Origin of the sequence: Aeromonas sp. SER (assembly GCF_038739615.1) — a bacterium.
GTDB classification, from domain to species: Bacteria; Pseudomonadota; Gammaproteobacteria; order Enterobacterales; family Aeromonadaceae; genus Aeromonas; species Aeromonas jandaei.
Window position 1 is genome coordinate 1 of sequence record NZ_JBCGFC010000008.1, and the last position, 57,198, is coordinate 57,198.

At 58.3% G+C, this 57,198-nt stretch carries 51 protein-coding genes and 1 tRNA gene (1 of these 52 only partly in view); 23 read left to right on the forward strand and 29 right to left on the reverse strand.

What is annotated here, in order from left to right; all coding sequences use genetic code 11:
- Window positions 1–404: 404 nt before the first annotated feature.
- The 4 genes from AAHA41_RS12975 to AAHA41_RS12990 form a co-directional block, all read right to left on the reverse strand.
- Window positions 405–2,336 carry a bifunctional diguanylate cyclase/phosphodiesterase gene (locus AAHA41_RS12975; protein WP_201962543.1) on the reverse strand — a complete coding sequence of 644 codons (1,932 nt, stop codon included), beginning with the start codon at window positions 2,334–2,336 and terminating at the stop codon, window positions 405–407.
- Window positions 2,337–2,360: 24 nt separating this feature from the next.
- Complete coding sequence (locus AAHA41_RS12980) at window positions 2,361–2,864, reverse strand: molybdopterin-binding oxidoreductase (RefSeq protein ID WP_041209177.1); 504 nt, start codon at window positions 2,862–2,864, stop codon at window positions 2,361–2,363.
- Window positions 2,865–2,968: 104 nt separating this feature from the next.
- Complete coding sequence (gene groL / locus AAHA41_RS12985) at window positions 2,969–4,603, reverse strand: chaperonin GroEL (protein WP_323070754.1); 1,635 nt, start codon at window positions 4,601–4,603, stop codon at window positions 2,969–2,971.
- Between the two features lie 45 nt (window positions 4,604–4,648).
- On the reverse strand, window positions 4,649–4,942 hold the full coding sequence (locus tag AAHA41_RS12990; RefSeq protein ID WP_005309514.1) for a co-chaperone GroES: 294 nt from the start codon (window positions 4,940–4,942) through the stop codon (window positions 4,649–4,651).
- A 257-nt stretch (window positions 4,943–5,199) separates the two neighbouring features.
- Between AAHA41_RS12990 and AAHA41_RS12995 the strand changes: the two genes are divergently transcribed.
- Window positions 5,200–6,534, forward strand: coding sequence for an MATE family efflux transporter (locus AAHA41_RS12995; protein WP_257622297.1), 1,335 nt, complete (start codon window positions 5,200–5,202; stop codon window positions 6,532–6,534).
- Window positions 6,535–6,568: 34 nt separating this feature from the next.
- Here AAHA41_RS12995 and AAHA41_RS13000 read toward each other — a convergent pair whose 3' ends face one another.
- Window positions 6,569–7,033: an FxsA family protein gene (locus tag AAHA41_RS13000; protein WP_041209158.1), complete on the reverse strand. Its 465-nt coding sequence runs from the start codon at window positions 7,031–7,033 to the stop codon at window positions 6,569–6,571.
- Between the two features lie 443 nt (window positions 7,034–7,476).
- Here AAHA41_RS13000 and aspA point away from each other — a divergent pair, with 443 nt between their 5' ends.
- Together aspA and AAHA41_RS13010 are read left to right on the forward strand one after the other, a co-directional pair.
- Window positions 7,477–8,919 (forward strand): aspartate ammonia-lyase, encoded by a 1,443-nt coding sequence (aspA, locus tag AAHA41_RS13005; protein WP_033113944.1) that lies wholly within the window; start codon window positions 7,477–7,479, stop codon window positions 8,917–8,919.
- Window positions 8,920–9,048: 129 nt separating this feature from the next.
- Window positions 9,049–10,368, forward strand: a complete 1,320-nt coding sequence (locus AAHA41_RS13010; protein WP_041209157.1) for an anaerobic C4-dicarboxylate transporter — start codon at window positions 9,049–9,051, stop codon at window positions 10,366–10,368.
- Between the two features lie 545 nt (window positions 10,369–10,913).
- Here AAHA41_RS13010 and tsaD read toward each other — a convergent pair.
- Window positions 10,914–11,927, reverse strand: a complete 1,014-nt coding sequence (gene tsaD / locus AAHA41_RS13015) for a tRNA (adenosine(37)-N6)-threonylcarbamoyltransferase complex transferase subunit TsaD (RefSeq protein ID WP_033113942.1) — start codon at window positions 11,925–11,927, stop codon at window positions 10,914–10,916.
- 180 nt (window positions 11,928–12,107) lie between these two features.
- Between tsaD and rpsU the strand changes: the two genes are divergently transcribed.
- The 5 genes from rpsU to AAHA41_RS13040 all read left to right on the forward strand — a co-directional run bounded on the left by rpsU (window position 12,108) and on the right by AAHA41_RS13040 (window position 16,990).
- Entirely contained in the window at window positions 12,108–12,323 is a 216-nt protein-coding gene (gene rpsU, locus AAHA41_RS13020; RefSeq protein WP_005309452.1) for a 30S ribosomal protein S21, read from the forward strand.
- 15 nt (window positions 12,324–12,338) lie between these two features.
- A complete protein-coding gene (locus AAHA41_RS13025) occupies window positions 12,339–12,782 on the forward strand; it encodes a GatB/YqeY domain-containing protein (protein WP_005341238.1) in 444 nt (147 codons plus the stop codon).
- A gap of 88 nt (window positions 12,783–12,870) precedes the next feature.
- Complete coding sequence (gene dnaG, locus AAHA41_RS13030; RefSeq protein ID WP_323070753.1) at window positions 12,871–14,658, forward strand: DNA primase; 1,788 nt, start codon at window positions 12,871–12,873, stop codon at window positions 14,656–14,658.
- 183 nt (window positions 14,659–14,841) lie between these two features.
- Window positions 14,842–16,737, forward strand: a complete 1,896-nt coding sequence (gene rpoD / locus AAHA41_RS13035) for an RNA polymerase sigma factor RpoD (RefSeq protein WP_263975067.1) — start codon at window positions 14,842–14,844, stop codon at window positions 16,735–16,737.
- A gap of 176 nt (window positions 16,738–16,913) precedes the next feature.
- A tRNA-Ile gene (locus AAHA41_RS13040) sits at window positions 16,914–16,990 on the forward strand.
- 165 nt (window positions 16,991–17,155) lie between these two features.
- On the opposite strand, the gene AAHA41_RS13045 is transcribed toward AAHA41_RS13040, so the two are convergent.
- The 4 genes from AAHA41_RS13045 to purH all read right to left on the reverse strand — a co-directional run bounded on the left by AAHA41_RS13045 (window position 17,156) and on the right by purH (window position 21,307).
- Window positions 17,156–17,710: a cytochrome b/b6 domain-containing protein gene (locus AAHA41_RS13045; RefSeq protein ID WP_323070752.1), complete on the reverse strand. Its 555-nt coding sequence runs from the start codon at window positions 17,708–17,710 to the stop codon at window positions 17,156–17,158.
- Window positions 17,691–18,065: a cytochrome b562 gene (locus tag AAHA41_RS13050; protein WP_041209147.1), complete on the reverse strand. Its 375-nt coding sequence runs from the start codon at window positions 18,063–18,065 to the stop codon at window positions 17,691–17,693. Before AAHA41_RS13050 ends, AAHA41_RS13045 begins: the two co-directional genes overlap by 20 nt.
- 247 nt (window positions 18,066–18,312) lie before the next feature.
- Window positions 18,313–19,605, reverse strand: a complete 1,293-nt coding sequence (gene purD / locus AAHA41_RS13055) for a phosphoribosylamine--glycine ligase (protein WP_043851138.1) — start codon at window positions 19,603–19,605, stop codon at window positions 18,313–18,315.
- 109 nt (window positions 19,606–19,714) lie between these two features.
- Window positions 19,715–21,307: a bifunctional phosphoribosylaminoimidazolecarboxamide formyltransferase/IMP cyclohydrolase gene (gene purH / locus AAHA41_RS13060; protein WP_323070751.1), complete on the reverse strand. Its 1,593-nt coding sequence runs from the start codon at window positions 21,305–21,307 to the stop codon at window positions 19,715–19,717.
- Between the two features lie 421 nt (window positions 21,308–21,728).
- Between purH and zntR the strand changes: the two genes are divergently transcribed.
- Together zntR and AAHA41_RS13070 are read left to right on the forward strand one after the other, a co-directional pair.
- Window positions 21,729–22,181: a Zn(2+)-responsive transcriptional regulator gene (gene zntR / locus AAHA41_RS13065; protein WP_041209144.1), complete on the forward strand. Its 453-nt coding sequence runs from the start codon at window positions 21,729–21,731 to the stop codon at window positions 22,179–22,181.
- Window positions 22,182–22,351: 170 nt separating this feature from the next.
- A complete protein-coding gene (locus AAHA41_RS13070) occupies window positions 22,352–22,591 on the forward strand; it encodes a ribosome alternative rescue factor ArfA (RefSeq protein ID WP_041209143.1) in 240 nt (79 codons plus the stop codon).
- A gap of 117 nt (window positions 22,592–22,708) precedes the next feature.
- Here AAHA41_RS13070 and hemW read toward each other — a convergent pair whose 3' ends face one another.
- Window positions 22,709–23,854, reverse strand: coding sequence for a radical SAM family heme chaperone HemW (gene hemW / locus AAHA41_RS13075; protein WP_323070750.1), 1,146 nt, complete (start codon window positions 23,852–23,854; stop codon window positions 22,709–22,711).
- 74 nt (window positions 23,855–23,928) lie between these two features.
- Window positions 23,929–24,522, reverse strand: a complete 594-nt coding sequence (gene rdgB / locus AAHA41_RS13080; RefSeq protein WP_033112987.1) for an RdgB/HAM1 family non-canonical purine NTP pyrophosphatase — start codon at window positions 24,520–24,522, stop codon at window positions 23,929–23,931.
- A 235-nt stretch (window positions 24,523–24,757) separates the two neighbouring features.
- Between rdgB and AAHA41_RS13085 the strand changes: the two genes are divergently transcribed.
- The 3 genes from AAHA41_RS13085 (at window position 24,758) to AAHA41_RS13095 (ending at window position 27,619) form a co-directional block, all read left to right on the forward strand.
- Window positions 24,758–25,921, forward strand: a complete 1,164-nt coding sequence (locus tag AAHA41_RS13085) for a multidrug effflux MFS transporter (RefSeq protein WP_323070749.1) — start codon at window positions 24,758–24,760, stop codon at window positions 25,919–25,921.
- 79 nt (window positions 25,922–26,000) lie between these two features.
- Window positions 26,001–27,062: an oxidoreductase gene (locus AAHA41_RS13090; RefSeq protein ID WP_323070748.1), complete on the forward strand. Its 1,062-nt coding sequence runs from the start codon at window positions 26,001–26,003 to the stop codon at window positions 27,060–27,062.
- A gap of 308 nt (window positions 27,063–27,370) precedes the next feature.
- Window positions 27,371–27,619 (forward strand): hypothetical protein, encoded by a 249-nt coding sequence (locus AAHA41_RS13095; RefSeq protein ID WP_042030661.1) that lies wholly within the window; start codon window positions 27,371–27,373, stop codon window positions 27,617–27,619.
- 54 nt (window positions 27,620–27,673) lie between these two features.
- Here AAHA41_RS13095 and rimJ read toward each other — a convergent pair whose 3' ends face one another.
- Entirely contained in the window at window positions 27,674–28,225 is a 552-nt protein-coding gene (gene rimJ / locus AAHA41_RS13100) for a ribosomal protein S5-alanine N-acetyltransferase (protein WP_323070747.1), read from the reverse strand.
- A complete protein-coding gene (locus AAHA41_RS13105) occupies window positions 28,225–28,779 on the reverse strand; it encodes a GNAT family protein (protein ID WP_043851146.1) in 555 nt (184 codons plus the stop codon). The genes rimJ and AAHA41_RS13105 overlap by 1 nt, the downstream gene beginning before the upstream one ends.
- Window positions 28,780–29,130: 351 nt before the next feature.
- Between AAHA41_RS13105 and AAHA41_RS13110 the strand changes: the two genes are divergently transcribed.
- Window positions 29,131–30,903, forward strand: a complete 1,773-nt coding sequence (locus AAHA41_RS13110) for a M4 family metallopeptidase (protein ID WP_323070746.1) — start codon at window positions 29,131–29,133, stop codon at window positions 30,901–30,903.
- Between the two features lie 30 nt (window positions 30,904–30,933).
- Here AAHA41_RS13110 and AAHA41_RS13115 read toward each other — a convergent pair whose 3' ends face one another.
- Window positions 30,934–31,827 (reverse strand): LysR family transcriptional regulator, encoded by an 894-nt coding sequence (locus AAHA41_RS13115; protein ID WP_033112980.1) that lies wholly within the window; start codon window positions 31,825–31,827, stop codon window positions 30,934–30,936.
- Window positions 31,828–31,919: 92 nt separating this feature from the next.
- On the opposite strand from AAHA41_RS13115, the gene mdtH reads away from it, so the two are divergent.
- The 3 genes from mdtH (at window position 31,920) to AAHA41_RS13130 (ending at window position 34,629) form a co-directional block, all read left to right on the forward strand.
- Window positions 31,920–33,116 (forward strand): multidrug efflux MFS transporter MdtH, encoded by a 1,197-nt coding sequence (gene mdtH / locus AAHA41_RS13120; protein WP_043851147.1) that lies wholly within the window; start codon window positions 31,920–31,922, stop codon window positions 33,114–33,116.
- Window positions 33,117–33,244: 128 nt separating this feature from the next.
- Window positions 33,245–34,171: a helix-turn-helix domain-containing GNAT family N-acetyltransferase gene (locus tag AAHA41_RS13125; RefSeq protein WP_323070745.1), complete on the forward strand. Its 927-nt coding sequence runs from the start codon at window positions 33,245–33,247 to the stop codon at window positions 34,169–34,171.
- Entirely contained in the window at window positions 34,168–34,629 is a 462-nt protein-coding gene (locus AAHA41_RS13130) for an acyltransferase (protein ID WP_043851148.1), read from the forward strand. The genes AAHA41_RS13125 and AAHA41_RS13130 overlap by 4 nt, the downstream gene beginning before the upstream one ends.
- Before the next feature lie 94 nt (window positions 34,630–34,723).
- Here the strand turns inward: AAHA41_RS13130 and prfC are convergent, their stop codons facing one another.
- From prfC to AAHA41_RS13150, 4 genes are all read right to left on the reverse strand, one after another.
- Window positions 34,724–36,313: a peptide chain release factor 3 gene (gene prfC, locus AAHA41_RS13135; RefSeq protein WP_156152975.1), complete on the reverse strand. Its 1,590-nt coding sequence runs from the start codon at window positions 36,311–36,313 to the stop codon at window positions 34,724–34,726.
- Between the two features lie 280 nt (window positions 36,314–36,593).
- Window positions 36,594–38,468, reverse strand: coding sequence for a tetratricopeptide repeat-containing diguanylate cyclase (locus tag AAHA41_RS13140; protein WP_323070744.1), 1,875 nt, complete (start codon window positions 38,466–38,468; stop codon window positions 36,594–36,596).
- A gap of 163 nt (window positions 38,469–38,631) precedes the next feature.
- Window positions 38,632–40,086, reverse strand: coding sequence for an ATPase RavA stimulator ViaA (viaA, locus tag AAHA41_RS13145; RefSeq protein WP_323070743.1), 1,455 nt, complete (start codon window positions 40,084–40,086; stop codon window positions 38,632–38,634).
- Between the two features lie 10 nt (window positions 40,087–40,096).
- Complete coding sequence (locus AAHA41_RS13150) at window positions 40,097–41,710, reverse strand: ATPase RavA domain-containing protein (protein WP_323070742.1); 1,614 nt, start codon at window positions 41,708–41,710, stop codon at window positions 40,097–40,099.
- Between the two features lie 235 nt (window positions 41,711–41,945).
- Here AAHA41_RS13150 and AAHA41_RS13155 point away from each other — a divergent pair, with 235 nt between their 5' ends.
- The 3 genes from AAHA41_RS13155 (at window position 41,946) to AAHA41_RS13165 (ending at window position 44,974) form a co-directional block, all read left to right on the forward strand.
- Window positions 41,946–42,377 (forward strand): DNA polymerase III subunit psi, encoded by a 432-nt coding sequence (locus tag AAHA41_RS13155; RefSeq protein ID WP_323070741.1) that lies wholly within the window; start codon window positions 41,946–41,948, stop codon window positions 42,375–42,377.
- Between the two features lie 52 nt (window positions 42,378–42,429).
- Window positions 42,430–42,879 (forward strand): ribosomal protein S18-alanine N-acetyltransferase, encoded by a 450-nt coding sequence (gene rimI, locus AAHA41_RS13160; protein WP_071913622.1) that lies wholly within the window; start codon window positions 42,430–42,432, stop codon window positions 42,877–42,879.
- Window positions 42,880–43,183: 304 nt separating this feature from the next.
- Window positions 43,184–44,974 carry a long-chain fatty acid--CoA ligase gene (locus tag AAHA41_RS13165; protein ID WP_185227776.1) on the forward strand — a complete coding sequence of 597 codons (1,791 nt, stop codon included), beginning with the start codon at window positions 43,184–43,186 and terminating at the stop codon, window positions 44,972–44,974.
- A 96-nt stretch (window positions 44,975–45,070) separates the two neighbouring features.
- Here the strand turns inward: AAHA41_RS13165 and AAHA41_RS13170 are convergent, their stop codons facing one another.
- From AAHA41_RS13170 to AAHA41_RS13190, 5 genes are all read right to left on the reverse strand, one after another.
- A complete protein-coding gene (locus AAHA41_RS13170; RefSeq protein WP_342697331.1) occupies window positions 45,071–46,690 on the reverse strand; it encodes a HEPN domain-containing protein in 1,620 nt (539 codons plus the stop codon).
- Between the two features lie 72 nt (window positions 46,691–46,762).
- Window positions 46,763–48,364, reverse strand: a complete 1,602-nt coding sequence (gene gshA / locus AAHA41_RS13175; protein WP_323071008.1) for a glutamate--cysteine ligase — start codon at window positions 48,362–48,364, stop codon at window positions 46,763–46,765.
- A gap of 61 nt (window positions 48,365–48,425) precedes the next feature.
- Window positions 48,426–51,239 carry a pitrilysin family protein gene (locus tag AAHA41_RS13180; RefSeq protein WP_323071007.1) on the reverse strand — a complete coding sequence of 938 codons (2,814 nt, stop codon included), beginning with the start codon at window positions 51,237–51,239 and terminating at the stop codon, window positions 48,426–48,428.
- A 26-nt stretch (window positions 51,240–51,265) separates the two neighbouring features.
- Window positions 51,266–51,703, reverse strand: coding sequence for a YqaA family protein (locus AAHA41_RS13185; protein ID WP_156853880.1), 438 nt, complete (start codon window positions 51,701–51,703; stop codon window positions 51,266–51,268).
- A 79-nt stretch (window positions 51,704–51,782) separates the two neighbouring features.
- Window positions 51,783–52,757, reverse strand: a complete 975-nt coding sequence (locus AAHA41_RS13190; RefSeq protein ID WP_323071006.1) for an NADP-dependent oxidoreductase — start codon at window positions 52,755–52,757, stop codon at window positions 51,783–51,785.
- Between the two features lie 65 nt (window positions 52,758–52,822).
- Between AAHA41_RS13190 and AAHA41_RS13195 the strand changes: the two genes are divergently transcribed.
- Window positions 52,823–52,981, forward strand: coding sequence for a hypothetical protein (locus AAHA41_RS13195; protein WP_104016064.1), 159 nt, complete (start codon window positions 52,823–52,825; stop codon window positions 52,979–52,981).
- A 49-nt stretch (window positions 52,982–53,030) separates the two neighbouring features.
- Here AAHA41_RS13195 and AAHA41_RS13200 read toward each other — a convergent pair whose 3' ends face one another.
- Window positions 53,031–54,032, reverse strand: a complete 1,002-nt coding sequence (locus AAHA41_RS13200) for a Preprotein translocase subunit SecY (RefSeq protein ID WP_323071005.1) — start codon at window positions 54,030–54,032, stop codon at window positions 53,031–53,033.
- 257 nt (window positions 54,033–54,289) lie between these two features.
- Here AAHA41_RS13200 and AAHA41_RS13205 point away from each other — a divergent pair, with 257 nt between their 5' ends.
- Window positions 54,290–54,586 (forward strand): hypothetical protein, encoded by a 297-nt coding sequence (locus AAHA41_RS13205; protein WP_124242216.1) that lies wholly within the window; start codon window positions 54,290–54,292, stop codon window positions 54,584–54,586.
- 40 nt (window positions 54,587–54,626) lie between these two features.
- On the opposite strand, the gene AAHA41_RS13210 is transcribed toward AAHA41_RS13205, so the two are convergent.
- The 4 genes from AAHA41_RS13210 to rpsF form a co-directional block, all read right to left on the reverse strand.
- Window positions 54,627–55,367 carry a ferredoxin--NADP reductase gene (locus AAHA41_RS13210; RefSeq protein ID WP_323071004.1) on the reverse strand — a complete coding sequence of 247 codons (741 nt, stop codon included), beginning with the start codon at window positions 55,365–55,367 and terminating at the stop codon, window positions 54,627–54,629.
- Window positions 55,368–55,468: 101 nt separating this feature from the next.
- Complete coding sequence (gene rplI / locus AAHA41_RS13215; RefSeq protein ID WP_005340490.1) at window positions 55,469–55,915, reverse strand: 50S ribosomal protein L9; 447 nt, start codon at window positions 55,913–55,915, stop codon at window positions 55,469–55,471.
- Window positions 55,916–55,967: 52 nt separating this feature from the next.
- The gene (gene rpsR / locus AAHA41_RS13220; protein WP_005308890.1) at window positions 55,968–56,198 is read right to left on the reverse strand and encodes a 30S ribosomal protein S18; all 231 of its coding nucleotides are present in this window, start codon (window positions 56,196–56,198) and stop codon (window positions 55,968–55,970) included.
- A gap of 30 nt (window positions 56,199–56,228) precedes the next feature.
- Window positions 56,229–56,615, reverse strand: a complete 387-nt coding sequence (gene rpsF / locus AAHA41_RS13225; RefSeq protein ID WP_005308887.1) for a 30S ribosomal protein S6 — start codon at window positions 56,613–56,615, stop codon at window positions 56,229–56,231.
- Between the two features lie 237 nt (window positions 56,616–56,852).
- Between rpsF and AAHA41_RS13230 the strand changes: the two genes are divergently transcribed.
- Window positions 56,853–57,198 carry the 5' portion of an Nramp family divalent metal transporter gene (locus AAHA41_RS13230; protein ID WP_043851161.1) on the forward strand. 878 nt of this gene lie beyond the right edge of the window, so the window shows 346 of its 1,224 coding nt (coding positions 1–346); it begins with the start codon at window positions 56,853–56,855; its stop codon lies beyond the right edge, outside the window.

Genomic DNA, 57,198 nt, shown 5'->3' on the forward strand with positions numbered 1-57,198 from the left:
GAATTAACTGCTGCAACATAAAGTTGCTTTGGTCACTTCATCAGACATTGAAAATCAAAAATTGTTTTTGATGCTCGATGCTGTGAGTGCCCACACAGATTGCTTGATTCAAATTGTTAAAGAGCGAGGCAGCTTTTGCTGCTGCGGGAGTGGCATTCTACTCAACCGCCTTCTCGAGTCAAGCCATATTTGCAAAGGCTTTTCGAGGTTATCGACCCGGTTGTTTGCGTTGCCGCTTGCCGTGTCGATGGAGGCGCATTATAGGGAGTGAATTCGTTCTGGCAAGGGGAAGTTACGTATTTTTTTGAGAAACTCAAACAAACGTTCAGATAATGAACATGACGCGTATTTTTTGAACCAAATCACATCTCCGAGAGACCTTTAACTGGCACATATCCAATCTATTAGCTGATGCATGCAATGTCGGATGGTTGCCGAGCCAGCCAAAGCTCTTCCATTTCCAACAGAGTTTGATAGATCTTTTCTGCCTGTTCCGGTCGGCTGAAGAGATATCCCTGGCCATAGAGGTGGATATCGGTCAGGGAGCGCAAGACATCCAGCTGAGCTTGTGTCTCTATCCCTTCGCACACCAAAATCTTGCCAAGCATGGAACCCATCCGGCAGATGTTGGCGACCAGCTCCGATGCTTCAAGCGAAGTATCTATCCCCTGGATGAAAGAGCGGTCGATCTTCACTTTGCTTACCGGCAACTTCTGCAAATAGCTGAGCGATGAGTAGCCAGTGCCAAAATCATCCAACGCCAATAACACTCCCTGCTGATTCAAATCCTGCATCAATTGCAGCGAATTCTTCACCTCCCTCATTGTGGTGTCTTCCGTGACTTCCAGAACCAGACTTCGTGCTGGCAGATGATGTTCCATCAATGCCTTGGCAACCAGTTTCAACAAATTGCGCTGGTACATACCCGGAGAAATGTTCACGCACATTTGCAAGTCGACGAGACCAAGCTGGTGCCACTGATAGAGCTGCTCACAAGCAGTATTCAGCACCCAGCTGCCCACTCGCTCCGCAAGCTGAAACTCTTCAGCCACCATGATGACTTCATTGGGCGGGATAAAACCAAGCTCAGGATGGCGCCAACGCAGCAATGCCTCCACTGCTTCACAGCGACCAGTCTCAAGATTGACGATGGGCTGGTAATAAAGCTCTAGCGCGTTGTGCTCCAGCGCCATGACCATGTCGGAAGCAAGGTGTTTACGACGAGCAGTCTCATTGAGCAGTGAGTTATCATAGATAACGTAGGGGACATGCGTTTTGCGACTATGGAACAGAGCCTGCTCTACCCGACTCAACAGCTCTTGAGTTTTATCGCTATCAACGGGATAAAAGGCTATGCCGATACCGACTTCAAGACGGAAAGGGTAATTATCAAAAACCATGTCCTGCTTAAGTGAATGCAATAGGCGCGCAACCAGCTCCCTGATTTGTCGCAGATCGCTGCTACCACGCTGGATAATTGCAAACTGATCCCCACCAAGGCGTCCACAAGACTCACCTTCTTCACATAACGCTTTGACTCTCTTCGCCAATTCGTTGAGCAGATAATCCCCAGTGTCATAGCCAAACTTGCTGTTGATATCCCTGAAGTCATTAATATCTACCAGCACCAGACCAAATGGCATCTCTTGTGTCGCATAGGATTCCATCATCTCGAGCAAGGCAACCCGATTTGGCAATCCGGTCAGAGGATCTCGCCGCACAGCTCTGAAATGACGCCGCCCTTCATATATAAGCAGCGCACTGAGCAAGAGTACCGAGATAACCAGACCAGATACCATCATCAGCAGAGCATTACGCAGCTGGGCAAAATGGCGATCGTTCTCTGAATAGATGTTGATGTTTTTCTGCATGACAGATGCAAGAGAATAAGAGAGCGGTTCTTGCAAAGGTGCAAGGCGCATCATGATTTGCTGGTAATCCGGAGATCCCACTTTCAACCTGGTGATATCAGCTTCCATATTGCGGATATTGCTTTCGATCAGCTGCACCAGACGCAGGGTCTTCTGCTTGTCCTCCATGCTCTTGCGCAATTGGCCGCTAAGCAGGATTGGGGTTCGACTCCAGAGAATGTCATACCGCAGCATCAGGGCGTCGTGGTCGATGCCACCGTAGTGGTAAACCTCGACACTATTCAGAAACCGCCCCAGCTCTAGCTGCAATTGCATCAATGCCCAGGAGACATCATAAGTGTACTTTTCCATCACCCGGGTCGCATTCTGGATCTGGACAAGGGAATAGAGAGTACTTCCCGTAAACAACAGGATGAAAAAATAAAGAGTGGCAACAAGCGGCCAGGCTTTGGTCTTTTCCTTCACCCCATACTCCTGAGCAATAAACGATTAATGCTGGATATCAACCGAGCTGAGCTGCCAGATCATCATGTCGGTATATTCGGAGCGTTTCAATTCCGGATGTTGATCAAGTGGCAACATAAACCAGAGCGGCCCCTTGTCGCGCACCTTCATGACGACCCCATCGTCCTCCCAGGCAAGGATGGGCTCATAGCGTTTGACCTTGTCCCAGTTGATACGGATCTGGTAGCTATTGAGCGCAGTCAGGGTAATGGAATTGCCATCATCAGCCCCCACAGCCGCCAGTACATCAGCCAGTTTGGGCCCACGATACTTGTGGGGCTTATCAACCCAAGGATTACCGGTCACGATCTCGTGCTGTGGCAGTGCCTGCAACATGGCAAGGTCAAACTGCGCAACGCCATCAACGGTCTCTGCCGCTTTAACATTACCTGTCACCTTGAGAATCACGGGCCCTGCAGGCGTCCCCAATGCCAGTACGGAAAAGCTTGCCAGGGAAAAAAGTAAAGAAATCAAACCCAGTTTTTTCATACCCATCTCCAAATAACATCCTTATCAACAAGTCTCAGTTTAGCCGGATAAAAAAAAACGGCCCGCCAAAGCGAGCCGTTTCTCAAACAGAGCCGGGGTGATGATTACATCATGCCCATGCCGCCCATGCCACCCATATCAGGCATGGCCGGAGCATCTTTCTTCGGCAGCTCGGTGACCATGCACTCGGTGGTGATCATCAGACCAGCGATGGAAGATGCGAACTGCAGGGCAGAGCGGGTTACCTTGGTCGGATCCAGGATACCCATGGTCAGCATGTCGCCATACTGCTCGGTGTAAGCGTTGTAACCGAAGTTGCCTTCACCGTTCTTCACCGCGTTGGCGATGACGGAAGCTTCTTCACCGGCGTTGATGACGATTTGACGCAGCGGGGCTTCCATGGCGCGCAGGGCAACCTTGATACCGACGTTCTGGTCTTCGTTGTCGCCACGCAGGCCAGCCAGTTTGGCAGCAACGCGAACCAGCGCAACACCACCACCGGCAACCACGCCTTCTTCAACCGCAGCACGGGTAGCATGCAGAGCATCTTCTACGCGAGCTTTCTTCTCTTTCATCTCGACTTCGGTAGCAGCGCCCACCTTGATCACCGCAACACCGCCAGCCAGCTTGGCTACGCGCTCTTGCAGCTTCTCACGGTCGTAGTCGGAGGAGGTCTCTTCGATCTGCTGACGGATCTGGGCAACACGGCCTTCGATCACGCCTGCATCACCCACGCCATCGATGATGGTGGTGTTCTCTTTGGTGATGACGATGCGCTTGGCACGACCCAGATCTTCCAGAGTCGCTTTTTCCAGCTCCATGCCAACTTCTTCGGAGATGACGGTACCGCCAGTCAGTACGGCGATATCCTGCAGCATGGCTTTGCGACGGTCACCGAAGCCCGGCGCCTTGACGGCAGCCACTTTCACGATGCCACGCATGGTGTTGACCACCAGAGTCGCCAGGGCTTCGCCCTCTACGTCTTCGGCAACGATCAGCAGCGGTTTGCCCGCTTTGGCGACACCTTCCAGCACCGGCAGCATCTCGCGGATGTTGGAGACTTTCTTGTCAACCAGCAGGATGAACGGATCGTCCAGCTCGACAGAACCGGTTTCCTGTTTGTTGATGAAGTACGGAGAGAGGTAGCCGCGGTCGAACTGCATACCTTCAACAACAGCCAGCTCATCTTCCAGACCCTGACCATCTTCAACGGTGATGACGCCATCGCGACCCACTTTGTCCATGGCTTCGGCAATCAGCTTGCCCACTTTCTCGTCGGAGTTGGCGGAGATGGTGCCAACCTGAGCGATGGCATTGCTGTCAGCACACGGCTGGGACAGCGCCTGCAACTCGGTAACGGCAGCCACAACAGCCTTGTCGATACCGCGCTTCAGATCCATCGGGTTCATACCGGCGGCAACGGCTTTCAGACCTTCGTTGACGATAGCCTGAGCCAGAACGGTTGCAGTGGTAGTACCATCACCCGCAGCGTCGTTCGCTTTGGAAGCAACTTCCTTGACCATCTGGGCGCCCATGTTCTGGAATTTGTCTTCCAGCTCGATCTCGCGCGCAACGGACACACCATCTTTGGTGATGGTCGGGGCACCGAAGGACTTGTCCAGTACCACGTTGCGGCCTTTCGGGCCCAGAGTAACCTTGACGGCATCAGCCAGGATGTTCACACCTTCCAGCATCTTGATGCGGGCTTCGTTACCAAACTTAACGTCTTTAGCAGCCATTTTTGTTCAATCCTTTCAATCAATTCGGGGAAAAGTGGGGATGGATTACTCTTCGACAATCGCCAGAATGTCGGTCTCGGACAGGATCAGCACATCCTGACCATCCAGCTTCTCGGTTTTCACGCCGTAGCCTTCGTTGAAGATAACCTTGTCGCCAACCTTGACGGCCAGCGCTTTGACATCGCCATTATCCAGGATTCGACCAGTCCCCACGGCAAGCACTTCACCACGGGTGGACTTTTGAGCCGCAGTACCAGTCAGTACGATACCACCAGCGGATTTGGCTTCAGCTTCGATGCGCTTGATGATGACGCGGTCGTGCAGTGGACGAATTTTCATCGATAACTCTCCCAAAATGAGTCTCATTGTTGCTTTGAGGAATGGCCGTTCCAGGCCAAATCGGATATGTCCCTGATGTGGGGTGAGGTTGCTAACCCTTCAAGGGCAAATACAAAAAAAATTTTTTCACGTACTATAAACACCTTCGATTGTTCGCCCCTGTTCTCTTCGCGAACTTCGCTGGCAGCGCCAGCCCAGTTATCAGCCCAGCTCTTCGAGCAAGATGTAGAGACGATCCCTTGACCCGCATCAATCCCATGCTGACAGCACCGATCCCTGTCGTACTGCGCCAGATGACGGGCCCCATGATCCTCGGCATCGTCGCCATTCTGGCCTTCAACCTGGTCGATACCTTCTTTATTGGCATGCTGGGTACCGAAGCGCTGGCGGCCATCAGCTTTACCTTTCCGGTCACCTTCGTGGTCACCTCGCTCGCCATGGGACTTGGGGCCGGCCTCTCGGCGGTGATCGGTCATGCATTGGGACAGGGCAAGCATGAAGAGGCGGCCCACCTCGCCACCGATAGCCTGTTTCTGGCGGTGATCCTGGTCACCCTGCTCTCGGCAGGGGGCGCCCTCACCATCAAACCGCTCTTTACCCTGCTGGGCGCCAGTGCCGAACTTATCTCCCTTATCCACGACTACATGCTGATCTGGTATCTCACCGTGCCCATGCTGGTGCTGCCCATGGTGGGCAACTCCGCCATCCGCGCCACCGGCGATACCAAGACACCCAGCCTCGTCATGACGGTGGCCGGTCTGGTCAACGGCATGCTGGATCCGCTGCTTATCTTCGGCATCGGCCCCTTCCCCGAGTGGGGGATCCGGGGGGCCGCCATCGCCACCTCCATCTCATGGCTGATGGCCATGCTGGTGAGCCTCTACATCCTGCGTCATCGGGAAGGGTTGCTGCTGTGGCGCCTCTCGCCGCGCACCCGACTGCTCTACCACTGGCGAGCCCTGCTTCATGTCGCCATCCCCGCCTCTTTTACCAACATGCTCAACCCGCTGGCCAATGCGGTGTTGATGACGATTTTTGCCGGTCTGGGGACAGAAGTGGTGGCGGCTTACGGCGCCGCATCGCGGGTTGAGGCTCTGCTGCTGATCGTGATGATGGCGCTCGCCTCCGTGCTGGCCCCCTTCATCTCGCAAAACTGTGGTGCCGGCAATCCGGCCCGGGCCAAAGCCGCGCTTCAGAGCAGCATGCGCTTTGCCCTGCTGTTCCAGCTGGCCATCTATGGCCTGACCTGGCTGCTGGCACCACTCATCGCCAACCTGTTCAGCGACCATCCACAGGTGATCCGCCTCATCATCCTCTATCTGCATCTGGTACCGATCGGATATGGCTTTCAGGGGATGGTGATGCTGCTGGCCTCGGCGCTCAATGGCGTGCGGGCATCGAGCATCTCGTTCTTGTTCAACGGCTTGCGGCTGTTTGGCTTTTTACTGCCGGGAGCCTGGCTAGGCGCCAGATGGGGGGGAGAACAGGGGATATATCTGGGGATCTTGCTGGCCAATCTGGCGGCGGGCACCCTCGCATGGTGGTATGCCCGACACCGCTTCGAGGCCTTGTGCCATCAGGGCAAACCCTGAGCGGTCACTCGCCTCTGGTTATTCGTCTCGTCGATTACTCTTTGCGCTCAAACTCGCCTTCGATGGTGGTGCCACCCTGCTTCGGATGATCGTCGAGGGATTGCTCAAACGGCGATTGAGTACGCTGGAAACCGCCCATCTGCATCCGGAACTGGTTGCTGCCTATCAGCTTGTCGGCCAGCTTGTTACGCAGCCAGGGCTGCAGCAGCAGGATCCCGAAGAAGTCGGTGACAAAACCCGGGATGATCAGCAGCAGACCGGCCAGCGCCAGCATCATGCCACCCATCACTTCGCGGCCCGGCATCTCGCCCTGCTGCATCTTCTGCTGGGCACTGAACAGGGTCTTGAGCCCTTCACTGCGCACCAGAGAAGAGCCCAGAATGGCGGTCAGGATGAGCAAGCCGACGGTCGGCAGCGCTCCAATCACAGAACCGACCTCGATCATCACGGTGAGCTCCAGTACCACCAGACCCACCAACAGCAGAAACAGCTTGCCCATATAAGCTCCACAACCAGTCAAATGTGAGAAAAAGTGGTCCCGCGAACCGGGAGCTGCACACGATGTTCAGACGCGCGAGTCACCACTTCCTCCCCCCAATAAATGGGGGCCAACCCGCCCTTTTCAAGCCACCCAAATGACCCCCTCATCAACCAGGCGCTAAAAAATCAGCAAAAAATTACAAATTTTTATAAAAATCAGGGTGATAAATCATGTACAACATATGTGTACATTCATCAAAGGAATTTGAAGATGTCACCAGATTAGTGATCCAGCTCTAATAACCGATACCTCAATTGGAGTAGTATGTTGATTAGTTATTAGGGAGGTCACACTCCCAATCGCCCCACTCGGTGTGTGGTGCTTCAGGATGAGCTGTGCGCAAGGAACTCGCGACCACTCGGTGAGGATTTTTCCATTTATCTGATTTCTGAGGCATTACAATGAGCGACATCAAGAACGTCCGCATTGAAGAAGACTTGCTGGGCACTAAAGAAGTTTCCAATGATCTCTACTACGGTGTGCACACCCTGCGCGCTGTCGAGAACTTCAAGATCAGCTCTCAGAAGATTTCTGACGTTCCGGAATTCGTACGTGGCATGGTGCTGACCAAGAAGGCCGCTGCGCTGGCCAACGGTGAGCTCGGTACCATCCGTCCTGAAATTGCAGACAAGATCGTGGAAGCCTGCGACCTGATGCTGAATACCGGCAAGTGCTTCGACCAGTTCCCGGTCGACGTTTACCAGGGCGGTGCCGGTACCTCCGTCAACATGAACACCAACGAAGTGCTGGCCAACATCGCACTGGAGATCATGGGTCTGGAGAAAGGTCGTTACGACGTCATCAACCCGAACGATCACGTCAACAAGTGCCAGTCCACCAACGATGCCTACCCCACCGGTTTCCGCGTTGCTGTTGTAAACAGCACCGACGTGACCCTGCATGCCCTGGAAGCGCTGATCGCCGCTTTCGACGTCAAGGCTAACGAGTTCAAGAAGATCCTGAAGATGGGCCGTACCCAGCTGCAGGACGCCGTGCCGATGACCCTGGGTCAGGAGTTCCACGCATTCGCCGTGACCCTGCGCGAAGAGATCAAATCCATCAAGCGTTGCCAGGAGCTGCTGCTGGAAGTGAACCTGGGCGCTACCGCCATTGGTACCGGCCTGAACACCCCGCCCGAGTACTCTGCACTGGCCATCAAGCGTCTGGCAGAGATCACCGGCCGTGCCTATGTACCGGCTGAAGACCTGATCGAAGCGACCTCCGACTGCGGCGCCTACGTCATGCTGCACGGCGCCATCAAGCGTCTGGCCATGAAGCTGTCCAAGATCTGTAACGACCTGCGTCTGCTCTCCTCCGGCCCGCGCACTGCCCTGAAAGAGATCAACCTGCCGGAAATGCAGGCGGGTTCCTCCATCATGCCGGCCAAGGTCAACCCGGTTATCCCGGAAGTGGTCAACCAGTCCTGCTTCAAGGTATTCGGTAACGACATCACCATCACCTTCGCCGCCGAAGCCGGTCAGCTGCAGCTGAACGTCATGGAGCCGGTGATTGGTCAGGCAATGTTCGAATCCCTGAGCCTGATGGAAAAAGCCTGTATCTCCCTGCGCGAGAAGTGCGTGGAAGGTATCACCGCCAACCCGGAAATCTGCATGAACCACGTGCTGAACTCCATCGGTATCGTGACCTACCTGAACCCCTTCATCGGTCACCACGAAGGGGACATCGTTGGCAAGATCTGCGCCCAGACCGGCAAGAACGTACGTGAAGTCGTACTGGAGCGCGGCCTGCTGAGCGCCGAGCAGCTGGACGAGATCCTCTCCATCGAGAACCTGATGAACCCGCAATACAAGGCCAAGCGTTTCACTCGCGAAACCACTGTATAAGCGACGCATGGGCCGGGATCTTCCCGGCCCATTTAAAGTCAGTTCCCGATTGGTCTTTATCCCCAGCCCGATCGGGAATTGGCTTTTTGCCAAATAAAAACCAAAAAACTAAAAAATGGAGTTATCGCTATGATTGGAATCGAGTTACTTGTCGTGCTCGCCGCTATCTATCTGGGCGCCCGGATAGGCAGCATCGGCATCGGCTTTGCCGGTGGTCTGGGGGTTCTGGTCCTGACCTGGGGCCTCGGGGTGCAGATCCCGAGCGACCAGCTGGTCACCTACATCCCCTGGGATGTGATCATGATCATTGCGTCCGTCATTTGCGCCATCGCCTGTATGCAACTGGCTGGCGGGATGGACTATCTGGTCTCCCTGGCTGAAAAAGCGCTGCGCAAGAACCCCAAATACATCACCTTCGCCGCCCCGGTCGTCACCTATCTGATGACCATGCTGGCCGGTACCGGTCACACCGCCTTCTCCACCCTGCCGGTTATCGCAGAAGTGGCCAAAGAGCAGGGGATCCGCCCGTCCCGTCCGCTCTCCATCGCGGTTGTCGCCTCCCAGATCGCCATCACAGCCTCCCCGATCTCTGCCGCTGTGGTTGCCTTCTCCGGCATGCTCGAGCCGTTCGGTGTTGACTACCTGACCCTGCTGGCCATCTGCATCCCCTCCACCTTCCTGGCCTGTATCCTGGGTGCCTTCATCGCCAACATGATGGGCAAGCCGCTGGAGCAGGACGAAGTCTATCTGGAGCGTAAAGCCAAGGGCCAAATCAAGCTGCGCGGCACCAGCCAGCTGGAAATCAAGCCGTACGCCAAGCTGTCCGTCTGGATCTTCATCGCCGCCATCGTGGCCGTCATGGCCTATGCCACCGCGATCTCCGGTAAAGTTGGCCTCATCACCAACCCGCCGATCCCCCGCGATGGCGCCATCATGGGCATCATGCTGGCCGCGGCCACCATCATGACTCTGGTGTGCAAACTGGACGCTACTCAAGTGACCAACATGCCGACCTTCAAGTCCGGTATGTCCGCCTGTATCTGCGTACTGGGTGTGGCCTGGCTGGGTAACGTCTTCGTGAAAGGCAACATGGACACCATCCAGCTGATCGCTGGTGACCTGCTGAACCAGTACTCCTGGCTGCTGGCCGTGGTGCTGTTCTTCGCCGCCATGCTGCTCTACTCACAGGGTGCAACCACCAAGGCCCTGATGCCTGCCGCTCTGGCACTGGGTGTCAGCCCGCTGACCGCCATCGCCTCTTTCGCGGCCGTGAGCGCCCTGTTCGTACTGCCGACCTACCCGACCCTGCTGGCCGCGGTAGAGATGGACGACACCGGCTCAACCCGCATCGGCAAAGCCGTGTTCAATCACCCCTTCTTTATCCCCGGCACCGCCACCATCGCGATTGCCGTGGCGCTGGGCTTCTTCTTCGGCGGCATCATGCTCTAATCGCATCGCCTGTCGATAGCCAATCAAAAATCCCCGCCAGCTGGCGGGGATTTTTTTGTGCCTCTCTCAGACACTGGCTGCTGATAGCGACACCGTGGCGCAGGATTCCGCATCAACCCCTATCAAACGCATCAGATGGCCGAGCATGGTTTCGCCCCGCGCTGTCACCTTCCTTTCCTCACCTCTTTATCAGGCGCGTTCTGGCTGCACTCTGTGGGCGCAGACATCTATCAGGATCGGACGATGGCGAGCTGGCGGTAATAAAGGACGAAAACAGAACCACAGGCAGAAGCGGGCAAAGGCATAAGGAAAAATGAGGTCATTTTTCCATAATCCATAAATTCAATTTATAGAGCGGCATGGATGCCAACAGTGGGCTTGAGGAGGTGACCGCAGACGCAGCGGAGGGATCTTCCGATCCACAAGGAGCAATCAGGCAGGCCGTGGCACAGCAATAAAAATGCCCCGGACAGGCTCCCGTCTTCACAGAGAGCATGCCCGGGGCATGTCACATAACTGGCCCGGCAGGGAGAGGATCCTCAGGATCAGACCGGATCCAGGGTATCCAATGGCCAGCGCGGCACGGCCTTGACCGCCAGCGGCTCGAACACGCCCGCTTTCAGGCGCTGCATACCGGCATAGGCGATCATGGCGCCGTTATCGGTGCAATATTCGGTGCGCGGATAGAACACCTCGCCCTTGAGGCTCTCCATCAGCTCGGCCAACTGGGCGCGCAGGTGACGGTTGGCACTGACGCCACCGGCCACCACCAGACGCTTGAGACCGGTCTCTTTCAAGGCACGACGGCACTTGATGGCCAGGGTATCGACCACCGCATCTTCAAACGCACGGGCGATATCGGCGCGGGTCTGCTCATCATCACCGTTGGCGGCAATGGTGTTGGCGGCAAAGGTCTTGAGGCCGGAGAAGCTCATGTCGAGCCCGGGGCGATCAGTCATGGGACGGGGGAAGTGGAAGCGTCCGGTGGTGCCCTTCTCGGCCAGACGGGAAAGCAGCGGGCCACCCGGATAGTCCAGTCCCATCAGCTTGGCAGTCTTGTCGAACGCCTCGCCGGCAGCATCGTCGATGGATTCGCCCAGCAGCTGATAGCTGCCGATGCCATCAACCCGCACCAGCATGGAGTGGCCACCGGAGACCAGCAGCGCCACGAAGGGGAACTCGGGGGCCTTCTCTTCCAGCATGGGCGCCAGCAGGTGGCCTTCCATGTGGTGGACGGCGATAGCCGGCTTGTTCCACGCCATCGCCAGTGAACGGCCGATGGTGGCCCCCACCAGAATGGCGCCAACCAGACCCGGCCCCGCGGTATAGGCGATGCCATCGATGTCATCCTTGCCCAGTCCAGCCTCCCGCAATGCGGCCTGGATCAACGGGATCGTCTTGCGAACGTGATCCCGGCTGGCGAGCTCGGGGACAACGCCACCGTAGTCCGCATGCAGCTTGACCTGACTATATAACTGGTGGGAAAGGATCCCTTTTTGATCGTCGAAGATCGCGATCCCGGTTTCGTCACAGGATGTCTCTATGCCCAATACACGCATTGCTAAAAATTTTCACTGCTAAAATGAGACGGCTATGGTAACCTTCGCGGGTTTTTTAAACCAGAGCGATCTCTGCGGGTTTACTTTCATTCCCTGTCCAGAGTATAATTTCGCACCATTTTAAGTCATGCTGATCGATTGAAGGTCAGCTAACAATTTTATCACTGAGGTGAAAGGCACATGCCAGTAATCAAAGTCCGTGAAAATGAGCCGTTTGACGTTGCTCTGCGTCGCTTCAAGCGTTCTTGCGAAAAAGCCGGTATCCTGTCCGAAGTTCGTAGCCGTGAGTTCTACGAGAAGCCGACTACCATTCGTAAGCGCGCCAAAGCGTCTGCCGTTAAGCGTCACGCCAAGAAGCTGTCTCGCGAAAACGCACGTCGTATCCGCCTGTACTAATCAAGGGATCATGCCGTGTCTCTGAAGGATCAACTCAAGGATCAGCAAAAGCTCGCCATGCTTGCCAAAGACAAGCCACGGTTGGGCGCTATCCGGTTGTTGATGGCAGAAATCAAGCAGCGTGAAGTCGATACCCGTGTCGAGCTCAATGATGAGGATATCCTCGCTGTCGTGACCAAGATGGTCAAACAGCGCCGCGATTCCATCAGCCAATTTGAAGCTGCCGGTCGCCAGGATCTCGCCGACAAAGAGTCCGCCGAGATCGTTGTGCTGCAGGAGTTCCTGCCTCAACAACTGACCGCAGACGAAATTGCCGCCCTGATCGAGCAAGCCATCGCCGAGAGCGGTGCTGCCGTCATGGCTGACATGGGTAAAGTCATGGCTGTCTTGAAGCCAAAAATTCAGGGTCGTGCCGATGTCGGCGCCGTCAGTGCTCAGGTGAAAACCCGCTTGGCGTAACAGGCAAACTCTTGTTTGGTCGAAGAAGCCGTGCTTCCTTGTGAATGCGCGGCTTTTTTATTTTCTATCGCAGTGAAACAGGACGGTTATGGCTGGCAGGATCCCCCAATCCTTTATCGACGATCTGCTCGCACGCACAGACATAGTCGAGCTGATCGACTCGCGAGTGCGGCTGAAAAAAGCCGGTAAGAACTACCAGGCTTGCTGCCCTTTTCATAACGAAAAAAGCCCCTCTTTTACCGTCAGCCAGGAGAAGCAGTTCTATCACTGTTTCGGCTGTGGCGCCCACGGCAACGCCATCGGCTTTGTCATGGAGTATGACGGCCTCGAATTCCCCGATGCCATCGAAGAGCTCGCCAGCCAGCAGGGCATGCAGGTGCCCCGCGAGCAGAGCAGCGGCGGATCTGGCCATGGCCAACCGGCCGTCAGCAAGGATCTGTTCGAGCTGATGAACCAGATCGCCCGCTTCTACGAGAGCAATCTCAAGAGTGCTCCCCATGCGGTGGAGTACCTCAAGGGACGCGGGCTGACTGGTGAAGTGGTCAAGCGCTTCAACATCGGTTATGCCCCAAGCGATTGGGATCAGGTACGTCGCCGCTTTGGTGCCAGCCGGGATCACGAACAGCTGCTTATCTCGGGTGGCATGCTGATCACTCGTGAGAGTGGTGGGGGCAGCTACGATCGTTTCCGCGATCGCATCATGTTCCCGATCCGTGACAAGCGCGGCCGGGTCATCGGCTTCGGCGGCCGGGTACTGGGTGACGGCACCCCCAAATACCTCAACTCGCCGGAAACCCCGATTTTCCATAAGGGACGGGAGCTGTTCGGCCTCTATGAGGTCAAGCAGGCACACAAGGATCCACGCCGGATCCTGGTGGTTGAGGGCTACATGGACGTGGTGGCGCTCGGTCAGTACGACATCGACTATGCGGTGGCGGCACTGGGTACCGCGACCACCAGTGATCACATCCATACCCTGTTTCGGACCACCGCCGAGGTGGTCTGCTGCTACGACGGCGACAACGCTGGTCGTGAAGCCGCGTGGCGGGCGCTGGATAACGCCCTCCCCCATCTGCAGGATGGTCGCGAACTCAAATTCGTGTTCCTGCCCGATGGTGAGGATCCCGACTCGCTGGTACGCCAAATCGGCAAGGAGGGCTTTGAAGCCCTGCTCGATGAAGCCCAACCCTTCGCCGACTTCATGTTCGAGCGTCTTGGTCGCGACGCGGCGCTCTCCGGTGAAGCGGGCAAGTTTGAAGTGGCCAACAAGGCAGCAGAACTTATCCGCCGCGTGCCGGAAGGGTTCACCCGCGAGGGGCTGATCACACGCCTCTCCAGCATGATGCGCTGGGGCGAGAACAAGCAGCGAATTGCCGAGCTCTTTGCCCGCAACAGCCAGCCCAAGGCCGAGATCAACAAGCCCAAGGCAGCCAAGCTGACCCCGCTGCGCCGGGCACTGGCCCTGATGGTTCAATACCCGGCCGTGACGGCAGAGCTACCGGCAATGCCGGAGCTGGCGGGTTTGCGCTTGCAGGGGATTACCTTCCTGCTGCAGCTGCATCAGCAGATCTTGGCACAGCCCGGTATCACTACCGGCATCCTGCTGGAACACTGGCGCGGCACCAAAGAGGGGGAAATCCTCGCCCAGCTTGCGATGCACGACCTGTTCGAGGAGATCAAACTCGATCAGGAGCCGGATATTCTGGGAGAGTTGCAGGATACCTTCGTCGGTTTCATCAACCTGTTTCTGAAACAACGGATCGAAGAATTGCAGGCCAAAGTGGCTCAGGAAGGACTAAGCTCCGAAGAAACCCAAGAGTTGATGATGCTGATCAGAGAGGTGCAAATTGAGAAAAGAAATGAGAGTGGGGCTTGATATTTGAGTGATTAGTCCCAATATGGATAGCGTTGCCCGAATCGACGGGATGAAAAGCAAAAATTTTATAACCGCCTGGCCCCGACAATACTGCGGGCAGGGGTTTCTCATGACCGACGCCGCAACCAGACATAGCATGTCTGGCGGTTTTCTATTAGAATTGGCTATTTGCGCAGCAGCGCACTGTACGCGCAACCTAGCAGCACCAACCGGATGAGTTCTATGGAGCAAACCCCGCAGTCTCAGCTTAAACTCCTCGTTGCCAAAGGTAAAGAACAGGGCTACCTGACCTATGCCGAGGTGAACGATCACCTCCCGCAAGATATTGTCGATTCAGACCAAATCGAAGACATCATTCAGATGATCAACGATATGGGCATTCAAGTGGTTGAAAACGCTCCGGATGCCGATGACTTGATCATGGCTGAAGGGGGTACCGCCGATGAGGACGCTGCCGAAGCAGCGGCCCAAGCTCTGGCATCTGTTGAATCCGAGATTGGTCGCACGACCGATCCCGTCCGCATGTACATGCGGGAAATGGGTACTGTCGAACTGCTGACCCGCGAAGGCGAAATCGACATCGCCAAGCGGATCGAAGACGGTATCAACCAGGTACAAAGCTCCGTAGCCGAGTACCCGGAAGCCATCACTTACCTGCTCGAACAGTACGACAAGTACGAAGCCGAGCAGCTGCGTCTCTCCGACATCATCTCCGGTTTTATCGATCCGAACGATACCGAAGATATGGCGCCGACCGCCACGCACATCGGTTCCGAACTCAGCGAGGATGACCTGGCTGACGAAGACGAAGATGAAGACGAAGATGAAGACGAAGACGGCGACAACTCTGACGATGACGGTGACGGTGGTCCGGATCCGGAAGTCGCTCGCGAGAAGTTCGCCGAACTGCGCGCCCAGTACGAAGTGACCCGCCTCTCCATTCAGAAGAATGGTCGCGCGCACGATGATACCCAGGCCGCCATCGCCCAGCTGGCCGATGTGTTCCGTCAATTCCGCCTGATGCCCAAGCAGTTCGATCGCCTGGTCAACAACATGCGCGAAATGATGGAGCGGGTTCGCGTGCAGGAACGCATCATCATGAAGCTCTGCGTTGAGCAGGCCAAGATGCCGAAGAAAACCTTCGTCGCGGCCTTCACCAACAACGAGTGCGAAACTGCCTGGTTTGAATACCAGAAGCAGGCTGGCAAAGCCTGGTCTCCCCGTCTGATGGAGATGGATGAAGAGGTGCAGCGCGCCATCGGCAAACTGCAGCAGATTGAAGAAGAGACCGGTCTGTCGATTGCCCAGATCAAGGATATCAACCGTCGCATGAGCATCGGTGAGGCCAAGGCCCGCCGTGCGAAGAAAGAGATGGTTGAGGCCAACTTGCGTCTGGTTATCTCCATCGCCAAGAAGTACACCAACCGCGGTCTGCAGTTCCTGGATCTGATCCAGGAAGGCAACATCGGTCTGATGAAGGCGGTAGACAAGTTTGAATACCGTCGTGGCTACAAGTTCTCGACCTATGCAACCTGGTGGATCCGTCAGGCCATTACCCGCTCCATCGCGGATCAGGCCCGTACCATCCGTATCCCGGTACACATGATCGAAACCATCAACAAGCTCAACCGTATCTCCCGTCAAATGCTGCAGGAGATGGGTCGTGAACCGAACCCGGAAGAGCTGGCCATGCGCATGGGCATGCCGGAAGACAAGATCCGCAAGGTACTGAAAATCGCCAAAGAGCCTATCTCCATGGAGACGCCCATCGGTGATGATGAAGACTCCCACTTGGGCGACTTCATCGAAGATACCACCCTGGCTCTGCCGGCCGATGCAGCAACCAGCGAAAGCCTGCGCAACGCGACCCGCGAAGTACTGGCCGGCCTGACTGCTCGCGAAGCCAAGGTGCTGCGGATGCGTTTCGGTATCGACATGAACACTGACCACACCCTCGAGGAAGTGGGCAAGCAGTTCGACGTTACCCGTGAGCGTATTCGTCAGATCGAAGCCAAGGCTCTGCGCAAACTGCGCCACCCGAGCCGCTCGGAAGTGCTGCGCAGCTTCCTGGACGAATAGTCCTGACCCCGTGTCAAACTGCTCTGCCAAAGCCCCGCCATGCGGGGCTTTGTTTTATCCATCCTGTTCCGGCATGCCCCCGGCTCCAGCTGGACAATTAGTCGCCAAGTGGTTGATATGCCTATAGACTGCCCTTTCCTCTTCCCCTATAATCCACGCCGCTAAATGCACAATTTGGCCCCTTAGCTCAGTTGGTCAGAGCAGTCGACTCATAATCGATTGGTCGTGGGTTCAAGTCCCCCAGGGGCCACCAAATTGAAAAAGGCCGCTCATCATGAGCGGCCTTTTTGCATCTGCGGATCGGGCAATGTCCAGTGATGAGATCGATGAAGTCATAAGAAAAGACCCGCCATGGGCGGGTCTGGGCAGGGTCCGGATCAGGCACCTCGAGCGAGGGCAAGGAGCCTAATGCTGAGCCTCAGGTCTGCTCGTCGCGACGCTGGTTTGAGGCGTGACGGGGAAGCGCGGGCAGCATCCGGATCACCAGACTGCTGCGCTGACGCCACGAGGTGAACCCAATGGCCAGCAGATGCAGTGCGATCATGCCCTGCAGTGCCCAGGTGCACCAGACGTGCCAATCATCAGCCCCCAGATCAAACCCCATCTCGGTATTCTGGAACCAGCCGGTACCGGCAGTTGCCAGCACCAGCAACCAGAGCGCCCATACCGCCAACTTGCCGCTGCCATGATGGCCTGGCGCCGGTGGCAACCGTTCACGCATCTCGTGTATCTGCTGGCGAAAATCCTCACCTTTGGGGATGAGGGCGCCCAGGCGGGCGTAGCCACGGGCAAAGGTGAGCCCCCAGAGCAAACGCACGGAGACCAGCGCGATGGCCGTATAACCGAGCCACTCGTGCCAATCCTCTCCCGCCTCATTGAGCCAGAGATTGCCGATACAGATGGCCGCCACACCCCAATGGGTCAGGCGAACCACTGCATCCCAGCGAAAGGGATCACCCTTTTTGCTTGGCATACTTGTGATACTCCTTCTTCAGGTCGTTGACCTTGGCCAGATGCTCGCGCGCCTTGGCTTCGTCACCGGCCTTGAGCGCCGCCAGGCTGGCATCCAGCTCGGTCTGAACCTCATTCATGCCCTCGAGGAACTTCTCCTTCTTGGCGGCAGGCATGTTCTTCTGCTTGGCGATGTCGAGCTGAGCCTTCATCTCGTTGATGTGCTTCTCCATGGTAGCCGCATCATCAGCCTTGACCGCCTGCTTGTAGTTGAAGCCAATCTTCTTCATCGGCTGTTCCAGATCGCCAGCCATGGCAGGCAATGCGATCAGACCGAACATCAGGGGCAACAGCAGGGGGCGAACAGTTTTCAACATGGGATTTCCTTATATAACAACATGCTCAAATTATTAGGGTCACCTATGAATCCAAACAGGAATTCATCACCAGCATAATGCCATGACTCATGGTGAAGCGTTTGTGAAAAATGATATTTTTTGTGGCAAATGGTGACAAGAGTGCCTCGCTTGTTAACCACAGCAACATGAATGCATCGGCAATAAGGCACTTTTCGGCATAAAAAACCCCGCCATTGGCGGGGCTTGTCACTGCGGTTACCGTTCATCAACCAGCCTGCTGTTCACGCTCGATGGCGCGCCAGCCGATGTCATTGCGATAGAAGACACCATCCCACTGGATCCGCGCAGCCAGCTGATAGGCGCGCTGCTGTGCTTCAGCCACAGTGTGGCCCAGCGCGGTGGCGCACAACACCCGGCCACCGGCGGTCACTACGGTATCGCCCTCAAGGCGGGTACCCGCGTGGAATACCTTCTCGCCGCTCGCCTCTTCCACCGGCAGGCCGCTGATGGCCTTGCCCTGCTGGTAGTCGCCGGGATAACCGCCAGCTGCCAGCACCACACCAATGGCTACGCGGGGATCATAATTCGCTTCTACCTGATCCAGCTTGCCGGCACAGGCGGCCAGACAGAGTTCCACCAGATCGGAGCGCATCCGCAGCATGATGGGCTGGGTCTCGGGATCGCCGAAACGGCAGTTGAATTCGATCACCTTGGGATTGCCCTGACCGTCGATCATCAGGCCAGCGTAGAGGAAACCTGTGTAGACGTTGCCCTCGGCCGCCATGCCGCGCACGGTCGGCATGATCACCTGCTCCATCACCTTGCGGTGTACTTCATCAGTCACCACTGGCGCCGGCGAATAGGCGCCCATACCGCCGGTATTGAGACCGGTATCGCCATCCCCTACCCGCTTGTGATCCTGACTGGTCGCCATCGGCAGCACATGCTCGCCATCGACCATAACGATGAAGCTCGCCTCTTCCCCTTCCAGGAACTCCTCGATCACCACCCGGGCACCGGCGTCGCCAAAGGCATTGCCGGAGAGCATGTCGCGCACGGCCTCTTCCGCCTCGGTCAGGGTCATCGCCACGATCACCCCCTTGCCTGCGGCCAGACCATCGGCCTTGATGACGATGGGTGCCCCCTTCTCGCGCAGATAGGCCAGCGCTGGCTCCACCTCGGTGAAGTTCTGGTACTCGGCAGTAGGGATGGCGTGACGGGCCAGAAAATCCTTGGCGAAGGCCTTGGAGCCCTCCAGCTGGGCAGAAGCCGCGGTCGGACCGAAGATGGCCAGCCCCTCGGCACGGAAGGCATCGACCACCCCTTTCACCAGCGGCGCTTCCGGGCCGACGATGGTCAGACCGATGCGCTGCTCCTTGGCAAACGCCAGCAGAGCCGGGATATCGGTAGCTGCGATGGCCACGTTCTCGATGCTCCCTTCGTGTGCGGTGCCGGCATTGCCGGGGGCGACGAAGACCCGGGTCACCAGAGGGGATTGCTTGGCCTTCCAGGCCAGGGCGTGTTCGCGGCCACCATTGCCAATGATCAGTACTTTCATCGTATCGCTCGCTTCTATGTGGGTCACAGGCTTCCGCCAGAGGGAAGCCGGTCGCAATAGTCAGTGGAAAAGAGACAACAAAAGGGCCGCCCGTGGCGGCCCTGATCCATCAGTGACGGAAGTGGCGCATGTTGGTAAAGACCATGCACATGCCGTGCTCGTCGGCAGCGTCGATCACCTCCTGATCACGCATTGAGCCACCCGGCTGGATCACGCAGGAGATACCGGCTGCGGCGGCGGCATCGATGCCGTCGCGGAACGGGAAGAAGGCATCGGAGGCCATGACGGAGCCCGCCACGGTCAGCCCTTCATCTGCCGCCTTGATACCGGCAATCTTGGCCGAATAGACGCGGCTCATCTGGCCGGCGCCAACGCCGATGGTCTGGCCATCTTTGGCGTAGACAATGGCATTGGATTTGACGAACTTGGCCACTTTCCAGCAGAACAGCAGATCTTGCAGCTCGGCCTCGGTCGGCTGACGCTTGCTGACCACGGTCAGGTCACCCAAAGTCACCATGCCGAGATCGCGCACCTGCACCAGCAGGCCGCCGTTGACGCGCTTGAGGTCAAACCCTTGCGCCGGTGCAGTCCACTGACCGCATTCGAGCAGACGCACGTTCTGCTTGGCAGCGACCGCTTCGCGGGCCTCCTGACTGACAGTCGGGGCGATGATCACCTCGACGAACTGACGCTCGACGATGGCCTTGGCGGTGGCGCCATCCAGTTCGCGGTTGAAGGCGATGATGCCGCCAAAGGCGGAGGTGGGATCGGTCTGGTAGGCGCGATCGTAGGCACTCAGCAGGTCGTTACCGACGGCCACGCCGCAGGGGTTGGCATGCTTGACGATGACGCAGGCCGGCTCGCTGAACTCCTTCACGCACTCCAGCGCCGCATCGGTGTCGGCGATGTTGTTGTAGGAGAGCGCCTTGCCCTGCAGCTGGACAGCGCTGGAGACGGAACCCGGCGCGGCATGCTCCTCGGCATAGAAAGCAGCAGCCTGATGGCTGTTCTCGCCGTAGCGCATGTCCTGCTTCTTGATGAACTGGCTATTGAAGGTGCGCGGGAAGCGGGACTCCTCGTCACCCTCCTTGTTGTCACCATAAGAGGGCACCATGGTACCGAAGTAGTTGGCGATCATGCCGTCGTAGGCAGCGGTGTGCTCGAAGGCGGCGATGGCCAGATCGAAACGGGTGGCCAGTTTCAGGCTGTTGCCGTTGGCATCCATCTCGCGAATAACCCGATCGTAGTCGGCAGCTTTGACCACGATCGCGACATCTTTGTGGTTTTTAGCCGCAGAGCGAACCATGGTCGGGCCGCCGATGTCGATGTTCTCGACCGCATCGGCCAAGGTGCAGCCCTCTTTGGCAACGGTAGCAGCAAAGGGGTAGAGGTTGACGACAACCATGTCGATGGGGGAGATAGCGTGCTGGGCCATGATGGCGTCATCCTGATCCCGACGGCCGAGAATACCACCATGAACCTTGGGGTGCAGGGTCTTGACCCGGCCATCCATCATTTCAGGGAAACCCGTGTAGTCGGAGACCTCGGTCACCGGCAGACCCGCCTCGCCGAGCAACTTGGCAGTACCGCCAGTAGAGAGCAGGGCGACGCCGCGTTCGTTGAGTGCCTTGGCAAATTCCAGAATGCCGGTTTTGTCAGACACACTCAGCAGTGCACGGCGAATGGGTCGAGCTTGTTCCATCACACTATCGTCCTCAACATAACGGGGACCGTTCCATGGGAGGCGAGGCTCAACACAGAGAGTCCCCAAATAAATGGAAGTGGGGGGATTTCGCAAACCACTCTCGCCACAGGCCTGACAACGGCAAAAGTGCTTTAAGAAATGCCCGCTTGGTGCGGCGCTCTCTTATGGGCGCGTATTCTACACAAAAAATGTGACGGGTGGTGGATTTTTTAAATAGCAAAACCCTTGCGTGGCGCGGCGTTAAACGTTTGCCACTTGATTTTCGCCAAACGTTTGCCATTTAAGGGTTTTATGGCAAAAGAGCGGCCAAACCAACTTTTGTCTGCCCCTTTTATGCCCTTGGCTGGCAATCGTCCGGCAAAGGGGTGATAGTGGGTTCCGGTTTTGTTGAGTCGCATATCCAACGGGAGAAAAGGGCATGTACCGGATCGGTGAACTGGCCAAGGCGTGCGGGGTCAAGGCGGATACCCTGCGTTTTTACGAGAAGAACGGGCTCATCTCGCCGGGGATCCGTAACGAGTCTGGCTACCGTCTCTATAGCGAGCAGGACAAGCGACGGCTGGAGTTCATCATTCGCGCCAAGTCGGTGGGATTCTCGCTGGCCGATATCGGCGAGCTGCTCGACCTCGATACCAACAAGGCCAAGGTCACCTGTCAGGAGGTAAAAGCGGTAGCTGACACCAAGCTGGCCCAAGTGGAGCAGAAGATCATCGAACTGACCCGCTTTCGCGACAACCTGCGCGAGCTCTCCAATATCTGCTGCGGCGGGCCGCGCTCGGCGGAGCACTGCGCCATTCTGGAGACGCTGGAGTCGGGAGCTCCCGCTCATCACGAGCATCATAACCACGATGAGCATGACCACGTTGGCTGACGGCACCAGCCCGCTCATTGCACCAGCGGCGATTTGGTGACAAACTCGCCGCGTTTTTAACCGGTGCCAGTGCATCCGGTTACCGGGCACTCATCTGAAGAGGCGCCCGCTGCAAAAACCGCCATCCCGACACAAGAGTCAACACAGCAAGAGCAAGAAGAGGAGCCATCATGGCCAAGATTCGGGTCGACCAACCCGCCCTCCCCCGTGAGGAAGATGCGCAAGGGGGTAACTATGCCCACCAGCGCGGCGAGATAAAGGATAACCATCTGCACGCCCTGCTCTCCGATCCGCTGTTTCGCAGCCGGGTCGAGCGCAACAAGAAGGGCAAGGGGAGTTACCAGCGCAAGGCCAAATTTGGCAAGCGGTGGGAGCCCGGCCAACAGCAGATGATCCGCGTCTGCTGCTGAGCGGGTTTCTACCGACCATAAACAATCAGGGCGCCAATGGCGCCCTGATTGTTTTGACAGAAGAAGCGATTTGGCAACGCCAACTCACCGCCTCAAAAGCGCGACTCAACAGGACGCTTACTCATCCATAAACAGTTCGAGCAGCACGTTGAGATAGCGATGACCGAGGGTGGTAAGCTGCCAGCTGTCGCCCAGATCGTCGATCAGCTCCTTGCTCTGTGCAATGGTCAGCACCGTCTCCACCCGCTCCAGTGGCAAGCCGGTATAGGCCTCGAACTCCGCCTTGGGGGCCGGTTCAAACAGGCGGAAGCGGTTCATAAAGTATTCGAGCGGCAGATCGTCTGCCGTCACCTGCCACTGCTCGTCCAGATAGGTGCGGCTCTTGTCCAGATACCCTTTCGGATGCTTCACCTTGGCAGTGCGCAGGATCTGCTGATCCGCGAGATCAGTCACTTTGCCGTGGGCACCGCAACCAATCCCCAGGTAGTCGCCAAAGCGCCAGTAGTTGAGGTTGTGACTGCACTGATAGCCCTCTTTGGCGTAAGCCGAGATCTCGTACTGGCGATAACCACTGGCGGTGAGCATGGCGTGGCCCTGTTCGTAGATGTCCCACAGGGTGTCATCTTCCGGCAACTTGGGAGGTTTGGAGGCAAACGCCGTGTTCGGCTCTATGGTGAGCTGATACCAGGAGAGGTGCGGCGGGGCGCAGTCGATTGCCTGCTGCAGATCATAAAGAGCGTCATCCAGACTCTGATCCGGCAGACCGTGCATCAGGTCCAGATTGAAGGTGGGCAACTTGATGGCATGGGCCAGTGCGGCGGCCTTGCGCGCCTCTTCCGGGCCGTGGATACGCCCAAGCCGGGTCAGCTTCTCCTGCTGGAAGCTCTGCACACCGATGGAGATGCGGTTGATGCCGGCGCGCTGGAAACCGGCAAACTTGTCCGCTTCCACCGTACCCGGGTTAGCCTCCATGGTGATCTCGCAATCTGCAGTGAGCGGAATGCGGGCCCGAACCCCATCCAGCAGGGTTTGCATCGCCTCGACCGTCAGCAGGCTGGGGGTACCGCCACCGATAAAGATCGAGGAGAGCGGCCGTCCCTGCGCCCACTTCAGATCCTGATCTAGATCCTCCAGCAGGGCGGCGACATATTCGAGGTGAGGCAACTCCCCTTTCTGGGCATGGGAGTTGAAGTCACAGTAAGGGCACTTCTGGACGCACCAGGGCACATGAATATAGAGAGAGAGCGGCGGCAGTTGCAGCATGGACGTTCCAATAAAACGGGGGCTCAAGGCCCCCATTGTAGATGACAATATGCGATGGGCGGTGGAGGCTTAACTCAGTGAGCCGCCAGCGCCGCTTTCAGTTTGGCCAGCGCCTGGGCACGGTGGCTCAGCTGGTTCTTCAGCTCGGCCGGCATCTGGGCCGCAGTGCAGTCGTGGTCCGGCACGAAGAAGACGGGGTCATAGCCAAAACCATGCTGACCACGCTGCTCATCGATGATCATCCCTTCCCAGCTTGCCTGACAGATGATGGGGGTAGGATCGTCGGCGTGGCGCATATAGACCAGCACACACCAGAAACGGGCGCTCTTGAGATAATCGGGCGCACCTTTGAGCTCAGCCAGCAACTTCTCGATATTGGCCTTGTCACCGGCCCCCTGACCAGCAAAGCGGGCGGAGTAGACCCCGGGACGACCCTGCAGCAGATCCACTTCCAGACCGGAGTCATCGGCAACGGCGGGCAGGCCGGTGATACGGGCGGCATGGCGCGCTTTGATAATGGCGTTTTCAACGAAGGTGGTGCCGGTCTCGTCGGCATCGGAGACAGCAAACTCGCTCTGCGGGATCACCTGGATCTTCATGTCGGCCAGCATGGCGGCCAACTCCTTCACCTTTTTCTGGTTACCTGTTGCCAGGACAAGCTTGTTCATCGAGCACCTCCGCAAAAATAATCAGCGCATTCTATGCGGCGCAAGCGTTTAGTAAAAGCGCCAATTACAGCAGCAGCCATGGCTTGAGCGGGAGTTAACCCCCTTTCAATAGAGCGCTTTTTGATACATGTTTCCACAGAGGAATAACCAAAGTGATTAAATACCATTTCTATTCATTACTTTGAGCCAGTAGACTCGCGCACCAATTCAATTCCGGCTGATAGAGAGGTGACAGATGCCATTGATTCTTTTACTTGTACTGCTGGTGCTGTTCAGCCCGTTGGCCATCGACATCTACCTGCCCGCCATTCCGCAGATGGCCGAACAGCTCGGGGCGGAAGTGACCCTGATGCAGGGCACCATCACCTGGTTCCTGTTCAGCATGGGGCTGGGACAACTGCTGGTCGGGCCGCTGGCCGACCGCTATGGCCGCAAGCCGGTTGCTCTGGGCGGCGTTCTGCTCTACGGTCTGAGCGCGCTGGGCGCAGGGTTCGCCGCCAGCCTCGGTGAACTGATGCTGGCGCGAGTACTGCAGGGCTTTGGCGCCTGCGCCACCTCGGTCGCCGCCTTCTCGGTGGTGCGTGACAGCTATGGTCCGAAAAAGAGCGGCCAGATGATCTCCTATCTCAATGGTGCCATCTGCTTTATCCCGGCCCTTGCCCCCCTGCTCGGTGGCTGGCTCACCGCCAAGGCGAGCTGGTCGGCCAACTTCTGGTTTATGGCCGGTTATGCGCTCATCGTCGGCAGCTGGCTGCTGTGGCGGATGCCGGAGACCCGCCCTGAGGTGACCCGCAGCGAAGGGGCCCTCATCAGCTGGTCGCGCTACAGCCCGGTACTGCGCTCCCCCAGCTTCCTGTTCAACGCGGCGCTGTGCATGCTGGCGATGGCGGTGATCCTCGCCTATGTCACCGCTGCGCCGGTACAACTGATGGTGAAGCTGGGACTGGATATGAGCGGCTTTAGCTACTGGTTTACCGCCAACGCCGCGCTCAACATTCTGGCCTGTTTCATGGCGCCGCGCTTTATCGCCAAGGTGGGGCCAAGACGCACCCTGCGTATCGGCCTGCTGGTATTGATGCTCTCGGCCATCGCCCTGACGCTGGCCATGCACATAGAACATCCGCTGGCGATGATGGGTCCGGTATTCCTCTCCAGCATCGGCTTTGCCATGATCCTGGGTTCGGCCGCCGGGATGGCGCTGGCACCGTTCGGCCACTGCGCCGGTACCGCTGCCGCCCTACTCGGCCTGTTCCAGATGAGCGGCTCCGGTGCCCTGGTTGGCCTGACCGGCGCCCTGATGCACGACCCGCTCAGCCAGCTGGCACTGCATATGTGGCTGCTGCTGCCGCCCCTGGTGATGCTGATGACACGCCGCGGACGCCGCTTGTGTTTGCAATAAATCCTGTGCTCTGATGGGCACACTCAGGGGGCCATGGGCCCCCTTCTCGTTTGTCACTCGACGTCAGCGGAGAACACTGATGAGCCACTCTCTCAACGCCGCCCTGGTGGGCTATGGCTTTGCAGGCAAGACCTTCCACGCCCCCTTCCTCTCCACCACGCCCGGTCTGTCCCTGAGCTGGATAGTCAGCAGCGATGCTGCCAAGGTGCTGGCCGATCTGCCCGGCTGCCGGGTCGGTTCACTGGAAGAAGTGCTGAGCGATGAGACCATCGATCTGGTGGTGATCGCCACCCCCAACGATACCCACGCTCCTCTGGCCCGTCAGGCGCTGCTGGCAGGCAAACATGTCGTCATCGACAAGCCCTTTGCGCTGGATCTGGCCGAAGCGGCAGAGCTGGTCGAGCTGGCCGAAAAGCAGCAGCGGCTGCTCAGCATCTTCCACAACCGCCGTTGGGACGGGGATTTTCTTACCGTGCGCCGTTTGATTGCCGAGGGGACACTGGGGCAGATCGCCCAGTTCGAGTCGCACTTCGATCGCTATCGCCCCGAAGTGCGCCAGCGCTGGCGTGAAGCGGGTGGCCCGGGTTCCGGCCTCTGGTTCGATCTCGGCCCCCATGTGCTGGATCAGGCGCTACAGCTGTTCGGCCAACCGGACTGGCTGCAGGCAGACCTTGCCGGACAGCGCCCCGGCGCCCTGGCTGATGACTACTTCCATGTGGTGCTGGGCTATGGTGAACGGTCTGGCGAGATGCGAGTGATCCTGCATGGCAGCTGTCTGGTATCGGCCGCCATGCCCCGCTTTGTCATTCACGGCAGTCAGGGCTCGTTCGTCAAATTCGGTATGGATGTGCAGGAAGATCAGCTCAAGCTGGGCAAGCGGCCACCGGCAGCGGATTGGGGGCTGGATAGCGAACCCGGTCAACTCAGTCGTATCGTGGATGGCCAATTGCAGCAACAGAGCCTGACCGGCGCAGCGGGGGATTACGGCGCCTACTACCGCGGTGTCTGTGCCGCCATCAGAGGTGAGGGAGATAACCCGGTACCGGCTACGGAAGCGTTGGCGGTGATGGCTCTGCTGGACCTTGCCCGCGAGAGCAACCGCTTGGGGCAACGGCTGAGCTGTCAGAAGCTGTCTGACTAACGCGGTGCAGCTTGCCGCTCTGACAGATATGGATACCGTTTAAACTGCCAATCAACATCAATAACTTGGTGGTTTATTGTGCATCAACCACAAATAAGCGGCATCTTGTATTGATATCAGTCGTTGCAGTGGAGCTTTTTATCCACTGCACGAAAAAATGTCATTGTGATATCCGTTTTCATCGGTAACCAATGGGGCTATATTGCGCCCGCCTGCCTGAGTCCCGGCCTCTTGTTTTATTCCGGGTCACGGTGGGCGCAGTGATGGTTGTTCCGACCATCTCTCCATCTTTTTTTGAGGGAATGCACATGAACAAAGTACTGGTAGCCGGTATCCTGGGTCTGATGTTGACCGCTTGCGGTCAGAAAGAAGAAAAAGCTGCCGCACCTGCTGCTGCTCCGGCCGCCGAAGTTGCTGCAACTGTAGAAAAAGCCGCTAGCGAAGCCACCTCTACCGTAGAGAAAGCCACCTCCGAAGCGACTGCAACCGTTGAAAAAGCTGCTGACGAAGCTGCTACCAAGGTTGAAGCTGCAGTGAGCGATGCCAAGGCCAACTAAGCCTGCACCTCATTGAAAGACGGGCCCCATGGGCCCGTTTTTTTTATCTGCCGCTCAAGGCGCCGGATTAATCAGCGAGGTGAGGATGTGATCCTCCCAGCGGCCATTGATCATCAGATACTCCCGCGCATACCCCTCCCGCTCGAATCCGAGTCGCTCCAGCAAGGCGCCGCTACGCAGGTTGGCGGGCATATAGCAGGCCATGATGCGATGCAGTCCCTGCTCGCGAAACAGATAGTCGATGGCGGCAGTCAGGATCTCCTGCATCAGCCCCAGCCCCTCATGCTGCCGGTCGATGGCATAGCCGAGGTGACACGCCTTGAAGATCCCCATCATGATGTTGCTGAAGTTGCAGGTGGCGATCACCCGCTCACCAGACGGATCGAGCGCCACCAGATTGACACCGGTGCCGTTGAAAAACTGGCTGTAGCTATCCTGCAGCCGGTTATGCCAGTAAGAAAGCGTGTAGAAATGGTCGTCGCGCAGCGGCTCCCACGGGGTAAGGTGGTCGCGATTGCGCCGGTAAAAGTCGAGGATCATAGGGGCCTGATCGGGGGTCAGCAGCGTCAGGTGGGCTCGCGGGGTTTTGATATGGGGGAGCGCCATCAGGAGTCTCTCTGCCCAAGCCATTCGTCGCGCAGCAGGCTGTAGTGAACATGATCCACGACCCGGGAACCGAGCCGCTCCGCGCGCCGGGTAATCCCCTCCTGCTGCATCCCGAGCCGCTCGCAGACGGCTCTGCTGGGCTCATTGTCGGTCGCGGCAGTGATCTCCACCTTCTCCATCCCCATCTCCTCAAAGGCGTGATGGATCAGCGCATGACAAGCCCGGGTAATTATGCCGTTGCCCTGCCAGCGCTCCGCCAGCCAGTAGCCGATGACTACCTTGCCCAGATCGTGATCGATGCTGTTGTAGCCAATGACCCCAACCACCTCCCCCTGATACTCGATGGCGGTGGTCAGCCCCTCGCCACGGGCAAACTTCTCGATGGCATGACGGATAAAAGTTGCGCTGTCGGCTGAACGCAAAATGAAAGGGGGCCAGGGCAGCCATTGGGAGAGGTACTCCCGGTTGTCATTGCAGAGGGCAAACAGCTCGCTCGCCATGTCTGGCTGCAAGAAGAGCAGCGCCAGCTCGTCATCCAACTGCCATGAAAACATGGGATTCTCCTTTTAAATCAGTCGCCAAAACATGGGGCAGCCCCAATGTAGCCAATCGCAACTTGGCACGCCAGCCACTTTTGCCGCCTCCTCATTTCCCCTCTTGGTACGAAGAGGCGGCAGCCCAGAACTATTTATCTCCCTCCAAAGAGGAGGGTGGCTCTCTGAAACCGGATAACTCTCTTTGAACGGCTCCTTTTGATGCCCAAAATGGGCCATTCAGCAGATTCTGCTACCCCTCTGTGCTGCGCTGTCACATCTGACAGGAGGCACTTTTTTACCCCCGAACTAGCTTGAAAACGCCCGACCTAGGGTCGGTTCAACAACATCATCGATTTAAGGAAAGAAGAGATGAATAAAGTATTTCTGGCCGTAGCACTGGCCTGTTGGGGAGGTGCCGCCATGGCGGCACAAGAGGTCGAGATCAACGTTAACGCAAGCAGCGCCAGAGCCATGTCTGGCCTTAATGCCGGCTCCGGCACATTGCAGCTGGAAGATGGCGAGTTTCGTCAGGTGCGGGTAGTCAAACTGCCCAACGGACAACAGCGGATCCGCTACGAGCAGACCTGGAACGGCATTCCGGTAATGGGCCAGGTCGTGGTGGCCGACAAGAGCCTGAGCGGCCAGCTGCAGCAGGCCAGCGGGCGCATGCTGCGCCAGATTGATCAGGATGTGGCAAGCCCGGTCGCAACCCTCTCGCCACAGGATGCCGCCAGCAAGGCCAAGGCGGGCAGCAAGGGGAGCAACGAGCAGATCAAGCTTTACGTGATGCAGGACGAGAACGGTCTGGCCCGACTGGTCTATCAGGTCTCCTTCGTTGCGGAAGGTGACAAACCGAGCCGCCCCTTTGTCATCCTCGATGCCCAGAGCGGCGAGGAGCTCAAACGCTGGGAGGGGATCAACCACAAGGACGCCACCGGCCCCGGGGGCAACATCAAAACCGGCAAATACTTCTATGGCACCGACTTTGGCCCGCTCATCGTCGATGACAGCTGCCGCATGACCAGCCCCAACGTCGATACCATCAACCTCAACCACGCCACCTCTGGCGGCACCATTCACCAGTTCACCTGCCCGGAGAACCGGGTCAAGGAGATCAACGGTGCCTACTCACCGCTCAACGACGCCCACTACTTCGGCAACGTGGTATTCGACATGTACCGCAACTGGTACAACACGGCGCCATTGACCTTCAAGCTGAAGATGCGGGTTCACTACAGCAAGAATTACGAGAACGCCTTCTGGGATGGCAGCCAGATGACCTTCGGGGACGGGGCCACCACCTTCTACCCGCTGGTAAGCCTCGACGTGGCAGCCCACGAGGTGAGCCACGGCTTTACCGAACAGAACTCGGGGCTGGTCTACTCGGGGCAATCCGGGGGGATCAACGAGGCCTTCTCCGACATGGCGGGGGAAGCGGCCGAGTTCTACATGAAGGGGAGCAACGACTGGCTGGTCGGGGCGCAGATCTTCAAGGGCAACGGCTCCCTGCGCTACTTCGAGGATCCGACCCGTGATGGCAAATCCATCGGCCATGCCAGCGACTACTACGACGGCATCGACGTGCACCACAGCTCTGGGGTCTATAACCGCGCCTTCTACCTGCTGGCCAACAGCAGCGGCTGGAACACCCGCAAGGCGTTCGAGGTGTTCGTGCTGGCCAACCGCCTCTACTGGGGTGCCAACACCGACTACCAACAAGGGGCTTGCGGCGTCAGCCGGGCAACTGCCGATCTGGGCTACAACAAGGCCGATGTGGTGCGGGCCTTCCAGACCGTCGGGGTCGATGCCAGCTGCGGTACGACACCGCCAAGCGACAACGAGCTGAAAAATGGCGTGCCGCTGAGCAATCTCTCCGCCAGCAAGGGGGGCAAGCTCAACTACACCCTGACCGTACCGGCGGGCACCAAGTCACTGCAGATCAACAGCAGCGGCGGCACCGGTGATGCCGACCTTTACGTCCGCTTTGGCTCTGCCCCCACCAGCAGCAGCTACGACTGCCGTCCCTACAAGGGCGGTAACAACGAAAGCTGCTCGTTCACCAATCCCAAGGCAGGTACCTGGTACGTCCAGCTCTCCGGCTTTGCTGCATTCAGTGGCGTGACCCTCAAGGCCAGCTACTGATCCTCCGGCGCGGGGGCAACCCCGCGCCCTTTACTCCTTGCGCCACCTTTTGGCCAGTGACCGGGCCATGGCCAGTACCGTCTCTCTGGCGGGATTGGGCCGCTTGCCACCGCGCCAGGCCATCATGACGTCCCAGTGATCCTGCGGCAAATTGACCACATCGAGCCTGATCAGTCGCCCCATCTCCAGATCCCGCGCAATCGCCAGCTCCGGCATCAAAGTGATAAAGCCGTGCTCCAGCGCCAGTTCCCGCGCCGCACTGGCCGGTTGTATGCCGTGAATGGGGCTGGCAACTCGGCGGATCCGCCGCAACTGCTGAATGAAGGCATCACACCCCGGCCCCCACACCTGGGGGGCCAGCCGCTGATCGGCGATATCTTCCAACGTGAGGCCGTGGCAGCCTGCCAGGGGATGGAGCGGTGAGGCGATGGCGATGATGGGAGAGCAGCAGAGCAGCTCCATCTGCAGGCCGGAGACCGGCGGGCGTTTGAGCACAAAGCCGATATCCGCCTCCCCAGTCAGCAGCGCCTGCATGATGTCGCCCGAGTGATCCGTGGTGCAGCGGATCTCGAACGGCTCGTCCACCAGCTCCATCAACAACGAGCCAAACACCACCGAGGTGAGCGAAGGAAGGCTGGAGAGACGGATACAGGGCAGTGCCGGTGCTCCCTGTAGTGCCAACCGTCCTTCACTCAGGGTGGCCAGCGCCGAGCGAGCGGCAGGGAGAAACTCCTCGCAGGCACGGGTCGGCGTCACACCGCGCCGATGACGCTGAAACAGTGGGGCACCGAGGCTCACCTCCAGCTGGGCAATCCGCTGGCTCACCAGTGGTTGTGACCAGCCGCGGATGGCTGCGGCCTGACTAAAACTGCCCAGCTCGGCCACATCCAGCAGCAGTTGCAGATCGTCCAGATCCATAGACATAAATAATCCTGATATGAAATATAGGTAGTTGTCGTCTACCACTATATCTAAACCCTCTCCAGAATGAAGTTATCTGTAAATGAGAGGGCGTTATGGTCGATAGGGCGAGGTTTTGGGGACGCTGGTTTCTGGCGCTGGATACCACACTGGTGATCCTGGGTTTCTTTGTAGTGATGCCGATGATCAGCCTGCGCTTCGTCGACCAGCTCGGCTGGGCCGCCGGTCTGGTAGGTCTGGCGCTCGGGCTGCGCCAGCTGACCCAGCAGGGGCTGGGGATCTTCGGCGGTTCGCTCGCCGACCGTTTCGGCGCCCGCCCGCTCATCGTCACCGGTATGCTGCTGCGGGCCATCGGCTTCGCTACGCTGGCCTGGGCCGACAGCGGCGCCATGCTCATCTTCTCCTGCTTCCTCTCCGGACTGGGCGGTTGCCTGTTTGACCCGCCCCGGGCCGCGCTGGTGATCAAGTTCACCCGCCCTCATGAACGGGGCCGTTTCATCTCCCTGCTGATGATGCTGGAGAGCGCAGGTGCCGTCACCGGCGCCCTGCTCGGCAGCTGGCTGCTGCGCTTTGACTTCACCTACGTCTGTCTGCTGGGCGCCGGACTCTTCACGCTGGCAGCACTCTGCAACTGGACGCTGTTGCCCGCCTATCGCCTCTCCATCAAGCCGACGCCGATGCGTCAGGGATTAGGCAAGGTGCTGGCGGATCGCGCCTTCTGCCGGCTGGTGCTGATCTTAAGCGGCTACTACATGCTCTGGGTGCAGGTAATGCTGATCTTCCCCATTCTGGTCAAACAGCTATCCGGCAGCACCACCGCCGTGGGGTGGATGTACAGCCTGGAGACGGCGCTGTCACTGGCGCTGCTCTACCCCATCGCCCGTTTCAGCGAACGGCGCTATCGCCTCGAGAATCGCCTGCTGGCAGGCATCCTGATGATGACGGTGGGGATAGGTCTGGTCGCTTTCGTCAGCACCCTCTCCGGCCTCTTCGTGCTGCTGGCCTGCTTCTATCTCGGGATCATCATCTGCGAACCAGCCCGGGAGACCCTGATGACACGGCTGGCCAATCCGGCAGCCCGGGGCAGCTATATGGGTTTTAGCAGGCTCGGCCTCGCCGTCGGCGGCATGACCGGTTACGTGGGGGGCGGCTCGCTCTACGATTACGCCATGCAGCAGGGACAACCCGCTCTCCCATGGCTGGTGCTGGGTACGGTGGGCGTGGCCACCATGCTGCTGCTTGCCCACTGCTTCTCCCGCCGTCCGGAACTGGCCGCCAGAGCCGCAGCCTGACGAGCGCTACCCTGCGGCAGCCCCGAGGGCTGCCGCTATTGCTAGTCCGCCGGAACGATAAAAAAGTTGCGCATTACAACTTTTTGACTATTTTAGTTGTCAGGCACAACTAAACAGGAAATCCCGACATGGATCCCCGTCCCCTGCGCGCCCTGTCGCGCGATCTGGTTCGTGAACTTGGCATGCTCTCCCAGCACTGTGGCCAGCTGGCACTCACTCCCATCGAAGCACACCTGCTGATCGAGCTGGAGAGCGCACCGGCCACCAACCAGCAACTGGCCGAGAAACTGCGTATCGACAAATCCAATGCCAGCCGCCCGCTGGCCCGCCTGGCCGAACGCGACCTTATCAGCTGGCATCCCCACCCCTCCGATGGCCGCAGCAAGGAGGCCCGCCTCACAGCCGAGGGTCAGGCGATGCTGCTGACGCTGCATCGGGAGATGGATCACGCCATGGAAGAGATGCTAGCGCAGCTGAGCCAATCCGAGCGCGAGCAGCTGTGGAGCGGCATGCTGCTCTACCGCAGCGCTCTCTCCCGCGCTCGCCGCCAGCAGGGCTACCATATTCGCCCTATCACAGAAGCAGACAATCCCCGCATCGCGACCGTTATCCGCACCGTCTCGGCGGAGTACGGGCTCACCGCCGACAAGGGATATGGCGTCTCGGATCCCAATCTGGACAGGCTCTATCAAACCTATCAGGAGGAGGCGAGCCGCTACTGGGTCATCGCTGGGCCGGACGGTTCCATCCTCGGTGGCGGTGGCATAGCGCCGCTGGCTGGAGAAGAGGGAGTCTGCGAATTGCAGAAGATGTACTTCCTGCCCGCCCTGCGTGGTCTGGGTCTGGGCAAGCGGCTGGTGTTGCAGGCGCTGGACGAGGCGCGCACCCTTGGCTATCGGCGCTGCTATCTGGAGACCACCGAAGTACTGCGCGAGGCGACCAGCCTCTACGAATCCCTCGGGTTTGAACATCTGCCAGGCCCCCTTGGCTGCACCGGCCACGGGGATTGCGAAATATGCATGCTGCTCGATCTGGAACAGAGAGGCGCATCATGAACGAGCCGACACGGCACACCGTTGGCATTTGTGATGTCAGTTTCGGCGAGCGGGTGAAACTGGTTGAGCCCGTCAACCTCTACGGCTGTACTCTGGCGGACGATGTCTTTATCGGCCCCTTCGTGGAAGTGCAGGCCAACGTCACCATCGGCCGCGCAACCAGAGTCCAGTCGCACACCTTTATCTGCGAGCACGTCACCATAGGTGAAGGGTGCTTTATCGGTCACGGGGTGATGTTTGCCAACGATCTCTTCAAGCAGGGCTCTCCCGATCCGGACTCGGCCCACTGGGGCCGAACCGTCATTGAGGATGAGGTCTGCATAGGCTCCAATGCCACCATTTTACCGGTCCGCATCTGCCGGGGCGCCGTCATCGGTGCCGGAGCCGTGGTCACCCGGGATATAGAGATCCCCGGCACCTATGCCGGCAATCCGGCCCGTTTGCTGCGCACCTTTTGAGAGTCCACGCCAGACGACACCTTGGTACACCAATAAAAAGACCCCGCCGAAGCGGGGTCTTTTCTATCTTGTCTGCCGGTAAGGCAAGCCCTTATCAGTGCTCACGAGTCTGACGGAACTCCACGTCCGGGTGACGCTCCTGGGCCAGGCGCAGGTTGACCATGGTCGGCGCGATGTAGGTGAGGTTGTCACCGCCATCGAGAGCCAGGTTGACCTCGTTCTTGCGCTTGAACTCTTCGAACTTCTTGACGTCAGTCCCTTCCACCCAGCGGGCGGTGGAGACGTTGACCGCCTCGTAGATGGCCTCGACGTTGTACTCGCTCTTCAGACGAGAGACCACCACGTCAAACTGCAGCACACCGACCGCACCAACGATGAGATCGTTGCTTATAAGCGGACGGAACACCTGCACCGCGCCCTCTTCGGAGAGCTGCACCAGCCCCTTGAGCAGCTGCTTCTGCTTGAGCGGGTCGCGCAGGCGGATACGGCGGAACAGTTCCGGTGCAAAGTTCGGGATACCGGTGAACTTGAGATCTTCACCCTGGGTGAAGGTGTCGCCGATCTGGATGGTACCGTGGTTGTGCAGACCGATGATGTCACCGGCGAAGGCGTCTTCCGCCTGCTCACGGTCACCGGCCATAAAGGTCACGGCGTCGGAGATGTTCACATCCTTGCCGATACGCACGTGGCGCATCTTCATGCCCTTGCTGTAGGTGCCAGATACGATACGCATAAAGGCGATACGGTCGCGGTGTTTCGGATCCATGTTTGCCTGGATCTTGAACACGAAGCCGGAGAACTTCTCCTCGGTCGCTACCACTTCGCGGCTCTCGGCCTTGCGCGGCATGGGTGCCGGCGCCCAGTCGGTCAGGCCATCCAGCATGTGGTCGACACCGAAGTTGCCGAGTGCGGTACCGAAGAAGACCGGGGTCATCTCGCCAGCGATAAAGGCGTCGTGATCGAACTCGGGAGAGGCGCCCTGCACCAGCTCCAGCTCGTCACGCAGCTGCTGGGCCAGATCTTCGCCGACGGCGGCATCCAGATCTGGGTTGTTCAGCCCCTTGACCACCCGCTTCTCCTGGATGGTGTGGCCCTGACCGGTCTGATACAGATAGGTCTCATCCTTGTAGAGGTGGTAAACACCCTTGAAGGATTTGCCACAGCCGATGGGCCAGGTGATGGGGGCGCACATGATCTTCAGCTCGCGCTCCACCTCGTCCATCACTTCCATCGGATCGCGCACTTCGCGGTCCAGCTTGTTCATGAAGGTGAGGATGGGGGTATCGCGCAGACGGGTCACTTCCATCAGCTTGCGAGTCCGGTCTTCAACACCCTTGGCGGCGTCGATGACCATCAGGCAGCAGTCGACCGCCGTCAGGGTACGGTAGGTATCTTCGGAGAAGTCCTCGTGACCCGGGGTGTCGAGCAGGTTGACCAGACAGTCGGCATAGGGGAACTGCATCACCGAGGTGGTGATGGAGATACCACGCTGCTTCTCCATCTCCATCCAGTCGGATTTGGCATGCTGGCCCGAGCCACGGCCCTTGACGGTACCGGCGCGCTGAATGGCCTGTCCGAACAGCAGGACTTTTTCAGTGATGGTGGTTTTACCCGCATCCGGGTGCGAAATGATCGCAAAAGTGCGTCTCTTGGAGACTTCACTCAGAAATTCAGCTGACATAATTCAACGTTCTTCTATTGGGCGGCGGCCTTGGCCACCGTGGGAATAATTCCGGGATGCCGCATTGACTCACGGTCCGGCATGGGTACGCAACGGGCCACTCGGGCAGACATAGGGTCTGTCGGTGGTGAGAGGAAGAGGGTTGCGTTACATGGGTCTTCTCGCCTGAGTCAAAGCAAAATTGCGCGACATTATACCCGCACGGGTGAAAAATACCCAGTCCGGCTTGGGGAATTCAGCAGCCGGATAATCCGCTCAGAGGATGGATGAGAATGCGGGCTAACTACTCTGCCCGCATCACCAGATTGCGTCCTGCCTGCTTGGCCCGATACATGGCGCCATCAGCACGTTTGATCAGGTCGCTCAATGTCTCGTCGAGGGAGCTCAACTCGGCACAACCGATACTGACATGGATGGCATGCCCTTCCGGTACGCCATCAACCTTGAGCAAAGAGATGTGATAACGGATCCGCTCCGCCACCTCGACAGCCTCATCAAGACCCGTGTCAGGCAGCAGCACCAGAAACTCCTCGCCACCGTTGCGTCCTATCCGATCGAGCGAGCGCAGCTGCCCTTCGGCGCTGCTGGCGACCGCCACCAGCACGCTGTCGCCAACATGATGGCCCAGCTGGTCATTGACCTGTTTGAAGTGATCGATATCGAGCAGCAGCACGCTAAATGGCTTGCCACTGCTTCGCGACTGCTGAAAGGACTCCTCCCCCAGCTTCTGGATCTGGCGGCGGTTATGGATGCCGGTCAGTTCGTCGGTCATCGCCAGATGGTGCATCTTGCGGGAGCGGCGATACTGATAGAAGACAGCGATCCCCATCAGCACCAGCAGCAGCGAGACCACCAGATACTGCCAGTAGCGACGCTCGCGCAGTTGCTGGAGTTCTGCCTCCTGCAACAGCTGTTTGGTCTTGAGGGTCTGGTGGGCCAGCTCCTTGCGTGCCATGTCGAACTCGAAGCGCATCTGCAGGGTACGCTGTTCCATCAGCACCTTCTCGACCGCCGTGCGGGTTTTGACATAGAGCTTCAGATTGGCCAGCGCCTCTTTAATCTGCCCCTTCGACTCGAAGATCCGCGAACGCACCTCGTAGAGCCGGGTCAAAAAGCGCTGATTGTTCTCTTTGACGAAGATGGGCTCGGCTCTGGCAAGGCTGGCAAGCGCCTCGGATAGCTTGCCCTGCGTCTCCAGCACCATCCCCATCACCAGTTGCCAGTGCCCCTGGGTGACGCTGTCTATATCGCTACTACGGAGCAGAATCGCCTCGGCCTGCTGCAGCTTGGCCATGGCCTGATCGCCCTTTCCCTGATAGTGGAGGATGGTGGCCAGCTCAATCTGGCTCCAGGCCAGAAAGCCATCCTGCTGCTGTTTCCGGTAGAACTGCTCCGCCTGTTCCAGCAGCGGACGCGCCCGTGCATACTCCCCCATCTCGCTGTAGAGCACCCCCTGCTGGGAGATGATACTAATCTGGCGCTCCTCCTCCCCCTCTTTTTCGTACTCCTTCTCCAGCTCCTTGAAGTAGCCCTCGGCCCGCTCATAGAGCCCCATCCTGCGATAGGCATTGGCAATGTGACCCAACGTCTCCCGCGCCTTGCCATCCAGTCCCAGAGCTTCATAACCGCGGTGAGCCTCCATCAGCTCTTGCAGCCCTTCCGCCAGCTTGCCCTGATAGGCATACATGTCACCGCGCTGACTGAGGATGTCCGCCTCCTGCAACCGATCCCCCAGATTGCGCGCCAGTTGCAGCGCCTGTTCGTAATCGGCCTTGGCCTGTTTCATGTTGCCCAGCAGCTGCTGATGAAAGCCGCGGCAGGTGAGCAGGCCTGCCTCGGTGAGGCCATCCCTGCGCTCACGAGCTCGCTGCAGTGCCTTGTCGGCAAACTCCACCACCCGGCGATATTCGCCATCCCGCTCGGCTGGCATGGCCCAGCACTGCAGGCGCACGATGCGCCCCTGCACATCCGGTGGATAGGCATCATAGTTTGCTGCAAGCACGGCAACACGCAGTCGAAAAACACGCTCGCTGTGACTCCCCTCCTCCAGCTGTTGCAGCTCTCGGGAGAGTTTTGGCTCGGCAAGCGGCTCTCTGGCAGCCCATACAGAGCTACTGCAAAGCACGGTCAGCAAGAGCAGGGCGAGGAAACGTATCATGCGGGGTCACTTCTCCCATTTGAGAGGATGGCGGCGATTATGCCGCTCATCATAACCGCTCATATCCAAACGTACAGCAGACATGAACAGAGGCCAAACCACAGGCCACCTCAGGCAACGAAAACAGCTTCAAGTGAGTTAACGCCAAGTCAGTAGAAGCAGGTTAGTGTTGTTGCCAGCGGCGCAGCAAGCGGCCGCGCAGGCCACAATCGAGCAGCCAGCTGTTGTCGAACACCCGCAGCAGCGCCTGCTTGGCGTGACGGGACATGGCCACCGCATGAAAGCGGGTCTGGCGCTGACGATAGCGGTTCATCTGAGCGAGCAGGGCGTGGGGCAGGCTCTGGGCGATAAAGTCGGAGATGACCAGCACGTCCGCCTTGGCAAAGGCGGGATCATCGAGCTTAGCCAGTGCCTTCTCGAGGCAGGGCACCAGATCGGTACCGCCGTGAAAACTCATGGAGAGGAAGCGCTCCGCCTTCTCCAGTCCGGTATCGGCGGTGATCTCGAGGGTCGCCACCTCGGTGGAGAAGAGCATCAGATAGCAACCGCGCTTCTCGTCCATCGCCACCCGCAGCAGGGCCAGAAACAGCGCCTTGGCGCACTCTTCCGGATATCCGCCCATGGAACCGGAGGTATCGACGCAGACGATAAAGGGGCCGCGCTGCTGAAGCTGCTTACCCCCCTGCTCCGGGGTGCGCAGCATGATGCGCTGGCGCGGCAGGGTACCCCGCGACTGATAGCTGAGCAGGCGCCGCTCCAGATAGCGACGGTAGAACTCCAGCTCCAGTTCGGGTAAGCCCAGCATCACCGCCTCGCTTGGCAGCAGCCGCATCAGGTCGCTCGCCTGATGAATGCCCACCAGATCGTCCGGCACATCGTCGCTGGGTGCCGGTTCCAGCTCCAGCACCTCGACCGGCGGCACCGGCTGCTCTTGCGCCCGCCGATCCCGCTCGCTGCGCCCGAGCAGACCGGCAATCTCCGCCAGCAGCGGCTCACGCTGCAACATCCGGGCATACTGCTTGACCAGCACCAGGCTGCGCTTGTGCCAGCTCCCCTGCGCCAGATCCCACAGACCACCGGCGGAGATCTTGTTGGGGTCGAGGGCATCGGCCAGGGTACGGCTCGCCAGCAGCTGATCCTCAATCTCCTGACGCTGCTTCTCCCGCTCCGCCTCGGCGATCTGCTGCTGTAGCTGCAGCAGGCTACCCACCAGACTGGCGCGCCACTTGTCGATAAAGAGCTGGCACAACCCCTCGGTGGGGTGAGCCATCAGCTGGCGCACCAAGGATCGCGCCTCACCGGCAAAGGGGCTGTACTGCTCCAGCGACTCCAGCAGGCTTGGCAGACGACCAACCAGCTCGGTCATCGGCAGTTGCCGATGGGCCTGATAGAGCAGGTACTCCTGCTCCAGCGCCACCGGCACCGGTTTATGACGGATCTCCTCCCCCAGCTGCTCGCCCCAACTTTGCAGGCGCTTTTTCAGCAACTTGCCCTGTAGCGGGGAGCGCTTGATGAACTCGGAAATCTTGGGCGAGGCTGCCAGCAGCGCCACCACCTCTCCCGCTAGCTCCCCCTCACCCATCAGCAGTCCCAGATCCAGCATGCCGATCTCAAGCATGATCTGCCCCTTAGCCGTCCAGTCGCGGCAACCGCTCGCGCCACTGCGCCAATTCGCTACGCAGCAGCTCGAGATCCCGTCCCAGCACGAAGAAGCTGTCTTCCACCTGCTGCAGCCAGCGCGAGGCGATAAAGAGGTGCTGCTGATGACGTTCAAACAGGCTGCGCTGCTGCTTGAGCTCCTGCTGCACCTTGCCGGTCTGGCTCTGCAACTCGTCGAGCGCCTGCAACCAGGGCTCCAGCACCACCTCGGGGATGGCGCTGCGCTCCACCAGCACCAGCGGGACCTGCTGACGCTGGATATCGAGCACCTGCAGCCGCAGTTCGTCGTCGAGCACCAGTTCGTAGTGCCCCTCTTTCGGGTTGCCGAGCGGATGGCCAACCAGCGCCTCGCCGGTGGGGCGCCAGTGAGAGAGCAGAGTACGATCAAACATCAGGGTATCGGTCAGCCGCTCGGGATCGCTGCCATCCAGCGGTGCTGGCGTGAGCAGATGGAAGTGCACCTGCTTGCCAAAGGGTCTGGCATTGGCGAGCGGGATCTCGATCCCCCGGGCGCGGCGGCCAAACCACTGCTTGCGCTGCCGCGCCTTGCAGCAGAGGCGCTGGGCCACGCTCTGTTTGAGCTGCTTGAACTGGTCGCGCAGGGCCAGCAGCTGGCGGGTCATCACCAGTTGCTGATAGCCATAGAGGCGGGAGAACTCGGTCATCATCTCCAGCAGGGCAGTGCGGGACTCCTCGTCATGCCAGAGGCAATCCTTGAACAGCAGCAAATCGAGCGGGGCCACCTCGTCGCGACCATTGAAAAAGGCACTCGCCTTAATGAGCCGTACCGCCTTCTTCCAGCGTCGATCCGACACATAGCAGCGGTGCGCCAGCTGGCTGTCGAGCTGCTGACGCAGTTGATAGATAAGCTCGAAGCAGGCATCCGGCAACCGCACCTGTTCAATCTCGCCCTGCCACTGCTCGTACTCGTCCCCGCGGATCTGCAGCGAGGCGGGCAGGTTGTGATGCGAGTGACCGTCGCTGGCCAGCATCGCCTGAAAGTTGGACTTCTCCAGTACCCGATCCATCCAGATCCGCACCAGCATCCGGTCATAGAGCGCTTCCAGCCCGCTGTCGGGGGCTGGCAGCTCGTTCGAGGCAGTCACCAGCAGCCGCATCGGAATGGGGTGCTGGCTGTCACCGTTGCGAAACTGCCGCTCGTTGATGGCGGTAAGCAGGGTGTTGAGGATGGCGGGGCCCGCCTTCCAGATCTCGTCGAGGAACACCACCTCTGCCTCGGGCAGGTAGCCGGCGGTGAGGCGCAGATATTTGCCATCCTCCTTCAGCGCCTGAATGGAGAGGGGGCCGAACACCTCCTCCGGCGTACTGAAGCGGGTCATCAGGTATTCGAAGTGGCGGGCCTCAAAGAACGCCAGCTTGAGGCGGCGGGCAATCAGGCTCTTGGCGATGCCGGGCGGGCCCAGCAGAAACACGCTCTCGCCACTGAGCGCGGCCAGCAAACCGAGGCGCAGGGCATCCTGCCGTTCATAGAGCCCCTCCCCCAGAGCGGCCAGCAGGCGAGGCAGGCGCTCCTGAATGGGAATGGCACGCGCAGAGTTCGTGGCTTGAGCTAAAGGCGACATAGAGACAATTCCAGGCTGGGATGATGATAAGCCCAAGGGGTGAGGGTCACCTGTTCGTCCTTGGGGTTTCTCTTGTTATGATATTTATCTGGTCTTATTTCGCCAGAATACCCGACTCTGGCAGGAAAAAAACCGGATAACCCCCGCAGAGGGCCGCAAAGGGTGCAGAGCAACCCGTTCGCGTGTACCCTGCCGACACGATTTTCCCCAATGCAGCCAAGAGAGTGACTCACCCATGACAGACCCCGTACGTCAAAGCATGCTGGCCCGTATGGGCATTCAGAGCTGGCAGCTGCGTCGTCCGGCCATGCTGGGTGTCTCCCCTGCCGAAGAGGCTGAAGTAGCCAGTACGGAATCGCCGCAAGAGGCTATCCCACAGGCCCCTCGCCCTGCCGGCAAGCTCTGGCTGCTGGCTCAGGCACTGCCCGCTGCGACACTGCTGGAAGATATCTGCCAGCTGCTCGCCATCAGAACCGATGAGGTCACGCTGCTGAGCACGCCCCCGGAGGCGCACTGGCTGCAACAGGAGCCGTCACCGCTGCTCTGGCTGACCGAGGCCGATTCCCGCTGGCCCGATGCCCTCGTCTGCCCGCTCGCCCCCGGCAGTGCCGAAAAGCGGGCACTGTGGCAACAGTTGCAGCCACATCTCGCCGCCCGGACAGCCTGACCCAATCCCATGCCCGTCGCTGCGGGCTTTGACGTTATCCCACGGAGCCACCATGCCTGAGTTTCGCCCCCTGCTCGAAGCCGACTTCGACCTCGTCTATCCCATCGAACAGGCCGCCCACAAGGAGCCCTGGAGTCAGGCCAACCTGCTCTCCTGCTTTGGCCCCCGCTACCTCAACACCCTGATGCTGGTCGATGGCAAGCCGGCGGGCTTCTATATCTCGGATCTGGTGGCGGGCGACAGCTCGCTGATGAACATCTGCGTCCATCCCGCGTTTCAGGGCAAGGGGTTGGGCCGGGCGTTGCTGCAACATTATCTCGCGCACAGCAAGCAGAGCGGGGCACAGGCCTGGTTCCTCGAGGTGCGCGCCGGTAACCAGACCGCCATCAATCTCTACGAGAGCGCCGGTTTTGCCGAGTATTGCCGCCGCGCCGACTACTACGGCACCGGCCAGGATCGGGAAGACGCCGTGTTGATGTCGCGCCTGTTCGACTTCGGCTGATCCCGGCAATAACGCCCCACCGACATAGTGACTGAACGAGGAGGGAACCAAGCCCTCCTCTCTCCTCCCCCATTTCCCGCTCCCCTTTGCTTGCCCACTCCCCTTGCCTTCCGAGCTTCTGCCTCTAACGTCGGATCCGGTCTCAACCAAGCCGCTCGCACTGTGCAGAAGATGCGCTATTTGCCCTCTTTGTGATCCAGAACAAACGGCGAACACTTGTAAGCTGTAATATTGGAGTTTAAACTCTAGCCCGCTTTTTAGTGCCCTCGTGGGCGTACAACTGTAACGAAAGGATGTTTGATTGATGCCGAAGCTTCATCTGGTTCAATTGATGCGCGAGCGTATTGCCCGGCTTGGCAACAAGGCTGCCCTGCGCGTTCAGCAGGATGGTCAATGGCGTGCCATCGGCTGGCGTACTCTGGGCCAGGCCATGGACTACTGCGCACAGGCGTTGATCCGTGCCGGACACCAGCCCACCGAAATGGTCGGCATCTATTCGCGCAACATGCCGGAGTGGACCCAGGCCGATCTCGGCATCCTCGCCGCGCGCGGCGTCAGCGTCCCCATCTACCCCACCAGCACCCTGGATCAGCTGCGCTATATCGTGCGCGATGCCAACATCGGCCTGCTGTTTGTCGGCGAGCAGCCCCAGTTCGATCAGGCACTGCAACTGATTGAAAGCGGCGAGATCCGCCAGATCGTCGCCCTCGACGGCAGCGTCAACCTGCGCGGCTGCGCACAAGCGAGCCACTTTCAGGAGTTTCTGGTCTCCGGTAACCATCAGCCCAGCGAGCAGGAGCTGCGGGTACGGGAGAGCCAGTACCGGATGGACGATCTGCTGACCCTGATCTACACCTCCGGCACCACAGGCGAGCCTAAAGGGGTGATGCTCGATTTCGCCAACATCGCCGCCTGCTTCGAGATGCACAACAGCCGCCTCGATCTGAACGAGCAGGATGTGTCGCTCTGCATGCTGCCGCTCAGCCACGTGTTCGAGCGTGCCTGGAGCTACTACGTGCTCTATTGCGGCGCCGAGAACGTCTACATCCGCGATCCGCAGAAGGTGATGGATGTGATTGGCGACGTGCAGCCGACCGTGATGTGCGCCGTGCCACGCCTCTACGAGAAGGCCTACGCCATGATCCAGGCCCGGGTTGCCCAGGCTCCGCGCCTGCGTCAGGCCCTGTTTGGCTGGGCCACCCGCGTTGGCAAGCAGATGGTCGCCACCCGTCAGGCTGGCAAGTCCGCCTCCCCCCTGCTCTACGGCCAGCTCTGGCTCGCCGAGCGGCTGGTGTTTCGCAAACTGCGCGCCCGCTTTGGCGGTCGTACCCGCTTCCTGCCGGTGGCCGGTGCCCGTCTGGCTGACGATGTGAACCTCTTCTTCCAGGCCATGGGGCTCAACCTCAAGTACGGCTACGGCATGACCGAAACCACCGCCACCGTCTGCTGCTACGAAGATCAGCAGTTCAAGCTGGGTTCCATCGGCACTGTGTTGAACGGTATCGAAGTGAAGCTGGGTGAGAACAACGAACTGCTGGTGCGCTCCCCCACCGTGATGCGCGGCTACTACAACAAGCCGGAAGCGACCGCCGAGGTGATGACCGAAGATGGCTTCCTGCGCACCGGTGATGCCGCCGAGCTCGACAGCGAAGGCAACATCTACTTCACCGAGCGTCTCAAGGAGCTGATGAAGACCTCCAACGGCAAGTACGTGGCGCCGCAACTGGTCGAGGGGACCATCGGCAAAGATCGCTTCATCGAGCAGATCGCCATCGTCGCCGATGCTCGCCACTTCGTCTCGGCGCTGATCGTGCCCTGCTTCGAGTCGCTGGAGGAGTACGCCCGCTCCATCAACCTGCAGTACCAGTGCAAGACCGAGCTGCTGCGCCACTCCCGGGTAGTGGAGTTCTTCGAATCACGCATCGCCGATCTGCAAAAAGAGCTGGCCAAGTTCGAGCAGGTGAAGAAGTTCACCCTGCTACCGAGCGCCTTCTCCATGGAGCTGGGTGAACTCACCCCCACCATGAAGCTGCGCCGCAAGATCATCGAAGCCAAGTACCAGAGCGAAATCGAGGCGATGTATAACCACGTCTGATACCGCTCGGGTTCAGGGAAATAAAAAAGCCGCTTCAAGAGCGGCTTTTTGCTGCGACTTTATATAAATATATTCTCATAAATTCCTGCAGAACCATTAGAGATAGACCAAAGTAGCGTTGTTAGTAACATGATGTGACTTATCATCAACTAAATAGACAGTGCCTTTATATTCAGAACTAGATACCTCAATACCTTTTCCTGAATAAAATATTTTTGCAGCCTCGGCTATACTTTCACAATTATTCTCAAACGTAATTTCAAATATTCTTGATGATGCTTCTTCATCAAAACTCCAAACACCACCATGGAAAACAAATACTGGTGACGTTATGTTTCTCATCTTACTGAACGCATCCAACGCCAAGTCATTAAGTTTTATATCAAAGCAATCGCCAATGGCTTTTCTTAAGTAGTAATCATCAAGAAAAGCATTGCTTGCAATTTTATTTACAGTTCCACATATTAATTTGTAGTATTCTGTTTCATTAAAACCAAGTTCTTTAAAAAAGAGATAAGACAAAAGAATAAGAATTCTATTTTTTATAGTAAAGTTAACAAAGTGATCTTTTGTATTATTTATTTCACTCACATTAGAGTGCGCAACAGAATCCCTAACTTTTTTAATTTTTAAAAAATTTCGTTCATTTAAACCACACCATTTAATGAAACCATCAGATAGTTCGTCAACCATCTTCATATACCTGACTTTAAATGATGGCTGATTCATTACGACTATTATATTGCTTTGTTCCTTATCAAACTCCTCCTGTAGTTCAGATGACAAGAAACTTTTTAAATTAAAAAGCGCAGCATTAAGCTTGCTAATCAACTTGGATTTTTTATTTCTAATTCCATATTTCTCCTCTAAATAAGAGTCTAACAAAGATACGACACCTAAGATGTTATACTCCCAATAACCTTCGTACATCAGCATGCCACGAAATCTTGACCATATAGAATTTTTGAAATTCATTCCAAATAAATTCCTGAAGGCTAGTTCCCATTGCTCATTACTTAAGGCTTTTAAATCTAATAAGCATGACTCATTCTTCAATAATTTATTGTGCACAGAGAAGGGAATGTAAATTTCCGCACAGGATTCTTTACCAACAAAATTGGCCTTTAGCCTACTGATATTTAAAGGATGCATTAGCAATATGGAAAAGAAACCTAGTAACCGCATTAGATAACTCTTGGCATCTTCAATTGATATTGGGGTGTTATTAAAGGATAGCCTTATAAAATGGCTATCAACTGCCAAGTAGGCACGACTAGATTCAGAATCTCTTTTTAAGCTTGAAGTCCAATCATCAGAAACAGTGATCTGTTCTAGTGATACTAAAAAATTTGATCTAGGTCTAGTGATAACAAATTGTTTTTCATCTATTTTATTTTCCCACGACGAATTATCCATAGCGACAGACAAACCATCTATATAGATATCTAGTGCAGATATTCCACTTGATGAAGTTATTTCTTGCGTTGATAAAAACTCAGCAAAAACAGAACCAAAACCAACTTCACACTGACATAAGAAAACAGAGTCACCATTGAGTTCACATTCAAGTACATCTATCTTTTCACCTTGCTTTACAAGGTCACGAAAAGCCCACCAACCATCTTTTACATTAAATAAAATTTGTTTCCCACCGCCGTAGCTAAGCGTTCCGTGATACTTTTTCTCTTTAATTATTATTACCGCACTAACTGTCACTTCATCCAAACAAGAAATCAACATAGTTAAATATCCAACCCACAAAAAAGGCCGCTTCATGCGGCCTTGGTTTTAATTCAATTTATCATTATTAGCACCAAAATAATCGGCCAGGAAGTCATCGAACGACACGCTGTCGCTGCGCTCGCGCTCCCGCTGCTTGGCCAGCGAATCCTTCGCCTCACCGGCAAAGTAGGCCTCATCCCAGTATTGCAGCTCCCCTGCCAGCAGCTCCTCGCGATACCGGGTCGCCAGCTTGTCGCCGTAGCAGCCATTGTCCTTGCCGCTCTCCAGCAACTCCTTGAGCATGCGGGCGGAGTAGGTGAGCTCGGGGTCGAGCAGCTTCTCCCGATGCATCGCCAGAGTCTCGCGGTAGCGATTGCGGCCGCAGCAGCGATCCAGCAGCTCGGCCACCTGAGCCAGCTCGTCGAACAGCTTGAGACCGTACTCTTTGAGGCCAATGGCATTGCCCTGCTCATCTTCAAGCGTCAGGCCGGGGCGACGCCCCTCCAGCACCACCTTGCTCTGGTTGCGGCGATTGCGGGCAATCTCCTCCTCGCTCAGCACCGGAGAGGGGCGCAGCAGACACCAAACCAGGAACAGGTCGAAGAAGCGGATTTGATCGGCGTCGATCCCCAGCGGCGTGAAGGGGTTGACGTCAACGGTACGCAGCTCGATGTACTCAATGCCGCGCTGCTCCAGCGCATCCGAGGGCTTCTCGCCGCTGCGCGGGGTGCGCTTGGGCCGGATCGGGGCATACAGCTCGTTCTCCAGCTGCAGCACGTTGTCGTTGAGCTGGCGATACTCCCCATTCACCTTGACCCCGATCTTGGCGAATTCGGGATCATGGGTATTGATGGCGCGGCGCAGACTGCTGACATAGGCCGGCAGGTTGTCGTGGCTGATCTTGAGCCCCGCCTGGGAGCTGTTGGTATAGCCCAGATCGGAGAGACGCAGCGCGGTGGCGTAAGGCAGATAGAGGGTGCCCTTGCCGGTCTTCTCGAACGGCAGGTTGCTCTTGCGCCCTTTGAGGAAGGACTCGCAGATGGCAGGCGAAGCGCCGAACAGGTAGGGCACCAGCCAGCCGAAGCGGTAGACGTTGCGAATAAGCCCCATGTACTTGTCGGAGATAAAACGCTGGCTGCAGCACCCTTCGCACACCAGATCCTGCCACTCGCTCCAGAAGCTGTCGGGCATGGAGAAGTTGAAGTGCACCCCGGCGATCACCTGCATCAGGCTGCCGTAGCGATTCTTCAACCCCTGCCGGTAGAGAGTCTTCATCTTGCCGATGTTGGAGCTGCCGTACTGGGCCAGCCGGATGCTCTCCTCACCGCCGACGAAGCAGGGCATGGAGAGCGGCCAGATCCGCTCGTCACCCAGATGACGCATCACATGGTGATGGATGTCACCCAGTTGCTCCATCAGGCTGTCGAGGGAGTCGGTGGCCGGGGTGATGAACTCCAGCAGGCTCTCCGAGTAGTCGGTAGTGATATTGGGATGGGTCAGGGCCGAGCCCAGCGATCGGGGATGGTCACTCTGGGCGAGTCGGCCATCCGGCGTGATGCGCAGACATTCACGCTCGATCCCGCGCCGGATCCCCTTGAGAGCAGTCAATCGCTCGGGAGATCCCAGCGCAGTCAGCAACTCGGTGAGTGACAAGCTTGTTGTAGTCATATTCACGGCTCATGTGAGGCCGCCCCATCCGGGGCGGCTCTTGATTTTTATAAAGCGTCAGTTACGGCAACTGCAGCGGATAGATGGCAAGATGAAGCTCCTTAAGGGGTTTTTCAAGCTTTTGCTTGTCTCCCACCACCACGATCACCATGTCGGCCGGATTGAGCCAGCGGGCAGCACTCGCCTTGAGCGTCTCGGCCGACACCGTCTTGATCAGGTTGTTCTGGGCCTGCACATAGTCCGGTTTCAGGTCATACATCACCATCTGCAGCAGGAAACCCGCCTTCTGGCCCAAGGTCTCGTAAGAGAGGGCATCCTGCTGGGAAACCGCGCTGCGCATATAGGCCAGCTCGACCGGCGTCGGGCCGCTCTTGCGGTAGTTGTCCATCTCCTTGAGGAACTGGCGAATGGCATCCACGGTCGCATCGGTACGCACATTGGCGCCGGTGGCAAAGGTACCCACCTCGCGGTTGGCGGAGAAGCCGGAGCTGGCACCATAGGTGTAGCCCTTGTCTTCGCGCAGGTTGAGGTTGATGCGGCTGTTGAAGTTGCCACCCAGATTGAAGTTCATCAGCCCGGCGGTGAAGTAGTCACCCGTGGTATCGAACGGCATGGCGCGGCGGCCGATGCGGATCACCGACTGGGGCGCCCCCGGTTTGTCCACCAGATAGATGCCCGGCTTGGCCTGCTTGCCCTTGAGTTTGAGATCCCCCAGAGCCGGCGTCGCCCCTTTCCAGTCGCTCAGGAAGCCGAGCTGCTCTTCAATCAGCTTCTGGCTCACATCGCCCGCTACCACGACCTTGCCGTTGGATGGGTTGTAGTAGGCCTGATAGTAGTGCTTCACATCCGCCAGCGTCAGCTTGGCCACATCGGCAGGTACCCCGTCGGAGGGTTGGCCGAGGCGGTTGTTCTTGCCATAGACCAGCTCGCGGAATGCCTGTCCCGCCAGCCATTCAGGCTGCTGCTGGGCCTGCTGCATCCCTTGCAGCATTTGCGCCTTTACCCGCTCGAAGTCAGCCTCCCGCATCCCGGGGCGCTCGAACACTTCGCGCACCAGCGCCAGCGTCTGTGGCAACTTGTCGGCCAGCGAGCTGATGGTGATCAGCGTGTTGTACTGGGCACTGGAGACATCGATGCTTGAGCCCAGTTTTTGCAGCTCGTCGCTGAGCTGCCCCTCGGTCAGGCGCACCGACCCCTGCCCCATCATGGCGGCGGTCAGATTGGCCAGCCCCAACTGCCCCTTCTCCTCGGCCCGGATACCACCCGGCAGGGCGATCATGATGGAAACCGCCGGGATTTCGTCACTTCGGGTGCCGATGATCTCGATGTTCTTGTCGAGTTTGCCGTGCCAGATGGCGGGCACCTTGACGCTCACCGCATCGGCCGCCTTGGGCTGTACGCTGCGATCGAAACTGTCTTTTACCGGTCGCTCGGCCAGCGCCTGATCATGCTTGCTGTAGTCCGGCAGCTCGCGTTTGGCCGGGGTGAAATTCGGGGTAGCGACCTGCCACTCGGCCTTGCCTTTGGGCACCACGCTCAGCACCACCGCCGGCTTGTTGGCAATGAACTGGTCGTAGGCGGTTTTGACCTGCTCCGGCGTCACCTTGCCGATGGCGTCGAGGGTCTTGAAGACGTAGTTGGGATCCTGGGCAAACACCTGACCCATGGCGAGCTGGCTCACCTTGCCGGAGACGCTGTCGAGCCCCCAGATAGCCGAGGCACGATAGCTGTTGATCGCCTTCTCCAGATCCTCCGGCTTGAGGCCGCGCTGGGCGAACTCGCCGATCACCTTGTCCACTTCGCTCTTGAGGGTCTTGAGGCTGCCATCCACTGCCGGGTTGGGGTAGGCGTAGACGGTCAGGGTACAGGCCAGCTCTTCGCAGTAGTGCGAGGCGCCCGCATCGATCGCCTTGCCGGTTTTGACCAGCGACTGGTAGAGCATGGAGCTGGCGCTGCCGCCGAGCACGTCGGCAAACATATCGAGTGCCGGCTCCTGCGGGTCACCAAGGGACACGGTCGGATAGCTGATATAGAGCAGCGGCAGGTGCACCTTGTCCTGCAGCGTCACGTAGCGGGTCTCGGGCAGGGTAACCGGTTTTGGCGTCGGCTCGGCCACTTCCGGGCCGCGCGGGATGGAGCCAAAGTACTTCTCGATCCAGTCGAGGGCCTGCTTGGTATCAAAATCGCCGCCCAGAGTCAGAGTCGCGTTGTTGGGGCCATACCAGCGCAGGAAGAACTGCTTGAGGTCGTTGACGTCGACCCGGTCGAGATCCTCCACATAGCCGATGGGCTGCCAGGAGTAGGGATGAGTGCGTGGATAGAGCGCCTCGCCCACCTTCTCGCTCACCAGACCGTAGGGCTGGTTGTCGATACGCTGGGCCCGCTCGTTCTTGACGGTGGCACGCTGGATCTCGAACTTCTTCTGGCTCACCGCGTCGAGCAGGAAGCCCATCCGGTCGGCCTCCAGCCACAGAACCTTCTCCAGCTGGTTGGCCGGCACGGTTTCGTAGTAGTTGGTGCGGTCCTTGTTGGTGGTGCCGTTCATGTCACCACCGGCTTCGTTGATGATCCGCATATGCTCCTGATCACCGACGTGCTTGGAGCCCTGGAACATCATGTGCTCGAAGAAGTGGGCAAAACCGGACTTGCCGACCGTCTCGCGTGACGACCCGACGTGATAGGTGACGTCAAGATGCACCAGCGGATCGGATTTGTCGGGCGCCAGAATGACGGTCAGGCCGTTGTCCAGCTTGTACATCTGGTAAGGAATGGCGAGCTTGCCCTCCTCCTTGACCTGCTCGGAGACCAGAGTCGGAGCCGCCAGCACGGGCAGGGTGAAGCCCAGCAGAATGGTTAAAGGTATGACTTTGTTCACGGTAACCTCGTGAGTGACAAAAAGGGCTAGAAGATCTGACTGGCCAGTAGAAATACCAGAGCGTAACGCAACAATTTGCCGAGCCCTATCAGGACAAGAGAGCGCCAGAAGGAGAGGCGCAGCCAGCCGGCCAGCAGACAGAGTCCATCACCGACCACCGGCGTCCAGGCAAGCAGCAGACACCAGTGGCCATGTTGTTTGAGCCAGCCGAGGGCTTTTTGTTCCCCACGGCCTTGAAAATCTTCCGGTTTTTTCTTGAAGGTGGCGAGCCAGCCAAGCCACCAGGTGGTCATGGAGCCGAGGGTGTTGCCCAGCGTCGCCCACAACAGCAGGCTCGCCATGCTCCACTCCCCTTTGGCCGCCATGGCCCCCAGCAGCACTTCCGAGCTGCCGGGCAACAGAGTGGCTGAGGTAAAGGCGCTCAAAAAGAGCCACCCCAGCCCCATCTGCATCAACTCATTCATGATGCGCTTCCCCACCACAGAGGCAAGGACGCGAGGCTCGCTGCAACAACCACAACATGCGCCATCGCCATCATCCCGCTCATGCAGGACAACCGTCGGCGGCGGGCATGCGCAGCAGCAGCTTGCCACGTACATGGCCACCTTCGATGCGCTGGTGGGCCAACGCCCCTTCGCTCAGGGCAAATTCACCGGCGATGGCAATTTTCACCTCACCCTGGCGCAGCAGCATCAGCATCTGGCTCAGCTGCTTCTGATCGGGGTGCACCAGCATACCGACCACCTCGATACCGGCAGCCGCGTCGGCATCCTTGATAAGCTGGGCAGTGATGGTGGGCACAGTCACCAGCCGGCCACCCGGCTTGACGCACGCCAGCGCCGCCTTGCCGCTCTCGCCACCCACCAGATCCAGCACCAGATCGAACTGGCCATCGGCGATCGCCTCGGCGAACCATTCGGCCTGATGGTAATCCACCATCCGGCTCGCCCCGAGACTATGGAGGAAGCTGTGGTTGTCGCCGCTCGCCGTGGCTACAACGTGAGCACCATAAGCAGCGGCAAACTGCACCGCCAGATGGCCGACACCGCCAGCCCCGGCCAGAACCAGCACTCGCTGCTCCGCCTTGAGCTCACCATGCTCGAGCAATCCCTGCCAGGCCGTCAGACCCGCCAGCGGCAGCGCCGCCCCCTGCTGCAGGCTCACCCCGTCAAGCTTGACCAGCTCGTGCTCGTTCGCCACCACGGATTCAGCGTAACCACCGGCAGCAAGGGGAAAACCGACCATACCGCACACCAGATCGCCCTCGGCCAGCGAGGCTACGCCGGGGCCGACTCGCTCCACCACGCCAGCCACGTCGTAACCGGGCGTCCAGGGCAGCTTGTCCTTGTTCTGGGCCGCCGCCCAGCCAAGACCGGCCCGGGTCTTGGCATCGATGGGGTTGACCCCCGCAAAGCAGATGCGCACCCGCACTTCGCCATCGGCAGGCACCTTGTCGAGAGAGGGGTTGAGCTTGAGTACCGAGGGGTCGCCGAATGCGGTAATCTGTAGTTGCGTCATTGCACAAGCCATCCTGTTGATGCATCGAGGGTCAACAGAATAACAGCGAGGAGACCATGGCTCGAATGTTTCTTATTCCTCTGTTGCTGGCACTGGGGTGGTGGGCATTCCTGCTCTACTTCCGCATCCCGCTCAAACAGGGGGCCAAGGGGTTTTACTGGATCATCGGCATCGGTGGCGGACTGGCCGCCTTCCTCAGCCTGATGATGGTGCTGACCAACTGAATCAGATACGAAAAAGGCCACCTCATCGGTGGCCTTTTTGTCGCTGTCGTTACTGCACCGGCTGCGAATTGAGGTAGTAGTGGCGATTGCTCCCCTGCCCCAACACCCCCTGCGACAGCAGATGGTGGAACACCCGATCCACCTCCTCCAGCGAGAGTGACAGCGCCTGCGCCACCGAGCGCTTGCTGCACTTGAGCTCACCGCGCTCCAGCGCGCCGCGCACCTGTGCCAGCACCTCGGGTACAGGCTCGGGCGGCTGCATGGGCTCTGGCTGGGCTGCCTGTGCGAGCGCCTCCTGCTCCTCGGCACGGGCGCGAGCCTGCTGCCAGCGCCACATCCGGCGAAAACGGCTCTCCTCACCGATCAGGCTGACGAAGAAGGCACCGAATACGTCGAGTAGCACCGACAGGAAACAGACCAGCAGAAACTGCACCTGGCTGATGCTCATCCCGACCCCGTCCGCCAGACTGCTCATCAGCCCCAGCATGGAGGATTGCTCGTTAACCGGCTTGGCATCGCGCTGCTGACGCAATTCGTCCTGCTGCAAACGCAGCTTGGTGTTGGCGTGCTGCAGGGAAGAGACACCGCTGGAGATACGCTCCAGCTCGATATATTTGCGGGCCGCCTCTTCGTTTAGCTGGATCTGCCGCTCGATGCTGGCGATCTGTTCGTCAAAACGGGCGATCTCCCGTTCATGGCGCGCCTGCTGACTCAGCACCGTATTGGTGGCACTGTTGATGCCGCCGATACTGCCACCGATGGAGATGGCCGCCAGCACGCTGTAGAACAGCAACGACCAGAAGGCACCACTTAAATCCCGCCGCGCCTTGCGCTCGCCGTACTCGTACCAGACGTAGAACTTGCCCAGCTCGAAAATGATCGCCAGACCGCCAAACAGCCACTTCATCAGCGGGTTGTCATCGATGGAGAGAAACAGCAGCAGGGAGAAGATGATGGAGGCCAGAATGGCCAGTCCGGTAAAACTGTATACCGTGGTGAGCGCGAACCATCCCTTGGGATAGCGCAGCGCGGAAGCGTCCTGTGTGGTCATGGTGAAACTGTGGTGCAGTGCAGGAAAAGTTGGCTGCCGATTATAGTCACCAGACTCGCACAGAGAAGGGCAATCACCTGAATTCCTTCATATTGCAAACCAGCTGCCCAGAGTGCGACCAAAACGGACAAATTGGCAGCAGAAAAGCGCTACAATCCCCCTCCTGACTTCATCGTGTGGCGAGATGGGATGCGATTCCGCCCGGGTTCAGCCCGCAGACGTATACTCATCCGCCGTTGCAATTATCCGAGGCCATCATGAACAGAACGACCCCTTTGCTCCTCTCACTCTTGCTGCTCGCCGGCGCAGCCCATGCAGACCAACCATCCCAGGAGAGCAGCGGCTCAACCTTCTCTGTCGATGCGATGACCTTCAATCTGGACTGGGATGACAAGCAGTTTGGCTGGAGCCAGAAAGAGTGCCTCGATCTGGGGGTAAACGACTATATTCCCTCTGACTGCAAGGGGATGAGAGTCAATGTCGAGAGCGAAGAGAATCGCAATCAGCCCCCCAGCACCAACCAGATGCCCACTCCACAGGGCAATAACCAGTAATCATGAACAGGGGCCGAACCGGCCCCGCCGTTATGCTGCGTTACCAGTAGTTCTCCGCACTGATATTGCCGGGCGCCCGCCGCAGGTTCTTGGCCAACCCCAGTGCCAGCAAGGTTTGCTGGGTCTCTTTCACCATCTCCGGATTGCCACAGATAAGCACCTGACTCAGCTCGGGTGAGAACTCCAACCCTACCCGCTGCTGCAACTGGCCGTTGGCAATCGCTGCCGGGATCCTGCCAACCATTGCATCGGGCCATTCCTCTCGGCTGACAAAGGGCACATAGCGAAAGCGCTCGCCATGCTGCTCGGCAAAGCTGGCTATCAAAGCCTGATAGCTCAGCTCTTCGCCTTTGCGCACCCCGTGTACCAGCACCAGATTCTCGAAACGGTTGAAGGCCTCTCCATCAGCCAGCATGGAGAGGAAGGGGCCGATGGCGGTACCGGTCGAGAGCAGCCAGAGATCGCGTCCGGCCGGTACCTCATCCAGTGTCAGAAAGCCGGTGGCCAGAGACTGCACCAGCAGGGTATCGCCCGCTTGCAGTGAGCCGAGGGAAGGGGTCAGCTCACCGCTCGGGATCTCGACCAGATAGAACTCGTGGTATGGCGCAGAGGGAGGATTGACGAAGGAGTAGGCGCGCTGAATGCGCCGCTCGCCCTGCTCAAGGGCCAGTTTGGTGAATTGACCTGCCTTGTAGGGGGCCAGATCGGCCGCTACCCGCAGGGAGAACAGAGTGGGTGTCCATTCGATGCGTTCGATGACGCGACCTTCGACCCAGGCCATAGAGATCTCCTCCAGAGGAACAGAGCTTCACTCTACCCCCGGGCCTGAAAATAAAAAACCCGCGCAAGTGCGCGGGTTTTTTCTGCAAAAGCGAATCGCTATTACAGGGCAACAACCTGGATCTGTACGGTTGCTTTAACGTCAGCGTGCAGCTGAACAGCAACTTCGTAGTCACCGGTGTTACGCAGAACGTTGCCCATGCGGACTTCGCTCTTGGCAACGGCTACGCCGGCAGCAGTGATGGCTTCAGCCACGTCACGGGTACCGATGGAACCGAACAGCTTGCCTTCGTCGCCAGACTTGGAAGCGATAACCACGGTAGCCAGTTCGGCCAGCTTGGCAGCACGCTCTTCAGCAGCAGCTTTGTTGGCAGCCAGTTTGGCTTCCAGCTCAGCGCGACGAGCACCGAAAGCTTCGATGTTGGCCTTGGTGGCCATAACAGCTTTGCCTTGCGGGATCAGGTAGTTACGGGCATAACCAGATTTCACGGAAACTTGGTCACCCAGACCGCCCAGTTTGGCGATTTTGTCGAGCAGGATAACTTGCATTACCTTTCCTCTATAAATTTCGTTGAGTTAGGCTTAAGTGCCGGACCGATTCTTACTTGTTGTGCAGATCGGTGTACGGCAGCAGAGCCAGGTAACGAGCACGCTTGATGGCGCGTGCCAGCTGACGCTGATACTTGGCGCGGGTACCGGTGATACGGCTCGGTACGATCTTGCCAGATTCAGTGATGTAGTTTTTCAGAGTAACGATATCTTTGTAGTCGATCTCGGTAACGTTCTCGGCGGTGAAGCGGCAGAACTTACGACGACGGAAATAACGTGCCATGGCCTTTATCCTCTAGTCAGTGATCCAGAATTACTCTTCGGAAGCAGCTTCAGTAGCTTCTTCGCGGCGCTCGTCGTCACGACGGGTGAAGCGCTCTTCTTTGGCCTTGGCCATCGGAGAAACTTCAGTCACGGCGTGCTTGGTGCGCATGATCATGTTGCGGATAACGGCATCGTTGAAGCGGAAGTTGGTTTCCAGCTCATCGATAACGGCTTGCTCTGCTTCTACGTTCATCAGAACGTAGTGGGCTTTGTGCAGTTTGTCGATCGGGTAAGCCAGCTGACGACGGCCCCAATCTTCCAGGCGATGAATGGTACCACCGGAAGTGGTGATGGCGCCGGTGTAACGCTCGATCATGCCGGGAACTTGCTCGCTCTGGTCCGGATGAACCATGAAGACGATTTCGTAATGACGCATTTTAGCTCCTTACGGATTAATTCAGCCTCCGCCCAGGTGCAGCCAGACCTCGGAGGCAAGGAACATAATGGTGTTTAGTCGCTGCTTTTCTAGGGCGGCGTATTGTACGAAATCGCATCCCTCACTGCAACTGACGACCTCAAAAGTTTTTCCCGATGGATATGATACAAAAGACCAATTGATAATAATTATCATTTAGATCTATTCTCTCTCCATATCCTGATGGAGGGTGATGCCATGCAACCCGCACTGACTACAACGATTCCAAGCCGCAAATTCAAACTGACCCTGCTCGGGCCCGCCTTTATCGCTGCCATTGGCTACATAGATCCGGGCAACTTCGCTACCAATATTCAAGCCGGCTCTACTTTCGGCTACCAGCTGCTCTGGGTGGTGGTATGGGCCAACCTGATGGCCATGCTGGTGCAGACCCTCTCGGCCAAACTCGGCATCGTCACCGGCAAGAATCTGGCTGAGCATATCCGCGACCGACTGCCGAAACCGGCGGTCTGGGCATATTGGGTACAGGCGGAGATTATCGCCATGGCCACCGATCTCGCCGAATTTATCGGCGCCGCCGTCG

Excerpts from the sequence above, each read along its gene's own strand:
- AAHA41_RS12980 (WP_041209177.1), bottom strand. The coding sequence starts at position 2,864 with ATGAAAAAACTGGGTTTGATTTCTTTACTTTTTTCCCTGGCAAGCTTT.
- groL (WP_323070754.1), bottom strand. The coding sequence starts at position 4,603 with ATGGCTGCTAAAGACGTTAAGTTTGGTAACGAAGCCCGCATCAAGATG.
- AAHA41_RS12990 (WP_005309514.1), bottom strand. The coding sequence starts at position 4,942 with ATGAAAATTCGTCCACTGCACGACCGCGTCATCATCAAGCGCATCGAA.
- AAHA41_RS12995 (WP_257622297.1), top strand. The coding sequence starts at position 5,200 with ATGCTGACAGCACCGATCCCTGTCGTACTGCGCCAGATGACGGGCCCC.
- AAHA41_RS13000 (WP_041209158.1), bottom strand. The coding sequence starts at position 7,033 with ATGGGCAAGCTGTTTCTGCTGTTGGTGGGTCTGGTGGTACTGGAGCTC.
- aspA (WP_033113944.1), top strand. The coding sequence starts at position 7,477 with ATGAGCGACATCAAGAACGTCCGCATTGAAGAAGACTTGCTGGGCACT.
- AAHA41_RS13010 (WP_041209157.1), top strand. The coding sequence starts at position 9,049 with ATGATTGGAATCGAGTTACTTGTCGTGCTCGCCGCTATCTATCTGGGC.
- tsaD (WP_033113942.1), bottom strand. The coding sequence starts at position 11,927 with ATGCGTGTATTGGGCATAGAGACATCCTGTGACGAAACCGGGATCGCG.
- rpsU (WP_005309452.1), top strand. The coding sequence starts at position 12,108 with ATGCCAGTAATCAAAGTCCGTGAAAATGAGCCGTTTGACGTTGCTCTG.
- dnaG (WP_323070753.1), top strand. The coding sequence starts at position 12,871 with ATGGCTGGCAGGATCCCCCAATCCTTTATCGACGATCTGCTCGCACGC.
- AAHA41_RS13045 (WP_323070752.1), bottom strand. The coding sequence starts at position 17,710 with ATGCCAAGCAAAAAGGGTGATCCCTTTCGCTGGGATGCAGTGGTTCGC.
- AAHA41_RS13050 (WP_041209147.1), bottom strand. The coding sequence starts at position 18,065 with ATGTTGAAAACTGTTCGCCCCCTGCTGTTGCCCCTGATGTTCGGTCTG.
- purD (WP_043851138.1), bottom strand. The coding sequence starts at position 19,605 with ATGAAAGTACTGATCATTGGCAATGGTGGCCGCGAACACGCCCTGGCC.
- purH (WP_323070751.1), bottom strand. The coding sequence starts at position 21,307 with ATGGAACAAGCTCGACCCATTCGCCGTGCACTGCTGAGTGTGTCTGAC.
- zntR (WP_041209144.1), top strand. The coding sequence starts at position 21,729 with ATGTACCGGATCGGTGAACTGGCCAAGGCGTGCGGGGTCAAGGCGGAT.
- AAHA41_RS13070 (WP_041209143.1), top strand. The coding sequence starts at position 22,352 with ATGGCCAAGATTCGGGTCGACCAACCCGCCCTCCCCCGTGAGGAAGAT.
- hemW (WP_323070750.1), bottom strand. The coding sequence starts at position 23,854 with ATGCTGCAACTGCCGCCGCTCTCTCTCTATATTCATGTGCCCTGGTGC.
- rdgB (WP_033112987.1), bottom strand. The coding sequence starts at position 24,522 with ATGAACAAGCTTGTCCTGGCAACAGGTAACCAGAAAAAGGTGAAGGAG.
- AAHA41_RS13085 (WP_323070749.1), top strand. The coding sequence starts at position 24,758 with ATGCCATTGATTCTTTTACTTGTACTGCTGGTGCTGTTCAGCCCGTTG.
- AAHA41_RS13090 (WP_323070748.1), top strand. The coding sequence starts at position 26,001 with ATGAGCCACTCTCTCAACGCCGCCCTGGTGGGCTATGGCTTTGCAGGC.
- AAHA41_RS13095 (WP_042030661.1), top strand. The coding sequence starts at position 27,371 with ATGAACAAAGTACTGGTAGCCGGTATCCTGGGTCTGATGTTGACCGCT.
- rimJ (WP_323070747.1), bottom strand. The coding sequence starts at position 28,225 with ATGGCGCTCCCCCATATCAAAACCCCGCGAGCCCACCTGACGCTGCTG.
- AAHA41_RS13105 (WP_043851146.1), bottom strand. The coding sequence starts at position 28,779 with ATGTTTTCATGGCAGTTGGATGACGAGCTGGCGCTGCTCTTCTTGCAG.
- AAHA41_RS13110 (WP_323070746.1), top strand. The coding sequence starts at position 29,131 with ATGAATAAAGTATTTCTGGCCGTAGCACTGGCCTGTTGGGGAGGTGCC.
- AAHA41_RS13115 (WP_033112980.1), bottom strand. The coding sequence starts at position 31,827 with ATGTCTATGGATCTGGACGATCTGCAACTGCTGCTGGATGTGGCCGAG.
- mdtH (WP_043851147.1), top strand. The coding sequence starts at position 31,920 with ATGGTCGATAGGGCGAGGTTTTGGGGACGCTGGTTTCTGGCGCTGGAT.
- AAHA41_RS13125 (WP_323070745.1), top strand. The coding sequence starts at position 33,245 with ATGGATCCCCGTCCCCTGCGCGCCCTGTCGCGCGATCTGGTTCGTGAA.
- AAHA41_RS13130 (WP_043851148.1), top strand. The coding sequence starts at position 34,168 with ATGAACGAGCCGACACGGCACACCGTTGGCATTTGTGATGTCAGTTTC.
- AAHA41_RS13140 (WP_323070744.1), bottom strand. The coding sequence starts at position 38,468 with ATGATACGTTTCCTCGCCCTGCTCTTGCTGACCGTGCTTTGCAGTAGC.
- viaA (WP_323070743.1), bottom strand. The coding sequence starts at position 40,086 with ATGCTTGAGATCGGCATGCTGGATCTGGGACTGCTGATGGGTGAGGGG.
- AAHA41_RS13150 (WP_323070742.1), bottom strand. The coding sequence starts at position 41,710 with ATGTCGCCTTTAGCTCAAGCCACGAACTCTGCGCGTGCCATTCCCATT.
- AAHA41_RS13155 (WP_323070741.1), top strand. The coding sequence starts at position 41,946 with ATGACAGACCCCGTACGTCAAAGCATGCTGGCCCGTATGGGCATTCAG.
- rimI (WP_071913622.1), top strand. The coding sequence starts at position 42,430 with ATGCCTGAGTTTCGCCCCCTGCTCGAAGCCGACTTCGACCTCGTCTAT.
- AAHA41_RS13165 (WP_185227776.1), top strand. The coding sequence starts at position 43,184 with ATGCCGAAGCTTCATCTGGTTCAATTGATGCGCGAGCGTATTGCCCGG.
- gshA (WP_323071008.1), bottom strand. The coding sequence starts at position 48,364 with ATGACTACAACAAGCTTGTCACTCACCGAGTTGCTGACTGCGCTGGGA.
- AAHA41_RS13185 (WP_156853880.1), bottom strand. The coding sequence starts at position 51,703 with ATGAATGAGTTGATGCAGATGGGGCTGGGGTGGCTCTTTTTGAGCGCC.
- AAHA41_RS13190 (WP_323071006.1), bottom strand. The coding sequence starts at position 52,757 with ATGACGCAACTACAGATTACCGCATTCGGCGACCCCTCGGTACTCAAG.
- AAHA41_RS13195 (WP_104016064.1), top strand. The coding sequence starts at position 52,823 with ATGTTTCTTATTCCTCTGTTGCTGGCACTGGGGTGGTGGGCATTCCTG.
- AAHA41_RS13200 (WP_323071005.1), bottom strand. The coding sequence starts at position 54,032 with ATGACCACACAGGACGCTTCCGCGCTGCGCTATCCCAAGGGATGGTTC.
- AAHA41_RS13205 (WP_124242216.1), top strand. The coding sequence starts at position 54,290 with ATGAACAGAACGACCCCTTTGCTCCTCTCACTCTTGCTGCTCGCCGGC.
- AAHA41_RS13210 (WP_323071004.1), bottom strand. The coding sequence starts at position 55,367 with ATGGCCTGGGTCGAAGGTCGCGTCATCGAACGCATCGAATGGACACCC.
- rplI (WP_005340490.1), bottom strand. The coding sequence starts at position 55,915 with ATGCAAGTTATCCTGCTCGACAAAATCGCCAAACTGGGCGGTCTGGGT.
- rpsR (WP_005308890.1), bottom strand. The coding sequence starts at position 56,198 with ATGGCACGTTATTTCCGTCGTCGTAAGTTCTGCCGCTTCACCGCCGAG.
- rpsF (WP_005308887.1), bottom strand. The coding sequence starts at position 56,615 with ATGCGTCATTACGAAATCGTCTTCATGGTTCATCCGGACCAGAGCGAG.